Below are 55,638 nucleotides of genomic sequence, written 5' to 3'. Positions count from 1 at the left end.
GTCGGCCGCGGCGTACACGCCGAGGATCCGTACCTCGGTGGTGAAGAAGTCCAGTTCCTCGAGGGCCAGCTTCAGCGGCAGGTCCTCGGGGTGGCCTTCGACGTCGGCCATGAACATGGTGGCGGCGAACTCGTTGCCCACCATGTAGCTTTCCAGCCGGGTCATGTTCACGCCGTTGGTGGCGAAGCCGCCGAGTGCCTTGTACAGGGCGGACGGGACGTTGCGGACGCGGAACACGAAGCTGGTGACGGCCGGACCGGGAAGTTCGTCCTTGGCCGGAAGCGCCTTTTCGCGGGCCAGGACCACGAAGCGGGTGGTGTTGGAGGGGTCGTCCTCCACCCGGGAGGCCAGGACCTCAAGTCCGTAGATCTGGGCTGCCAGCGGCGGCGCGAGCGAGAGTTTGCGGGGATCGTTCCACTCCGCCACTTCCCGGGCGGACCCGGCGGTGTCGCCGGCGATGACGGGCTTGAGGCCATGGTCGCGGATCAGCTTCCGGCACTGGCCCAGGGCGTGGATGTGGCTGTGCACCTCGGTGGCGCCTTCGATGGTGCTGCCAGGGATGCCCAGCAGGTCGAAGTGGATGGGCAGGAAGTACTCGCCCACGATCTGCAGGCTGGACTGCGGCAGCAGGATGTGGATATCCGCCACCCGCCCGGCGATCGAGTTCTCGATGGGGATCATGGCGAGCTCCGCCTCGCCGCTTGCCACCAGCTCAAAGGCATCCTCGAAGCTGGCGCACGGCACGCTCTCCATGTCCGGGAACATTTGCTGACACGCGATGTTGGAGTTGGCGCCGGGCTCACCCTGGTACGCAATCTTGGAGGCCATGATCCGTATGGTTTCACGCCCCGGCGCCAGCTCCCAATTACTGCGGCGTAACGCGCAGCCAGAGGTACTGCCGGGGCAGGAGGGTGACGCCGTCATCCAACTGCAGGGTTGCTTCGGAGAGAAGGTCGACGGCGGCAGGGGAGAACCCGCTGAACGTTTCCGCCGGGAGGGTCTGGGCTGAGTCGCTGAAGTTGGCCAGGACCAGGATGATGGGGCCGCCCTCCGTCGCGCCCGGCCGCTGGTAGCCGAGCACTGCGCGGTTGTTGGTGCCGAAATCGATCAGCGTGGTCCCCGCCAGCCCGGGGGTGCTGGTCCGGACCTCGATCATCCGCTTCAGCCCGGCGTACACCGCGCCTTCCGGTGTGGCCGGGTCCAGGCGGCGGGCGTACTGCTCCGCGGGGAAATGCGGCCGGTGCACCCACCGGCTGTCCTCCTCGTGGCCAGGTTCCGAGGCGTAGGCGTAGTCGTTGACCTGCCCCACCTCGTCGCCCAGGTACAGCAGCGGGACGCCGCCGGTGCTGAAGGGCACCGAATGGGCCAGGAGGATCCGTTCCACCGCCTCGGCCGGGTCAACCTCCATCCCGCACAGGGACGCCGTCGTGCCTGAAATCCTGCAGTCGCCGGTCTTGGGGTTGTCCTGGAAGGGGACGCCGCGGGCAAAACTGCCGGGAAACCGGTTGACGTAGAAGGAGTTCAGGAAGCGCCGGTGGTCGAAGCCGTTGATGCCCAGTTCGGCCGCGTCCTCGTCCGCGAAGGTCCAGCCGATGTCGTCATGGCTGCGGACGTAGTTCACCCACGCGGTGCCGGCCGGGATGTTGTGCCGCCGGTGCAGTGCCTGGGCAAGGAGCGACACATCCCGCGTCGCCAGGGATTCCCAGATGAGCGCCATCTGCAGCGGGTTGTAGGAAAGCTGGCATTCCTTGCGGTCGATGTAGAGCGCCACCTCGTCCGGGTGCACGATCGCCTCGGACTTGAACAGCAGCGACGGCGCCGCCAGCCGGCACACCGCGTTGAACGCCCGGAGCAGCGTGTGCGCCTGCGGGAGGTTCTCGCAGGGGGTGCCCAGCTGCTTCCAGATGAATGCCACCGCATCCATCCGCAGGATGTCCACGCCCTGGTTGGCGAGGAACAGCATCTCGGCAGCCATGGCCCGGAAGACCTCCGGGTTGGAGTAGTTCAGGTCCCATTGGTAGGTGTGGAACGTGGCCCAGACCCAGCGGCCATCATCCATCCGGATAAAGGATCCTGGGTGGTTTTCCGGGAAGATCTCGCGCACGTTCGCTTCGAAGGCGTCCGGCATGGTCCGGTCCGGGAAGATCCAGTAGTAGCCGCTGTATTCCGGATCGCCCGCGGCCGCCTTGCGGGCCCACTCGTGCTCGTCCGACGTGTGGTTGAAGATGAAGTCCACCACCAGGCTGATGCCGTTGTCCCTCAGTTCCGCTGCCAGGGAGCGCAGCTGCTCCATGGTGCCCAGCTTCGGGTTCACCTCACGGTAGCTGGAGACCGCATACCCGCCATCCGAGTGTGGTTCCGGCGCCAGGAAGAGCGGCATGAGGTGCAGGTACGTGAGGCCAAGCTCCCTGAAGTAAGGGATGCGCTTCCGGACCCCTTCCAGGCTTTCGGCATAGCGGTCCACGTAGCAGACGCCGCCCAGCATCCGGTTGGACTGGAACCAGTCCGGGTTTTCCTCCCGCCCGGCGTCCAGGACCTTCAGCTCCGCCGGCCGTTCCTGCCAGGACCGGGCGCTCTGCACCACCAGCGCAGCGAGCTGGTCCAGCCAGTCCGTCCGGCCACCGTAAAGGGAATGGAAAAGGCTGCGGAGCGTGGGAAAGTGCCCATTGAAGCGGCGGTCGAAATCAGGGTCGGGGCGCAGCCCCCTGCTGCTCTCCGCCGCCAGCACCGCCAGGACATGCCGCCGGGCTTCTTCGTCCTCGTTGACCAATCCCTGCATGTCCGCCTGTCCCTCCCGAACTTCCCGCCGGAACATTCGGCGGCGCTTGTACGGAAGTATTCCACGTCACATGCGGGCGGCGCCTGTTGGCGCGGGCTGCCTAAAGCACGTTGCGGATGGCCTGCTCGAAACTGGTGACATGCTCCAGGGCGAGCTTGCCGGCCCGGTCCGCGTCGCCGTCGGCCACTGCCTCCAGCAGTTCAACGTGCTCGGCAATGTGGGACGCGACGGACGGTACTTTTTCCAGCACCATGCACCAGATGCGCGTGGCCAGGTTGTCGTAGCGGATCAGGACGTCCTCGAGGTGCGCATTGGCGGCGGCCCGGTAGATCAGCCGGTGGACCTTGATGTCGTACCGCATGAGGTCGTAGGCATCGTCGTCATCGCCCATGGTGGAAATCGCTGCCGCGGTTTCCCGGATTTCCCTCCGCAGTGCCGGCGTTGCCAGCTTGGCGGCGCGGCGGGCGGCCAGAGGTTCCAAGGACTCGCGCAGCTCTGAGACGTCTGCCAGTTCGGTGATGTCGACGATGGTGGCAAACGTTCCGCGGCGGGGATAGGACACCACCAGGTGGTCACTTTCCAGCCGCTTGAGGGCTTCCCGGACCGGCGTGCGGCCGATCCCCAGTTCGGCGGCCAGCTTGCCGTCGTTGATCGCCTCGCCCGGCCTGATGTCCAGCATGATGAGCCGGTCCCGGAGGTGCCGGTAGGCCTGTTCGGAGAGTGAGAGGTCCCCGTCGCCGGCCAGGTGGTTCTCTAATGTGACGCTCATTTCGAGCCTTCCCAGGAGTGCTATTGACGTCCAAGTGATCTGGAACATACTATTACGACAGTTCTAATATATCAGTTACAGATCAGTTACAGGTCAGTAACTCCGAAGGGCTCAGAAGGAGAACAATGCAGGACGTACTGAACGCCTCGCTCGCCACGGTCGACGCCGACGTCGCCGCCGCTGTGGCACAGGAACTGCACCGCCAGCAGTCCACCCTGGAAATGATTGCGTCGGAGAACTTTGCTCCGACCGCCGTGATGGAAGCCCAGGGCTCGGTGCTCACCAACAAGTACGCCGAGGGATACCCGGGCAAGCGCTACTACGGCGGCTGCGAGCACGTGGACGTCATCGAACAGCTCGCCATTGACCGCGTGAAGGCACTGTTCGGTGCCGAGTTCGCCAACGTGCAGCCGCACTCCGGCGCCCAGGCCAACGCCGCCGCCATGTTCGCCCTGCTGAACCCGGGCGACACCATCCTGGGCCTCTCCCTGGCCCACGGCGGACACCTCACCCACGGCATGAAGATCAACTTCTCCGGCAAGCTCTACAACGTGGTTCCCTACCACGTCCGCGAGGAAGACCTCCGGATCGATATGGCCGAGGTGGAAGCGCTGGCCCTGGAACACAAGCCCAAGCTGATCGTTGCCGGCTGGTCCGCGTACTCCCGCCAGCTGGACTTCGCCGAGTTCCGCCGCATCGCGGACCTCGTGGGCGCCTACCTGATGGTGGACATGGCCCACTTCGCCGGCCTGGTAGCCGCCGGGCTGCACCCCAACCCCGTCCCGTACGCGGATGTGGTCACCACCACCACCCACAAGACCCTGGGCGGCCCCCGCGGCGGCGTCATCCTGGCCAAGGAAGAGTACGCCAAGAAGATCAACTCCGCCGTCTTCCCGGGCCAGCAGGGTGGCCCGCTGGAGCACGTTGTCGCCGCCAAGGCCGTGGCCTTCAAGCTCGCAGCAGCCCCCGAATTCAAGGAACGGCAGGAGCGCGTACTGGAAGGCGCCAGGCTGCTGGCCGACCGCCTCCTCCAGGAAGACGTCGCAGCCGCGGGCATTTCGGTTGTCAACGGCGGCACCGACGTCCACCTGGTCCTGGTGGACCTCCGCAACTCCGAACTGGATGGCCAGCAGGGTGAGGACGCGCTCCACCAGATCGGCATCACGGTCAACCGCAACGCCGTCCCCTTCGACCCCCGCCCGCCGATGGTTTCCTCCGGCCTCCGGATCGGCACCCCCGCCCTGGCCGCCCGCGGCTTCGGGGCCGCCGAGTTCACCGAGGTTGCGGACATCATCGCCACGGCTCTGATCGCCTCCGCCGGCACGGGCACCCTCCCGGGGGACACCGCCGTCGGACTCCGCGCACGCGTGACCGCCCTGGCCGAAAAGTTCCCCCTCTACCCGCACCTCTCCGCCGACGCCAACCTGGCCGGCATCGAGGCAGACCTGATTGGAGCCGCACAGTGAGCGCCCCGCACCTTCCTGAGCACCCGGACTTCCTCTGGCGGAACCCGGAACCCAAGTCCTCCTACGACGCCGTGATCGTCGGCGGCGGCGGCCACGGCCTGGCCACCGCCTACTTCCTGGCCAAGAACCACGGCATGACCAACATCGCCGTCCTGGAAAAGGGCTGGCTGGCCGGTGGCAACATGGCGCGGAACACCACCATCATCCGCTCCAACTACCTCTGGGACGAGAGCGCCGCCATCTACGAGCACGCCCTCAAGCTCTGGGAAATCCTGCCCGAGGAACTCGAGTACGACTTCCTGTTCAGCCAGCGCGGCGTGATGAACCTGGCCCACACCCTGGGCGACGTGCGGGAAAGCATCCGCCGCGTCGGCGCCAACAAGCTCAACGGCGTGGACGCGGAATGGCTGGACCCGCAGCAGGTCAAGGAACTCTGCCCCATCCTGAACATCCGCGACAACATCCGGTACCCCGTCATGGGCGCCACCTACCAGCCCCGCGCCGGCATCGCCAAGCACGACCACGTGGCCTGGGCCTTCGCCCGCAAGTGCGACGAAATGGGCGTGGACATCATCCAGAACTGCGAGGTGACCGGCTTCCTGAAGGACGGCAACCGCGTCGTGGGCGTCAAGACCAACCGCGGCACCATCAACACCGAAAAGGTGGGCCTGGCCGCCGCCGGCCACAGCTCCGTCCTGGCCGAAATGGCCGGATTCCAGCTCCCCATCCAGTCCCACCCCCTGCAGGCACTGGTCTCGGAACTGCACGAGCCCGTCCACCCCACGGTGGTCATGTCCAACCACGTGCACGTCTATGTCTCCCAGGCGCACAAGGGCGAACTGGTCATGGGCGCCGGCGTGGACTCCTACAACGGCTACGGCCAGCGCGGCTCGTTCCACGTGATCGAGCAGCAAATGGCGGCCGCCGTCGAGCTCTTCCCCATCTTCGCCCGGGCCCACGTGCTCCGGACCTGGGGCGGGATCGTCGATACCACCCTGGACGCCTCACCGATCGTGGGCCTGACCCCCGTGGAGAACATGTTCGTGAACTGCGGCTGGGGTACCGGCGGGTTCAAGGGAACCCCTGCCGCGGGCATGACCTTCGCCCACACCATTGCCACCGGCGCCCCGCACCAGCTGAACAAGCCGTTCTCGCTGGAACGCTTCGAAACCGGCGCCCTCATCGACGAACACGGCGCTGCCGCCGTGGCCCACTAGCCGCCGCCACCAGAAAAGGACTAACGCACATGCTGCTGATCCCATGCCCCAACTGCGGCCCGCGGGACGAAACCGAATTCCACTACGGGGGACAGGCTCACGTTCCGTACCCCGAGAACCCCAACGAGCTGAGCGACACGGAGTGGTCCCGCTACCTCTTCTACCGGGAGAACCCCAAAGGCATCTTCGCCGAGCGCTGGGTCCACAGCACCGGCTGCCGCCAGTGGTTCAACATGCTCCGCGACACCGTGAGCTATGACATCAAGGCTGTCTACCCGATGGGGGCGAAGCGGCCCGACCGCTCCCCGGACGGCGCACCCGAAACCGGGGCCGCCAGCACCGGCCCTGACAGCACCACCACGGGAAGTGCGGCACCCAGCACCTCCGCCACGAGCATCCTCAGCACCACCGCCCCGGAAGGAGCGACCAAGTGACCTCCCAGAACGCCCGCCTGGCTACCGGCGGCCGCATCGACCGCACCATCTCCTGGCGCTTCACCGTGGACGGCGAGGAGTTCACCGGCCACCCCGGTGACACCCTTGCCTCCGCGCTGCTGGCCAACGGCCGCATCGCCGCCGGCAACTCCCTCTACGAGGACCGCCCCCGAGGCATCATGTCCGCCGGGGTGGAAGAGGCCAACGCCCTGGTCCGCGTGGAAGCCCGCTTCCCCGGCCACGTTGCCGAATCCATGCTTCCCGCCACCACTGTCTCCCTGGTGGACGGACTCCAGGCCACCCTGCTCAACGGGTTGGGCAAGCTGGACCCGGAGGACGACCGCGCCGAATACGACAAGAAGTACGTCCACACCGACGTCCTGGTGATCGGCGGCGGCCCCGCCGGACTCGCCGCAGCCCGCGAGGCTGTCCGCACCGGCGCCAGGGTCATGCTCCTCGACGACCAGCCCGAACTCGGCGGCTCCCTGCTCTCCGGCTCCACCGCCGAGGGCCTGGCCGAGACCATCGAAGGCAAGCCGGCCCTTGAATGGGTGGCCGACGTCGAAGCCGAACTGGTTTCCGGCGCCGAATCCACGGTCCTGAACCGCACTACCGCGTTCGGCGCCTACGACGCCAACTACGTCATCGCCGTCCAGAACCGCACCGACCACCTCAGCAGCCCCGCAGCTGCAGGTGTGTCCCGCCAGCGTATTTGGCACATCCGTGCCAGCCAGGTGGTGGTCGCCCCGGGCGCCCACGAACGTCCGCTGGTGTTCGAGAACAACGACCGCCCCGGCATCATGCTCGCCTCCGCCGTGCGCAGCTACCTGAACCGTTACGGCGTGGCCGCCGGCAAGCGCGTGGTCATCAGCACCACCAATGACAGCGCCTACGCCACCGCCGCCGACCTCGCCGCCGCAGGCGTCAAGGTCGCCGCCGTGGTGGACGCCCGCCCGGCCCTCACTGCGGTGGCCAGCGCCGCCGTCGAATCCGGAATCCGGGTGCTCATCGGCAGCGCGGTGGCCAACACCTCCGCCGGCGCCGACGGCCGCCTGGACGGCGTGACCGTCCGCAGCATCAACGACGACGGCGAGCTCACCTCCGGCGTTGAGCAGATCGCAGCGGACCTGCTGGCTGTGTCCGGCGGCTGGAGCCCGCTGGTCCACCTGCACTCCCAGCGCCAGGGCAAGCTGCGCTGGGACGAAGAGCTGGCAGCCTTCGTGCCCAGCACCGAGGTCCCCGCCCAGCAGACCATTGGTGCCGGCCGCGGCTCCTTCGCCACCGAAGACTGCGTTGCGGAGGGCATCTCCGCCGGCGCCAAGGCGGCCATCGCCGCCGGCTTCGAATCCGCCGTCGAGCCGTCCGTGTCCGGCGACCCGAAGGCCTCCGCCCCCACCCGCCAGCTGTGGCTGGTGCCGGGCGAGAGCGGCACTCCGGATGACTGGCACCACCACTTCGTGGACTTCCAGCGCGACCAGTCCGTGGCGGACGTCCTTCGCTCCACGGGCGCGGGCATGCGTTCGGTGGAACACATCAAGCGGTACACCTCCATCAGCACCGCCAACGACCAGGGCAAGACCTCCGGCGTCAACGCCATTGGCGTCATCGCCGCGGCGCTCCGCACTGCCGGCGAGGCCTCCCGCGGCATCGGCGACATCGGCACCACCACCTACCGCGCGCCCTTCACCCCGGTGGCCTTCGCCGCACTGGCCGGACGCCAGCGCGGGGAACTGTTCGACCCCGCCCGCGTCACGTCGATCCACCCCTGGCACGTGGCCAAGGGCGCGCTGTTCGAAGACGTCGGACAGTGGAAGCGGCCCTGGTACTACCCGCAGGCCGGGGAAGACATGGATGCTGCCGTGCTGCGCGAATGCGCCGCCGTCCGCGAATCCGTGGGCTTCATGGACGCCACCACCCTGGGCAAGATCGAAATCCGCGGCAAGGACGCGGGGGAGTTCCTGAACCGGATGTACACCAACGCGTTCAAGAAGCTCGCCCCGGGTTCGGCACGGTACGGCGTCATGTGCACCCCGGACGGCATGATTTTCGACGACGGCGTGACCCTCCGCGTCGACGACGAGACCTACTTCATGACCACCACCACCGGCGGTGCCGCCAAGGTACTGGACTGGCTGGAGGAATGGCTGCAGACCGAGTGGCCGGAGCTGGACGTGCAGTGCACCTCCGTGACGGAACAGTGGAGCACCATCGCCGTCGTCGGGCCCAAATCCCGTGAGGTCATCGCCCGCGTGGCCCCTGAATTGGCTGCCAACGGCGGCCTGGACGCGGAAGCCTTCCCGTTCATGACCTTCCGCGAAACCACCCTCGCCTCCGGCGTGCGGGCCCGGATCTGCCGGATCTCGTTCTCCGGTGAACTCGCCTACGAGATCAACGTCCCCGCCTGGTACGGGCTGAACACGTGGGAATCCGTTGCTGCTGCCGGGGCGGAGTTCAACATCACCCCCTACGGCACCGAAACCATGCACGTGCTGCGCGCCGAGAAGGGCTACCCGATCGTCGGGCAGGACACCGACGGCACCGTCACTCCGCAGGATGCCGGCATGGAATGGATCGTCTCCAAGGCGAAGGACTTCATCGGCAAGCGTTCCTACACCCGGTCGGACGCCCAGCGTGAGGACCGCAAGCACCTGGTCAGCGTCCTCCCCGTGGATGGCACGCTGCGGCTGCCCGAAGGCACCCAGCTCGTGGAGAAGGGACGTTCGACCAACCCTGCCTACGGTCCCGTGCCGATGGAAGGGTTCGTCACCTCCAGCTACCACAGCGCAGCGCTGGGCCGGTCGTTCGGCCTGGCCCTGATCAAGAACGGACGCAACCGCATCGGCGAAACGCTGGTGGCAGCCGCCGGCGACCAGCTGGTGGACGTGGTTGTCGCAGAAACAGTGCTTTTTGACTCTGAAGGGACCCGTAAAGATGGCTGAAACAGCAGCATCCCCGACCTCCGCCAAGACCAACGCCGAGAAGAACCTCGCCGCCCGCGTCAGCCCGGCGCGTCAGCTGGCGGAAGAATTCGCGGCTGGCTCCCTGACAGGAACCGTTGAAATCTCCGAGGTGCCCTTCCTGACCATGGTGGGCCTCCGGGCACTCGCAGGATCCGCCGCGGCGGAGCGCCTGGCCGGTGTGACCGGCGGCCTCCCCGCCGGCTCCGGTGCCGTAACCGGCAGCGGCGACGTGTCCGTCCTGTGGCTCGGCCCCGCCGAGTTCCTGGTGGTTGCACCCACCGAGGCGCACGAATCCCTGGGCGGGGACCTCATCCCCGCGCTCCGGGACGCGCTGGGCGGCGACGCGGGCCAGGTGGTGGACCTGTCCGCCAACCGGACCACGTTCGAACTGACGGGCCCCCGGGCCCGTGCCGTCCTGGAAAAGGGCTGCTCGCTGGACCTCCACCCGCGGGTCTTCAAGGCCGGGACCGCCTTCTCCACGGAAATCGCGAACATCCCCGCCATCCTGTGGAAGACCGGTGACGAGTCCTTCCGGATCTTCCCCCGCGCTTCGTTCGCCGAGTTCCTGGGCCGGTGGCTGCTGGACGCCATGCGGGAGTACGCCTCGCCAGAGGTCCCCTGATGGCGCTCAGCGTCCTTGACCTCTTTTCCGTTGGCATCGGGCCCTCGTCGTCACACACGGTGGGCCCGATGCGGGCGGCCAAGCTGTTCGCGGATGGACTGAAGGGTGACGGCCAGCTGGCTGCCACCGCCCGCGTCCAGACCGAACTGTTCGGGTCGCTCGGCGCCACCGGCCGCGGCCACGGCTCGGACAAGGCAGTGGTCCTGGGGCTGAAAGGCCTGGACCCGGAAACCGTGGACACCTTCACCGCCGACGACCAGGTGGCAGCCGCCGCGCTGGACGCCGAACTGCACATCGCCGGGGTGCACCGGGTGGACTTCAACTGGGAAGAGGACGTGGTGCTCCACCGGCGAAAGTCCCTTCCCGCGCACCCCAACGGCATGACCTTCCGGGCCCTGGACCACACGGGCGCCGTGCTGAGCGAGCGGAGCTTCTACTCGATCGGCGGCGGATTCGTGGTGGACGGCGACGCCGAGGGTGCGGACAAGGTGGTGCCGGATGACACCGTGCTGCCGTACCCGTTCTCCACGGCGGATGAACTGCTGCAGATCTGCAGCCGTGAAGGCATGTCCATCTCCGAGGTCATGCTGGCCAACGAACTGACCTGGCGCAGCGAAGCGGAGCTCCGCGAACAGCTGCTGTGGCTGTGGGCTGTCATGCGTGAATGCGTGGAGAACGGCTGCAACGCCGAAGGCATCCTGCCCGGAGGCCTGAACGTCACCCGGCGGGCCCCCGCCCTGTTCCGCACCCTGACGGCCTCGGCCGCCTCCGCCGAAGCCGCGGCAGCGTCGCCGTCGCCCGTCCAGGCACCCGCGGATCCGCTGCTGGCGATGGAATGGGTGAACCTCTTCGCGCTGGCCGTGAACGAGGAGAACGCGGCCGGCGGCCGGATCGTCACCGCCCCCACCAACGGGGCCGCGGGCATTGTGCCGGCAGTCCTGCACTACTACGTGAAGTTTGTTCCAGGGGCCGACGACGATGGTGTGGTCCGCTTCCTGCTGGCGGCGGCCGCCGTCGGAATCCTGTTCAAACTGAACGCTTCCATCTCCGGCGCCGAAGTGGGCTGCCAGGGGGAGGTGGGCTCCGCCTGCTCGATGGCCGCGGCCGGGCTCTGCGAGGTGCTCGGCGGAACGCCGGCACAGGTGGAAAACGCCGCCGAGGTGGGCATCGAGCACAACCTGGGCCTGACCTGCGACCCCGTGGGCGGCCTGGTGCAGATCCCGTGCATTGAGCGGAATGCGATCGCCAGCGTGAAGGCGATCAACGCGGCCCGGCTGGCCCTGCACGGGGACGGCAGCCACAAGGTCTCGCTGGACAAGGCGATCAAGACCATGCGCGATACCGGAGCCGACATGAAAACCAAGTACAAGGAAACCTCCCGAGGAGGCCTCGCCGTGAATGTGATCGAGTGCTGAGCCATGACTGTTACTGAAACCCATATCCCCGCATCGAAGGCGCCCACCACCGTGGAACACGTCCTGACCCTGGACTGCCCGGAAGGGCCCGGCATTGTGCACGCCGTGTCCGGGTTCCTGCTGGAGCACGGCTGCGACATCATCGACAACAAGCAGTTCGGTGAGCGCTCCGAAGGCCACTTCTTCATGCGCGTGCACTTTGTCTCCGAAGGCGATGAGTCCACGCTGGAGAAGCTGCGGACCTCGTTCGCCCCGGTGGCGGAGAAGTTCGGCATGCGCTGGCAGCTGGAACGCCACGGGTCCAAGCGCAAGGTGCTGATCATGGTGTCCAAGTTTGGGCATTGCCTCAACGACCTGCTGTTCCGCGCCCGGGTCGGCGAACTTCCCGTTGAGGTGGTGGCCGTGGTGTCCAACCACCGGGACCACCAGGCACTGGTGGAGTGGCACGGCATCCCGTTCCACCACATCCCGGTCACGGCGGAGACCAAGCCCGCGGCCGAGGCTGCGCTCATGGAACTGGTGGACGGGCTCGACGTCGAACTCGTGGTGCTGGCCCGCTACATGCAGGTGCTCAGCGACGACCTGACCCGCAAACTGGACGGCCGGGCCATCAACATCCACCATTCGTTCCTGCCCAGCTTCAAGGGTGCCAAGCCGTACCACCAGGCGTACGCGCGGGGCGTCAAGACCGTCGGCGCCACCGCGCACTATGTCAACGCTGAACTGGACGAGGGACCCATCATCGCCCAGCAGGTGGTGGAGGTGGACCACACTTACGGGCCCGAAGACCTGGTGGCCGCCGGCCGCGACACGGAGTGCAAGGCCCTCTCCAACGCGGTGAAATGGCACTGCGAGGGCAGGGTCCTGCTGCAGGGAAACCGCACCGTGGTGCTGCGGTAGGCCTACTCAACTGAATACTGTCAGCGCGGCTGGCTGCCCTTTCCGGGTGACCGGCCGCGCTTTGTCATGCCCGGCTGACTCTCCCCATGTTTAAGCGCGCCCGACGGCGTGTCCCCGCCACACGCCGTCGGCTGTGAGTGGTGCGGGCGGAAAGGTGGGGAATCTCAGCGCGGCGGCAGCGGCGGGAAGATGCCCGGACCTGCACTGCGCTGACAATCAACAACTCGTCGCTGGTGGACAAAGGGCTTCGGCGCCCCGCTGCCAAGCTGGATTCCACCGCAATTTTCCTGAACTCATGACCGTTAAGAAGGATCAAATGAGTATTTCGAATTCCGAGCCCCGGACCACTGACGCTCCGGCCAAGGAGCATTCAACGGCACTGCGTGCCGGCAGCATCGGCGTCCTGGGCATCCTCTTCTTCGTCCTGTCGGCACAGGCTCCCCTCACGGGGATCGTGGGCGCCTCGCCGCTTGCAGCAGCGCTCGGTAACGGTGCCGGCGCACCCGGCGCCTACCTCATCGTGGGCATCGTCATCGTGATCTTCGCAGTGGGGTTCGTGGCGATGAGCCGCAAGATCCAGGCCAACGGCGCCTTCTACGCCTACGTGACGGCGGCATTCGGCAGGCGGACGGGAGCCGGTGCGGCGTGGCTGGCACTGCTGGCCTACAGTACCGTCCAGGCCGCCATGTACGGGCTCTACGGCGCTGCCTTCTCCGGGCTCCTAGCCTCTGCCGGGCTGGCCATTCCCTGGTGGTTGCCGGCCCTGGCCACCATGGCCGGCGTCCAGGTTCTGGGCTCCCTTAACATCGAACTCGGTGCGCGCGTGCTGGCCGTGCTGGTGGGCCTGGAGGTGGCCATCCTCCTGATGTTCGGCTTCGCCGTGCTGTTGCACGGCGGCGGCCCGGAAGGCATCAGCGTGGCCGCGTCCTTCTCCCCGGAAGCCATCGGTGCAGGAGCTCCCGGTGTTGCCATCATGTTCGCGGTGGCCTCCATGTTCGGCTTCGAGTCCACGGCCATCTACTCCGCCGAGGCGAAGGATCCGCACCGCACTGTGGCCCGGGCAACCTACCTGTCCGTCGGCGTGATCTCGGTGTTCTTCGCCTTTATTTCCTGGATGCTGGTGAGCTATTACGGGCCCTCGCAGGTGATGGACGCCGCGGGTGCCGCGCTCGAGTCAGGGGATGCCACCTCCTTCGTGCTGGGCCCGCTGGTGGAACTGTTCGGCCCCTGGGCGGGCATCGTGGCCGGCATCCTGCTGGTCACCTCGCTGCTCGCCGGCATCATCGCCTTCCACAACGGCATCAACCGGTACCTCCACTCCCTGGCACTGCGTGGTTCCATGCCCGCCGTCCTCGCCCGGACCAACCGGCACCGGGCACCTGCCGTGGCAGCCTGGGTCCAGTCCGCCACCGCCGTCGTGCTGGTGGTGCCCTTCGCCATCCTGGCCCTGGATCCTGTCCTGACGCTGTTTTCCTGGTTCAGCGGCCTGGCCGTGGCGGCACTGCTGGTGCTGTACATGCTGTGTTCCGCGGCCGTCGTCGCGTTCTTCCGCCGGGAGCGCGCGGGAGCCCAACTGTGGCAGACCCGCGTCGCTCCCGTCCTGGCGGCGGTCCTGTTGGCCTGGGTTTTGTCCCTGGTGGTCAGCAACTTCACCGCCCTCATCGGCGGCAGCGCCGAGACTGCTGCTGCCCTGCTGGTGGCGGTCCCGGTGGTCTTCCTGGCGGGCGTCCTGGTGGAATCGGCCATCCAGCGACGCCAGCACGTTGGCTCCCTGGGCCACGCGCTCACTTAGCCGGCAGGGACTCTCTGGCCCGGCGCGGAACATCCTGTCCGCGCCGGGCCAGCGCGCGTGCCGCCACGAACAGCCCGGCCAGGAGCAGCGCGGCCAACCACGCAACGGCGGCCGAACGCGGCCAGAGACCGGCCAGGCCCAGGAAGGCGGGAACAGTGGCAGTAACCTGGCTGGCCAGCACCAGCGCCCAGCCGGTGAACGGCTCCAGCCGCGCGGCCCCGAGTGCAGCAGAGGTGAACAACAGCCCCCACAGCACCGCCCAGCACACCCAGAGCACCGCGAGCAGCGGGTCCGTACCGAGCCAGGCGCCCGCCAGCAGCAGGCCGAAGAACGCCACCATGCCGCAGAACCAGCCCAGGCCCGTCGAGCCCAGCCCCAGCAGGCCATCCAGTCCGGCATAGGCGTACGTCAGCCCGAAAAGGAACATGCCGGCGGCCGCCAGAAGGTCTTCAGTGCCGGTACTCCCGGTGGAAAGATGGACGACGCCGAGCACCAGCTGGGTGCCGCCGAGCAGCAGGCTGAAGGTGGCGGCGTCGATGCGGGGGAGGCGTTCGAGGGTCGCCAGCCCGTTGATCAGCAGCGCGGCCCCGGAGAGAAGCAGGCAAATGAAGGGCATCAGCGCGCCTCCGCTAGAGAGAATCGCTTGAACCAGGCTCTCACAATGTGGAATATCCTTGTCACATTACGGAGATTATCGGACCTGGACCGGTCCGCCTACTGCTCCCCGGTCGTAATCCGATAAGTTGAAGGGTAAACCTATGGGGCGACGTTGCTTTTGCGCTGTCCCTCGTTTCGGCTCAGAGGTAAGGAACAGTTCATGGACGCACGGCTCGAAGCCATTAAGGACACCGTACTGGCCCGGAATCCCGGTGAGGCGGAGTTCCACCAGGCAGTGGTGGAGGTCTTCGAAAGCCTTGGGCCGGTCCACGACAGGCATCCGGAATTCCTGGAGGCCGCCATCCTGGAACGCCTTTGCGAGCCTGAACGCCAGATCATTTTCCGCGTTCCGTGGACCGATGACGCCGGCCGCGTCCAGATCAACCGCGGTTTCCGGGTGGAATTCAACTCTGCGCTGGGCCCGTACAAGGGGGGCCTGCGCTTCCACCCGTCCGTCTACCTGGGCATCGTCAAATTCCTCGGCTTCGAGCAGATCTTCAAAAATGCCCTGACCGGCATGCCGATCGGCGGCGGCAAGGGTGGCTCCGATTTCGATCCGCGGGGCCGCAGCGACGCCGAAGTGATGCGCTTCTGCCAGTCGTTCATGACCGAGCTCTACCGCCACATCGGCGAATACACCGACGTTCCGGCCGGCGACATCGGCGTGGGCGGCCGCGAGATTGGTTACCTCTTCGGCCAGTACAAGCGGATCACCAACCGCTACGAGTCCGGAGTGCTCACCGGCAAGGGCATTTCCTGGGGAGGCTCCCTGGTCCGTCCCGAAGCCACCGGCTTCGGTACCGTCATCTTCACCCAGGAAATGCTGAAAACGCGCGGGGCGTCCTTTGATGCCCAGCGCGTGGTGGTGTCCGGCTCCGGCAACGTGGCCATTAACGCCATCGCCAAAGCCCAGTCCCTCGGAGCCGTGGTGGTGGCCTGCTCCGACTCGTCAGGGTACGTCGTGGACGAGTCGGGAATCGACGTCGCGCTCCTCCGCGAGGTCAAGGAAGTGCAGCGCGGCCGCCTGAAGGATTACGCGGAACGCCGTGGTGGTGTCACGTATGTGGACGGCGGCTCAGTGTGGGACGTCGATGCGACCGTGGCGCTTCCCTGCGCCACGCAGAACGAGCTCGACGGCGCTGCTGCCGCCCGCCTGGTGGGCAACGGCCTGCTCGCCGTCGGCGAAGGCGCCAACATGCCCTCCACCCGCGACGCTGTTGCGGTGTTCCAGGAGGCGGGCGTCCTGTTCGGGCCGGGCAAGGCCGCCAACGCCGGGGGCGTGGCAACCTCGGCCCTGGAAATGCAGCAGAACGCCAGCCGCGATTCATGGTCCTTCGAGCACACCGAAGAGCGGCTGACCGAGATCATGGTGGGCATCCACGACCGCTGCGCCGCCACCGCAGAGGAGTACGGCGAACCCGGCAACTACGTGCTCGGTGCCAACATCGGCGGGTTCGTCAAGGTAGCCGACGCCATGCTGGCGCAGGGGTTGATCTAGGAAACGCCTGCATCAGCCCCGGCGCCATTCGCTGGGTGAAACACCAAAAGCATCCCGGAACGTGCGGCTGAAATGCGCGGCGTCCAGGAAGCCCCAGCAGGCGGCAACCGTGCCGACGGACTGCCCGGCATGCAGCGGGTCACGGAGGTCGCGGCGTGCGCCTTCGAGCCGCTGCGTCCGGATCCAGCTGGCTACGGTGGTCCCCGACTCGTGGAAAACGTTGTGCAGGTGCCGGGTGGAGATGAAATGCGCCGCGGCGATGCTTGCCGGTGACAGCAGGGGATCGGCCAGGTTGGCTTCGATGTACTCGCGGACCGAGACGGCCAGCAGGGCCTGCGGCTTCATGCGGTCCGGCGTGATGTCCATTTCCGCGTGCAGCATGGTGGATACCAGGTCCAGGGCGTTGGTAGCCAGCCTTGAGCCACTGGGACCGTTCAGGACGTCCAGGTTCGCCGACAGTTCGCGGATGAACTGGCCCACCATTCCGCTCAGGCCCCCGCTTCCCATGCGCACGGCGGCGAGCTGCCCCACGTAGTCCGCGGGCAGGGACAGGGCATCGCAGGGAAACATCAGGACCATGATCCTGGTGCTGTCCTCGAAGGCAAGGGTGTACGGGCGGTTGGTGTCGTAGATTGCCAGGTCGCCGGGCTGGAGGACGGCTTCGCGGTTGTCCTGGATCAGCAGGCCCGTGCCTTCCAGCTGCAGGTTCAGCTTGAAATAGCGCTCATGGGACTGTGCGATCAGTGCGGGGGTGCGGTGGACCTCGTGGGAGGTGGCGGTGACCTCCACGACGGACATACGGTCCAGCACCCGGGCCCGCATGCGGCCCTGGAAGCCGTCAACGTCGGCGGTCCGTGCGGCGAGAGGAACGAAGGATTCCGCCACCAGGTGCTTCCAGTGGTCAAACGACGCGGCCACCCTGGAGGTCAGGTCCTGGTGTGGGATGCGGGCTGTGGTTGCTGCTTGCATGGATGTTCCTCGCGACGGATGGCCACTTCACGTTTCCCCCGGAACTGTGCCCTGCGACACAGTTTTCCCAGACTAGCGGGCGGATACTCTTTTTTCAACGGTCGGCGAAAATAAGAAGTTCGTCTTTCCAGCCGCAGCCCAGACTCCCGTGCCATGATCGGGGCCATGAGGTCCATGACGGCTGCCGGTGACCACTACCGGAACTTCAACTCCCGCGCGCACCACTCCCGGCTCCGGATGGTGGTGATGCTCGCCGTCGGCCTTGTCGCGGCACTGGCGGTTGGCACCTTCGGCACGTGGACGTATGCCCCGGCGCTCGGCTGGGCCGCCGCCTCGGCCACCTACCTCATCTGGGTCTGGAGCGTCATCGGGCGCCTGGGCCCTGCGGCCACTGCTGCCCATGCCAGGCGGGAGGATCCCGGCAGGGTCTTTTCGGACGCGCTGGTCCTGGGTGCCACCGTGGCCAGCTTTGCGGGGGTGGCCCTGATCCTGCTTGACGCCGCCAGTGAGCAGGGAGGTGCCAAGGATGCCACGGTTGCCATGGCGCTGGGCAGCATTGCCCTCTCGTGGTTCCTGGTCCACACACTGTTCACCTTGCGGTATGCGGCCATCTATTACCGCGACGGCACGGGTGTGGATTTCAACGAAGGGAGCCAGCCCCGGTACTCGGACTTTGCCTACCTGGCCTTCACAGTGGGCATGACGTTCCAGGTATCGGACACCGACCTGAAGACCACTGCCATCCGCTCTACGGTCCTGCGCCAGGCGCTGCTTTCCTACCTGCTCGGCGCCATCGTCCTGGCCACCACCATCAACCTGGTGTCGGGGCTGATCCACTGAGCGTCCCGGCGTCCCGGCCAAGCCGGGCGCTTAAACGCAATGGGTGCAACTCCGGTTGGAGTTGCACCCATTATGCGAGCGCCGACTAGTCCTTCTTGAAGGCGTCCTTGACGTGTTCGCCGGCCTGCTTAATATCCGACTTTGCCTGGTCCGTCTGGCCTTCGGCCTTCAGGCTCTCGTCGCCCGTGGCGTTTCCGGCAGCTTCCTTGCCCTTGCCGCCGAGCTTCTCTGCAGCGTTGCCGATCTTGTCATCCAAACCCATGGAGATGCTCCTTACAGTTCGTGCTCGCTCCGGCATCTGCCAGAACCTGACCCACCAATAGTAAGCATACTTTCGAGTTTGCCGCTCATTTCCGGCCGGGAATTTTGCCGAGGAGCGCGAGATAGCCCTCAAGCTGGGCGGCATGGCCAAAATCCGTTTCGCCTTCCGGCGCCAGGGCCGCCTCGATCTGGGCTCCCAGCAGCATGTTCAGCAGCTGCCCGGCAAGGATGGAATCGTCGACGGCGGCGGTCACGTCGCCGCTGTCCCTCGCCTCTCCCAGGAAGCGCCGGATGGCAACCAGCCATTCATTCATTGACTGCTGGTGGATCGCCGCCTTCCGGGGGTCGTTGATGGCCCGTTGCCAGAACGGGACTACGATGCGTGCCTCGTTGACGCGCTCTTCGTCGAGGGGAAGGACCTCGAGGGAAAAGGCGCGCAGCGCGTCCAGGCCCGTCCGCCCGGCCGTGACCTCTGCGATGCGCCGGTTGGTCCTGTTGAAGACGTGGCTGAAGGCGAATTCGAGCAGGGTGTCCTTGGTGGGGAAGTAGGGTTTCAGGGCACCGTTGGCAAAGCCTGCCTCCGTGGCGATCTCGCGCATGGTGGCGCTCTCAAGGCCCTGCCGGGCGATGATCCGCCAGGTGGCATCCATGAGTTCCAGGCGGCGCTCATCATGGTCAACTATCTTCGGCACCGCGGCCACTCCCCGGAAATTTTTCGCTCAGACTCTTGTGGGCCATGTTACGGACGTTTATTCTCTACAACTATAGAAAATAAACCAGTGGCCGGTGACGGCCCGGACAAAGGCTCTTCCCATGACTCTCGCAGCAACCGAAACCGCCTCCGCCTTCCGCCTGGCAACCGCGGAGGAAATCCTGGACGTCCGCGCCCTTCTGCAGGCGGAAGGCCACCTGGGCCCCCAGCACCGCATCGCCTATCTCGGCCTGCTGGATCCGGCGCGGGGCGCGGAACCGCAGGCGGACCGCCGTTTCCGGGTCTTCATCCACGACGCCTCGGGGGCTGCGCCGAGGGACGTCGTTGTCTCCGTTACCCAGCAAAAGGTGCTCTCCGCCGTCGTCCTGGACACTGCAGTGACCGGCGAACTGCCGGTTTTGGAGGAGGAGTTCGAAGTGGTGGAGTCCCTCCTCGCCACTGACGAACGATGGCTTACGGCACTCGCGGTCAGGGGCCTCGATGTCCAAAAGGTCCGCGTGGCCCCGCTCTCGGCCGGCGTCTTCGAATACGGCGAAGAGAAGGGCCGCCGCATCCTCCGCGGCCTGGCGTTCGTGCAGGATTTCCCCGAGGACAGCGCCTGGGCACACCCGGTGGACGGCCTGGTGGCCTACGTGGACGTGGTCAGCAGGGAAGTCACCCAGGTCATCGACCTCGGTGCCATGCCCATCCCGGCCGAGCACGGCAACTACACCGACCCCGAACTGACCGGGCCGCTCCGCGAAACCCAGAAACCCATCAGCATCACCCAACCGGAGGGCCCCAGCTTCACCGTCACGGGCGGCAACCACGTGGAGTGGGAAAAATGGAGCGTGGACGTGGGCTTCGATGTCCGCGAAGGCGTGGTCCTGCACAACCTCGCGTTTCGGGACGGCGGCCGGAAGCGGCAGATCATCAACCGCGCGTCCATCGCCGAGATGGTGGTGCCGTATGGTGACCCGTCGCCCGTCCGGTCCTGGCAGAACTACTTCGACACCGGCGAATACCTGATTGGCCAGTACGCCAACTCCCTGGAACTGGGCTGCGACTGCCTGGGTGAGATCACCTACCTCAGCCCGGTCATCAGCGACGCCTTCGGCACCCCGCGGGAAATCCGCAACGGCATCTGCATGCACGAGGAGGACTGGAGTATCCTCTCCAAGCACTCCGACCTCTGGAGCGGCGTCACCTACACCCGCCGCAACCGCCGGCTGGTCATCTCCTTCTTCACCACGATCGGCAACTACGACTACGGCTTCTACTGGTACCTCTACCTGGATGGAACCATCGAATTCGAGGCCAAAGCCACCGGCATCGTGTTCACCTCCGCGTTCCCCGAGGGCGGCTCGGACAACATCTCCCAACTGGCGCCAGGCCTGGGCGCCCCCTTCCACCAGCACCTCTTCAGCGCCCGGCTGGACATGGCCATCGACGGCTTCACCAACCGCGTGGAGGAGGAGGACGTCATCCGCCAGGCCATGGGGCCAGGAAACGAACGGGGCAACGCGTTCTCCCGCAGGCGTACCGTCCTGGCCCGCGAGTCCGAAGGCGTCCGGGAAGCCGACGCCCGCGCCGGCCGCACCTGGATCATTTCCAACCCGGGGTCAAGGAACCGGCTGGGCGAGCCCGTGGGCTACAAACTGCACTCCCACAACCAGCCCACGCTGCTGGCAGACCCGGACTCCTCCATCGCCCGCCGCGCCGCCTTTGCCACCAAGGACCTCTGGGTCACCCGGTACGCCGAGGACGAGAAGTACCCCACGGGCGACTTCGTGAACCAGCACGCCGGCGGCGCGGGCCTGCCCGCCTATGTCGCGCAGGACCGGGACATCGACGGCCAGGACATCGTGGTGTGGCACACCTTCGGCCTGACCCACTTCCCCCGGGTGGAGGACTGGCCCATCATGCCCGTGGACACCGTCGGCTTCAAGCTGCGGCCGGAGGGCTTCTTCGACCGCAGCCCGGTCCTGGACGTTCCCGCCAACCCCAACAAGCAGGAATCCTCCTGCCATGCCGAGGGCAGCAGCGGTGGCTGCCACTAGCCTGACCCCCGCCCCGGCAGGGAGCACGACGGCGGCTGGACGGGACCGTGCCCTGCGGGTCCATGCCCAACGGCCCGGCCAGCACGCCCGGCTGGTTGCCATCGTTACCGCCGTCTCCTGCGCGGCCCACGTATGGCTGGCCGTATCCGGGCGCCACGGCACGTGGCTTGGCGTGCTCATGCTGGCACTCACCGCGGTCTGCGCTCCCTGCGCGGTCCATATCTGGCGGCACAGCCGGGTGGGTGCGCTGCACCAGGTCACCATCGCTGCCGTGGCGATGGCTGCCCTGCATGCAGCACTGCTGCTCGGCGCCGGCGGTGCCGGGCACGCGCACGGCGGCCAGCCGCCGTCGTCCGCTGGAAGCGGCTCCGGCAGCACGGACCTGTTGCTGGTTATTGCCCTGGAACTAACGACGGCGGTGCTCGCCGCCACGCTGGTAGCCCGGCTCCGGCGGTCCTGCCGGTAGGCCGTCGAGGCTCAGCCGGCGACGCCGAGCGGGCGGGCCACGTGCAGCTGTTCGTGGTCAACCAACCACTGGATGGATTCGAAGATTGCCTGCTCCGGTTCGTACCGCGGCGCGTAGCCGAGCACGGAGTCCGCTTTTTCGATGCTGAAGCACTGGCTGCGGTAGAGATGGTTCCAGCTCGCATCCGCGTGCTCGCGGGAGGTGTTCCCGCGGAAGCGGTCCCACGAAACTGTCTCCAGCACTGCAGCGTGGCCGAACCAGGCGGCAGCGATGTCCGCATAGCCGCGCACCGTCAGCGCGGTAGGGGCAACGATGTTGAAGTCCTGCCCGGCGGCCGCTCCGCGCCGGGCAATCGCCTGTTCGAACGCCTGCGCGACGTCATCGGCGTGCACATGGTGCATCAGCTCCGTGCCGCTGCCGGGAATCCGAAGGGGCTGGCCTGCAGAGATGGTCTGCCAGACGGTGGGATCGAGGTTGCCCAACGGACCGACCGGCTGCCATCCCGGCCCCACAATGTGGCCGGGATGCAGGGACGTGGTGGCCAGGCCGCCGCTGGCGGTTTCTTCCTTCAGCATCAGGGCAATCCGGTTCTTCTGGATGCCATATTCGCCAAAGGGTGGAGCAGCGGAATCCGAGCCCTCCCTGATGGGCAGCTTCAGGCTCTGCCCGTACCGCCAGACGGAGCCGCAGTGCAGCAGGTGCCCCACCTCGCCCCGCAGCCGCTGCACCAGCTGCGCCGCCGATTCGAGGGTGAAGCAGACCAGGTCCACCACGACGTCCGGTTTGAGGGCCGCCACCCGGTCCGCGAACGTTTCGTCCCGGTCTTCCGCCTCACGGTCTGCGGTGACGTGGTGCACCTGCTGCCACTCCGGTGCCTCCGTGTAAGGCCTGCTGGTGCCGCGGGTGATGTTGGTGACCTCATGGCCGGCGCGGACCAGCCGGGGGACCAGGAACGACCCGATGTGGCCGCTGCCGCCGATGACGGTGACTCTCATTGCTCTCCGATCGTTGCGTTTCCTCAAACGGTAGGGCCGCAGCAGCGGGGAAAGGGAGGGCCTGCGGACCTCCCTTTCCCCGTGGTTGGCGGCGGGCCGCCGGTCACTCCGGCTTGGCGTACTCCGCGGCGCTCATCACTTCGTAGCAAACGTAGGTCTCGCTGCCCTCCACCCAGGCATCGTGCCCGGCCGGAATGGAGTAGGCGTCACCGGCGTGGATGGTCATCCTGCCTCCATCGACCAGTTCAACGGTCAGGGTTCCGGCTACGCAGACGCCCAAATGGCTGACCTGGCAGCTGTCCGTGTGGACCACCGTCTTGACGGTCTCCGACCAGCGCCAGCCGGGTTCGAAAGTGAAGCGGCCCAGGGTGGTACCGCCGAGGGTGACGACATCGACCTGCGTCATGGGCGGCCGGCGCTTTTCATCCGGCTCATCGAAGGATTTTGATTCAAGGTCCTTGACCGTTACTGCGGGCATTTCAGGCTCCTGGGAAGGAGGGGGTTGTTTAGTTCACCCGGGCGTGCGGGCGCTCCGGGAGGATGGTCCGCCAGGGAGGGGTGTGCCCGTCCGGAACCTGCCGAACCTCGTGTGCGACGATCCCAATCTGCTCCGCCGCAGAGGTGATGTCAATGCTGTTTTGCCCCGTCAAACCACTCCCGGGCCGGGTTGGTCACAGCCGGGGCGGAACGGTCCACATCCGGCTGCGCAGCCCACCGCACGCCGTTGGCCAGGACCCGCTGGACCTGCGGATGGTGGTACACCGGGTACTCCTGGTCGCCCGGGCTGAAGTAGAAGATGCGGCCTTTTCCGCGGGTGAAGGTGACGCCGGACCGGAATACCTCACCGCCGGCAAACGAGCTGATGAAGATCAGGTCGTCAGGGTCCGGGATGTCGAACAGTTCGCCGTACATCTCCTGCTCCGGGATGACGATGGGGCTGTCCACCCCGTCCGCGATGGGGTGGGACGGCTTGACGGTCCACACCAGTTCGCGCTGGCCGTCATTCCGCCAGGCAAGGGAGCAGCTGGTACCGAGCAGTCTGGTGAAGATCTTCGAGAAGTGCCCCGAGTGCAGCACGATCAGTCCCATCCCGCCCAGCACGTGCCGGTGGACGCGCTCGACGACGGCGTCCCCCACCTCGGCGTGCGCGATGTGGCCCCACCACAACAGCACGTCAGTCTCCGCGAGCACCTCTTCGCTGAGGCCGTGGTCGGCGCCGGTGGCCAGGACCGCCGTCGTAATCTCCGCGTCCGGAAAGTGGGAGCGGAGGCCGGCGGCGATGGCGCCGTGGATGCCGTCCGGGTATATCTCCCCGATGTGGGACGGCTCATTGTTGGCTTCGTGGACGCCTTCGTTCCACACCAGGATCCGCAGTTCGCCGTCCATCAGAGCCGAACCTCCCTCTGCTCGCGTGCGGACTGGTAGCACGCGTCGATGACCTGCGCCCGGTACAGCGCCAGGGATCCGTCATGGTTGGCCCAGACGTTCGCGCCGCCGCGCACGGCGGTGACAAAGTCCTCCACCACTGCATCGTGTGCGCGGCCCGGCAGGACCGGGGGCAGGTAGTCCGCGGACTCCCCGTCCTTGTCCGCGAACACCCGCAGCCGGCCCACCGGCGGAAAGGGGGCCCCGTGCACCCTGAGCTCGGCACCGCCGTCAGTACCGTACACGGTGAAGTCCAGCTGGTCGTCGGTTTCCCGGTAGGCAGCCCAGCTGGCCTCGACCAGCAGGGTCGCGCCGCCCTCCAGCCGCAGCAACGCCGTGGCGAAGTCTTCCACGTCGAAGGCATGGCTGGTGGCGTGGGCGGAGAACCGGCTTCCGCCGCCCCGGCCCTGCGGACCCAGTTCGGCATGGGTGGCTGCGGATACCGCCACCACCTTCGGCTCGCCGAGGAGGTACAGGGCGAAGTCGAGCACATGGACGCCGATGTCCGCCAGGGGGCCGCCGCCTGCGAGCTCCGGGTTGGTGAACCAGCTGCCCAGCGTGGGGATGCCGGCGCGCCGCAGCCACGAGGCCTTCGCGTAATACGGCCGGCCCAGGCCGCCGCCGTCGATCACGTCCTTGAGCGCCCTGATGTCCCCGCGGCGGCGGTGGTTGAAGGCGACGTCAAGGACGCGGCCGGCTTTGCGGGCGGCGTCCACCATGGCCTGGCCTTCCGCAGCGTTGCGGGCGATCGGCTTCTCGCTGAGCACGTGGAGGCCCCGTTCCAGGGCGGCGATGGCGATCGGGGCGTGCAGGAAGGTGGGCACTGCCACGCTGACCGCGTCCAGGCCGCCGTGCTCCAGCATGTCCTCCCAGCCGGCGAGGGCGTTCGGGATGGCGTATTCGGCCTGCAGGGAGTCCCGGAGGTCCTGTTCCATGCCGGCCACCGAGACGATGCTTACTCCGTCCAGCGCCGAGTAGGCCTTGAGGTGCTGCTGGCCGGCCCAGCCGATGCCCACCACCCCCACCCGTAAGTCCGGGACGGGGGTCTTTGCTTCGGCGGGTGCCTGCGGGTCAGGGGACTGCTCATTGCTCAACGGGTACACCCTCTCTCTTTGCTGGACGCGTACCCCCATCCCCTCGAAACATGCATTTAACCTTCCGGCCCGACGCGTGAAACACAGCCTTGGATACTCTGATGCAACAAGGTTTACTGTAACTAACCAATTGGACAGGAATGTTTCGATGACCAGTGTCGCAACCCCTGCTGTAACCCCCGCCATGGAGCCGGCCCTTGCGTCCGCCGCTCCCGCCTCCGAACCGACGATCACCCTCGCCGACATCGCCCGCGCCCATGACATCCGCTTCCTCCTGGCCACCTTCGTGGACATGACCGGAAAGCCCTGCGCCAAGCTCGTTCCGGTGGAAGCCGCCCACGAACTCGAAGCGGGCGCCATGGGCTTTGCCGGCTACGCGGCCGGCCTCATCGGCCAGAAGCCCCAGGACGGGGACCTCATCGCCGTCCCGGACCTCGCCTCCTTCACCCCCGTCCCCTTCATCAAGGAAGGGCTGGCCATCATCCACTGCGACCCGCACGTCGACGGCAAGCCCTGGCCCTACGCCCCGCGCGTCATCCTCAAGAACGCCCTCGCCCGCCTGGCGGACCAGGGAATGCAGGCCAAGGTAGGCGCCGAGGTGGAGTACTTCCTGGTCAACAGGAGCGACGACGGGACGCTGAGCACCGCCGACACCCGGGACGATTCGCCCCGCCCCTGCTACGACGCCCGCGGCGTGACCCGGATGTATGAGCACCTCACGTCCATCAGCGACGCGATGAACTCACTCGGCTGGGGCAACTACGCCAACGACCACGAGGACGCCGCCGGCCAGTTCGAGCAGAACTTCACGTACGCCGATGCCCTCACCACCGCCGACCGCGTCATCTCGCTCCGCTACATCCTGAATATCCTGGCCGGGCAGCGCGGCATGACCGCCACCTTCATGCCCAAGCCGTTCACGGACCGCACCGGCACCGGCCTGCACTTCCACCTCTCGCTGTGGTCGGGCGCGGACGCGCTGTTCCCGGGGAAGGACGGAAACACGGACGACGGCGGACGCGGCCTGGGGCTGTCCGGCCTCGCGTATTCCTTCATCGCCGGAATCCTGGACCACGCCCCCGCGCTGCAGGCCTTCCTCGCCCCCACGGTCAACTCCTACAAGCGCACCGGCGCCACTACCAGTTCCTCCGGCGCCACGTGGTCGCCGCGGAAGGCCTCCTACGGGGGCAACGACCGGACCCACATGATCCGCGTGCCGGACAACGCGAGGCTCGAACTCCGCTCCGGCGACGGTTCCGCCAACCCCTACCTCGCCGTCGCCACCGTCATCGCCGCAGGGCTGGACGGCGTGGAGAAGGCACTCGACCCCGGGACGCCATCCGGGCCGGGGGAGTCCAAAGCGGATGCCCATCTCCTGCCGGCCACCCTGCTCCACGCCGTGGAAGCGCTCCGCAGGGACCCGGTCATCCTGGCCAGCCTCAGCGGCGATCCGGAGATCGGAACCTACTACGCAAACGCCAAGGAAGAGGAGTTCCTCAGCTGGCACAACCAGGTCAGCGACTGGGAAATCCGGACGTACCTCACCTCGATCTGACCACTACCCCGTAAAGGAATCCCACCATGTGCGGAATCGCCGCGCTGCAGCTGCGCAATCCCTCGCTGCACCCCAAGATGGGCAGCCTGCTGTCCTCGATGCTCTGCCAGATCGTGGACCGCGGACCCGACTCCGCAGGCCTCGCCGTCTACAACACCCCGGGCCTGCTGTCGCCGGGCAGGTCCACCTTGAGCCTGCTCGGCAGGGACCAGGGAATGACGACGGCGGCACTCACCGCAGGCGTCGCGGCGCTCCTGCCGTCTGACGCGGCAGCAGCAGTGCAAGTGGTGGGCGACACCACCCTGGTGGGCGCCGCCGTCGGGACGGACCTCCTGGTGAAGGCCGTCACCGAAACCGTGCCCGCCGCCACCATCATTGGCCGCGGCGAACACGTGGCCGTGATGAAGAGCGTGGGACACCCGATGGAGATCGCCGCCCACCACGGGCTGGAGGCGATGGCCGGCAGCCAGGGCCTGTCCCACACCCGGATGGCCACCGAGTCGGCCGTCACCGCGGGCGGCTCGCACCCCTTCTCCGTGGCCGACGACCTCTGCCTGGTCCACAACGGCTCCTTCTCCAACCACGCCACGGTCCGGCGGAACCTGAAGCGTGAGGGCGTGGTGTTCGACTCCGAGAATGACACCGAGGTGGGCGCCCGCTACGTCGCCTCACGGCTGCAGCAGGGCGACACCCTCGAGGAAGCATTGGTGAACCTGGGCAACGTCCTGGACGGCTTCTACACCCTGGTGGTCACCACCGCGGACAGCATGGCAGTGGTCCGCGACCCCATCGCCTGCAAGCCGGCCATCATCGCCGAAACCGAGGACTACGTGGCCATGGCCTCCGAATACCGCGCCCTCGCCGGGCTGCCCGGCATCGACAACGCCCGCATTTTTGAACCGGAACCCGGAAAGGTCTACACATGGTCACTCTGACAGCCCCCGAAAGCCTGGAAACTGCAGTTACTGCCGAGGCACCCACCGTGGTGGACCTTTCCGGCTCCCCGGTCCGCAGCCTGAACCAGGCACTCCACAACGCGGCCGACGGCCAGTCCTGGACCGTTGCCAACCCCGGCGGCAAGCACAGCCTCGCCGTCGGCATCAACGCCGACGTCTCGGTGACCATCGACGGCCATGCCGGCTACTACGCCGCCGGGATGCACCAGAAGGGAACCGTGACCGTCAACGGCAACGCCGGCGTCGGACTGGCCGAGAACATCATGTCCGGCAGCGTCCATGTGAAGGGCGACGCCTCCCAGTCCGCCGCCGCCACCGGCCACGGCGGCCTGGTGGTCATCGACGGGAACGCCGGCGCCCGCTGCGGGATCTCCATGAAGGGCGTGGACATCGTGGTGGGCGGCAACATCGGCCACATGTCGGCGTTCATGGCGCAGGCCGGCCGCCTGGTGGTGTGCGGTGACGCCGGGGACGCCCTGGGCGACTCGATCTACGAGGCGCGGATCTACGTCAAAGGGACGGTGGCCTCCCTCGGTGCGGACTGCGTCGAAAAGCCGCTGCGCGAAGAGCACATTGCCGAGCTCGCGGAACTGCTGGCTGCCGCCGGCCGCACCGACAACCCTGCCGATTTCAAGCGTTACGGCTCGGCCCGGAACCTCTACCACTTCCACGTCGACAACTCGACTGCCTACTAGGAGGCCCCCATGACCATCACCTCCGTTCCTGCCGCGGGCGCAGCACCTCTCCAGGACCTTGCTGAACAGGGCCTGCGGGAGTCCGCCACCTTTGACCGCGCCACCATCGCGGACATCCAGCGCGCGGCCGCCACCGGCGTGTACGACATCCGCGGCTGGGGCGCCAAGCGCAAGGTCCCGCACTTCGACGACCTGCTGTTCCTCGGCGCCTCCATGTCCCGCTACCCACTGGAGGGCTACCGCGAAAAGTGCGACACCGACGTCGTCCTCGGTGACCGGTACGCCAGCCGCCCGCTGCACCTGGAGACCCCGGTGACCATTGCCGGCATGAGCTTCGGCGCCCTGTCCGCCAACGCCAAGGAAGCGCTGGGCCGCGGCGCGTCCGAGGTGGGCACCTCCACCACCACGGGCGACGGCGGCATGACGCCTGAGGAGCGCGGCCAATCCAAACACCTGGTGTACCAGTACCTGCCCTCCCGGTACGGCATGAACCCGGACGACCTCCGCAAGGCTGACGCCATCGAGATCGTGCTCGGCCAAGGCGCCAAGCCCGGCGGCGGGGGCATGCTCCTGGGCCAGAAAATCACCGAACGCGTCGCCGGGATGCGCACCCTGCCGGTGGGCATCGACCAGCGCTCCGCCAGCCGCCACCCGGACTGGACCGGCCCGGACGACCTCGAAATCAAGATCGGCGAGCTGCGCGAAATCACCGACTGGAAGACCCCCATCTACGTCAAAATCGGTGCCTCCCGCCCGTACTACGACACGGCGCTCGCCGTGAAGTCCGGCGCCGACGTCGTGGTGCTGGACGGCATGCAGGGCGGCACCGCCGCCACGCAGCAGGTGTTCATCGAACACGTGGGGATCCCCATCCTCGCGGCCATCCCGCAGGCGGTCCAGGCGTTGCAGGAACTGGGGATGCACCGGAAGGTCCAGCTGATCGTCTCCGGCGGCATCCGCACCGGCGCCGACGTCGCCAAGGCCATGGCCCTGGGTGCCGATGCAGTGGCCATCGGAACCGCCGCGCTGATCGCCCTCGGCGACAACGACCCCCGCTACGCCGCCGAATACTCCGCCCTCGGTTCGGCCGCCGGGTTCTACGACGACTTCCAGGACGGCCGCGACCCCGCCGGCATCACCACCCAGGACCCTGAGCTCTCCTCCCGGCTGGACCCCGTGGCCGCCGGCCGCCGGCTGGCCAACTACCTTCGTGTCCTCACCATGGAAGCCCAGACCATCGCCCGGGCCTGCGGCAAGTCGCACCTGCACAACCTGGAGCCGGAAGACCTGGTGGCACTGACCATCGAGGCCTCCGCCATGGCCCGCGTGCCGCTGGCCGGCACCAGTTGGATCCCCGGCGCGCAGGGGAGCTTTTGATGGCCGACCCGTCGGATTATGTGGTGGTGGGCGCCGGCCTGGCCGGCGCCGCCACCGCGTGGCAGCTCGCAGCGCGCGGCCACCAGGTCACCCTGCTGGAGCGCGACGTTCCCGCCGCCCACGACGGCAGCTCGCACGGCTCCGCCCGGATCTTCCGCTACGCCTACCCGGACCCCTTCTACACCCGGGCCGTGCTCGATTCCAAAGACCTTTGGGACGGGCTCGCAGCGGACGCCGGCGTTGAGCTGATCACGCCGTTCGGTGCGGTGGACCATGGCCCCAAACGTCAACCCGCCCTCCTCGCTGAGGTACTGGCCCGTGCCGGAATCGACCACGAGCTGCTGTCGGCCGCCGACGCCCGCAACCGCTGGCCGCAGATCGCGTTCGACACCGAGGTCCTCTGGCATCCCGGTGCGGGCGTGATCGACGCCGAAACCTCTGTCAACGCCATGGTGGCCCTCGCGGTCCGGCACGGGGCAAAAGTCCTGACCGGCTGGAGCCTGGACCGGGTGGAGCAGCTGGGCGGGGCCGGCTACCGGCTGCACTCCACCACGGGGGAAACACTCGACGCCGGCAACCTCGTCATCAGCGCCGGCGGCTGGCTGCCACGGCTGCTGGACTCCCTGCCACTGCCGGCCGGGTTCCTCGCCGGCCTGCCGGAATTTACCGTCCGCCAGGAGCAGGCCTTCCACTTCAGGTACCGGGAAGACCCCGGCTTTTCCGGCACCAACTGGCCCACCTTCATCCACAAGGCCGGCGACCTCCAAACCTACGGCCTCCCCGGCGGCCGGGATGCGGATTTTGCCGGGCAGAAAGTGGCCGAATACAACGGCGGCCCGCGGATTCGGTCCGCCGCGGACCAGACCGGAGTGGTGGACCCGGCCAACCGTACCCGCGTGGTGGACTACGTCCGCCGCTACCTGCCTGGCCTGGACCCCGAACCTTACGCCGAAACCACCTGCCTGTTCACCAACACCCCCACCGAGGACTTCCTCATTGACCGGGCGGAGAACCTCACCGTCGTCTCACCCTGCTCGGGCCACGGCGCGAAGTTCGCCCCGCTGACCGGGCAGTGGGCGGCGGACCTGGCCACCGGTGCCGGGTCAGTTCCGGACCGGTTCCGGAGCGCCTCCTCCCCGGCACTCACCACGTAGAACGGACAACCGTGAGCCTTTCCCGCACAGCACCAGCGCCGCACGCGGTACCCGCCGAAACTGCGGGCGCACCCACCGTTGCCGGCCTCCTGAAAGAGATTTCCGACGTCGGCCGCGACAGCACCCGCGGCGGCTACTCCCGCCCGGTGTTCTCCACCGCCGAAACGGACCTCCGCAGTTGGTTCATTGAGCAGGCGGCCCGGCGCGGGCTGGACGTGCACACCGATGCCAACGGGATTATCTGGGCCTGGTGGGACACAGCAACCGGAGTGCGGAAAGACGCCGTCGCCACCGGAAGCCACCTCGATTCCGTCCCCGGCGGCGGCGGGTATGACGGCCCGCTGGGGGTTGCCTCGGCGCTGGTTGCCGTCGACCTCCTCAAGGCCCGTAACTTCCGGCCCCGGCGGCCCCTGGTGCTCGCGGTGTTCCCGGAGGAGGAAGGCTCCCGGTTCGGCGTGGCCTGCCTTGGCTCGCGGCTCCTCACCGGCCGACTGGACCCGGACAAGGCCCGCAACCTCCGCGACGCGGACGGCAACACTTACGCCGACGCCGCCGCGGCGAACGGGCAGGACCCGCGGTTCATCGGCGCCGACCACAAGGCCCTGCAGCAGCTGGGGGTGTTCGTGGAACTGCATGTGGAGCAGGGGAGGGGACTGGTGGACCTGCACCAGCCGGTGGCCATCGGGTCCTCCATCCTTGGCCACGGCCGCTGGAAACTGAGCATCACGGGCGAGGGAAACCACGCCGGAACCACGCTCATGAGGGACCGGCGCGACCCCATGATCGCAGCGGCCAAAGTCACGGTGTCCGTCCGGGACACCGCCCGGAAGTACAAGGAGGCCCGCGCCACGGTGGGCCGGCTACAGCCCGTCCCCGGCGGTACCAACGTGATCGCCTCGCGGGTGGATCTCTGGATCGACGTCAGGCACCCGGAGGATTCGGTCACCGCCGCGCTGGTGGAGGCCATCGGGTTGAACGCCCAGGTCATCGCCGCGGAGGAAGGCTGCACAGCCGTCCTGGGCACGGAATCGTTGAGCCCCACAGTCCATTTCGACGGCGGCCTCCGGGACCGGCTGCAGCAGCTCCTGCCTGCCGCCCCGGTGCTGGACACCGGCGCAGGGCACGACGCCGGGGTGCTGGCCGCGAACCTGCCCACCGCAATGCTGTTCGTCCGGAACCCCACCGGCGTATCGCATTCGCCGGACGAACTCGTGGAGGACAGCGACGCCGAAGCCGGCGCGCTCGCCCTGGCGGACTCCCTTGCCGGGCTGCTGGGCGGGGCAGTGTGATTGGCCACGACCGTCGTCGTACGCCGGGCCTACCGCGGCCCGCCTAAGATGGCAGGCATGACCGAACAGGCCGGGGACCACGGAACGGACCAACCCGCAGAGGACGCTGCCGGACAGGTTGCCGGCCGGCTGGAGCAGGTCATCGCGGCGCAGGTCCGGCACTACCGCACGTCGGCCGGCTTGTCGTCGGCCGAGCTCGCAGCCCGGACCGGCCTGTCCAAGGCCATGATCTCCCGGGTGGAAACCGCCACCACTTCCTGTTCCCTCACCACCTTGCAGCGGCTGGCCGACGGCCTCAACGTTCCGGTCACCGCACTGTTCCGCGGCGCGGACACCGACCGGGACGCCACCTTCACCAAGAGCGGCCAAGGCAGCCTCACCGTCCGGAGCGGCACCCAGCACGGCCACGAATATCGCGTGCTGGGAACCCTCAAAGGCCGGACCGATGCCATTGAACCCACCCTGGTGACCCTCACCGACGCCAGCGACGTGTTTCCCCTGTTCCAGCACCCGGGCACCGAGTTCATCTACATGCTCGCCGGGAAGATGGTCTACGGCCACGGCTCCTACGAGTACGCCATGGAACCGGGGGACTCCCTGCTCCTGGACGGTGAAGGCCCGCACGGCCCGCTGGAATTGCTGGACCTTCCCATCCGGTTCCTGGCGGTCTCCGCCAAATAATGCCCGTTACTGGTGGCTCCTGCAGTCGCTTCCTGCGTGCTGCGGGACCCCTGAAACTCGCCTGTGGATGACCGAAACGATCATTTAACACACCGGAAACCCACCCGGGAATTGCCGCCATAAAGTTGGAATCAGACGGCAACAGCCGCCCCTCCCGCTGAACGTGGTTTCTCCGGCCACGTCCCTCCGCAGAGCGGCTCTGACGGCAATCGACCGTTCTCTCTTCGCATCACGAAAGGGGTTTCCCATGGATTCGGGAAATGTCGCTTGGATTTTGGCCAGCTCGGCGCTGGTGTGCATGATGATCCCCGCCCTGGCCCTGTTTTACGGGGGCATGGTGGGGTCGCGCCGCATTCTCAACATGATGATGATGTGCTTCGGCGGCGCCAGCCTGGTGGCCGTCCTCTGGGCACTGTTCGGCTACTCAATGGCCTTTGGCAACTCCGTGGGCGGCCTGGGCCTGATCGGTGACGTCACCGAATTCCCCGGCATGGGGCAGCTGCTGGCCAAGGATGATTCGGCGTCCATCCCGGTCATCCTGTTCGCAGCATTCCAGCTGTTCTTCGCCTGCGTCACCACCGCACTGGTTGCCGGTGCCGCCGCGGGCCGCATGAAGTTTGGCGCCTGGATGGTCTTCGCCGGCATCTGGGCCACGGTGGTGTACTTCCCCATCGCGCACTGGGTGTTTGCGTTCGACTCGGCGGACGGCAGCACAGTGGGTGGCTGGATTGCCAACGGCATCAAAGCCATCGACTTCGCCGGCGGCACCGCGGTGCACATGAACGCCGGCGCCGCCGCCCTGGCCCTGGCCCTGGTACTGGGCAAGAGCTCCGGCTGGCCCAAGGTGGAACACGCCAAGCCGCACAGCCGGCCGCTGGTCCTGGTGGGCGCAGGCCTGCTGTGGGTGGGCTGGTTCGGCTTCAACGCGGGCTCCGCGCTCGCCGCCGGCCAGTCCGCGTCCGTGGTGTTCCTGAACACCGCCGTCGCAGCTTCGGCCGGACTGCTGGCCTGGGCCCTTGTTGAGCGGGTCCGGCATGGTGCGGCCACCAGCATGGGTGCAGCATCAGGCCTGATCGCCGCGCTGGTCGCCATCACTCCTGCCTGTGGCGCAGTCAGCCCGCTCGGCGCACTGGCCATCGGCGCGATCGCCGGGGCTGTCTGCTCGCTGGCCATCGAATGGAAGTTCCGCCTGGGCTTCGACGATTCACTCGACGTCGTCGGCGTCCACCTGGTGGGCGGCATCCTGGGCACCCTGCTGATCGGCCTCTTCGCCACGGACAAGGCCCCGAACGGCGTCAGCGGCCTCTTCTACGGCGGCGGCTTCGACCTGCTTGGCGTCCAGGCGATCGCCACCGTCAGCGTCCTGGCCTACTCCTTCGGGGTCACCTGGATCCTGGCGAAGATCCTGGACAAGACCATGGGCGGCCTGCGCATCAAGCCCGAGGACGAACTGCGCGGCATCGACCTCGCGGCCCACTCCGAGCTGGCCTACCTGATGGACGAGGATCCGGTGGAGCTGGGCTCCCCGCAGCGGGTCTAGTTCCACTTCCACAAGCTGCCGGGCGCCCGCCTGCTGGGGGCGGCGCCCGGCATACCCCTTACGCGTCACGCGGCGCGTCCCAGTTCTCGAATCAGGGCCAAACCTTGGACCGGTGCCGGCAGCAGCCGGCTTATAGTTCCAGGGTTTGGCCCTTCGTCGTGCCTACAAGTCCGTGCAGGCCAGGATGCCGCCGCGCCCTTCGAGCACCGCTGCGCGGACGTGGCTGGGGCGCCTGCGCAGGTCCGGCGCCATGGTGCACCAACAGCGCGCGGCGCAAACGCATTTGCGCTGCGCGGATTCGCTGGCGCTACCGAAATATGGGCTGCGACAGCGAAGATGTGCGTCGAAAACCAGGATGCGAGTCGATAACGACGGGCTTACTCCTTGAACAGCCCCGCAAGGTCCTCGGCCGTGATGGCCCCGCCGGCCAGGGCGTCACCCTCCATGACGTCAGCGAACAGCTGCGACTTCCGGGTCTTCAGTGCCATGACCTTTTCCTCGATGGTGTCCTTGGCCACGAGCCGGTACACCATCACGTTCCGGGCCTGCCCGATCCGGTGGGTCCGGTCCACGGCCTGGGCCTCGGACGCCGGGTTCCACCAGGGGTCCAGCAGGAAGACGTAATCGGCCTCCGTGAGGTTCAGGCCGAACCCGCCGGCCTTGAGCGAAATCAGGAACACCGGCGCGCTGCCGTTCTTGAACTCGCTGACAACGTCGGCACGGTTCCGGGTTCCGCCGTCGAGGTAGCAGTACTCGATCTCCTCCTGGTCCAGCCGCTCGCGGACCTTCCCCAGGAACCCGGTGAACTGGCTGAAGATCAGCGCCCGGTGCCCCTCGGCCACCAGGTCCTCGAGCTGCTCAAACAGTACATCCAGCTTCGAGGACCGCACCGCGGACAAGGCAGGATCCACCAGGGACACATCCAGGCTGAGCTGCCGCAGCAGGGTCAGCGACTGGAAAATGGTGAACCGGTTCTTGTTGACGTCCTCGATCAGCCCCAGGATCTTCTGCCGCTCACGCTGCAGGTGGGTCTGGTACACCTTCTGGTGCCGCGGGTTGAGCACCACCTCAAGGACCTGCTCCTGCTTGGGCGGCAGGTCCTTGATCACCTGGTCCTTGGTGCGCCGCATCATCAGCGGCCGGACCCGGCGCCGGAGCTTCTCCAGCTGCCCCTTGTCGCCGTTCTTTTCCACCGGCTTCTGGTAATACTCGGCAAAGCGCTTGGGGCTGGAGAACAGCCCGGGAGCGACGATGGATGTCAGGGCCCAGAACTCCATCAGGTTGTTCTCCAGCGGGGTGCCGGTGATGGCCAGCTTGAACGCCGCCGGCAGCTTGCGGGCGCACTGGTAGGCCTTGGACTGGTGGTTCTTCACGAACTGCGCCTCGTCCAGGACCAGCCCGTTCCACGTCCGCATGGCGTAGGCCTCGTAGTCGATGCGGAACAGCGCGTACGAGGTGATCACGACGTCGGCCCCGCCCAGTGCCTCCGCAACGTCCTGCCCGCTCTTCCCGAAGGTCTCGCCGACGGTCCGGACGGTGAGGCCAGGGGCGAAGCGGGCGGCTTCCAGCGCCCAGTTGCCCACCACGCTGGTGGGCGCCACCACCAGGAAGGGCGCGACGGCGGCGGGCCCGCCACCGGAGCTGGCGGCAGCACCGCCGTCGGACGTTTCCAGGGACGAGGCAGCCGCTGCCGCAAGGTCTTTCGCCGCGCACATCAGCGCCAGCGCCTGGACGGTTTTGCCCAGGCCCATGTCGTCCGCCAGGATGCCGCCCAGCCCGTGCTTGTAGAGGAAGCTCAGCCAGTTGAACCCCTCCAGCTGGTAAGGCCGCAGCTCCGCGTTCAGCGTGGCAGGCAGCGGCAGCCCGTCGGTGCCGCCCTCCAGGAGGCCGCCGACGGCGGACCGCCAGGCCGCTGCCTGTTCGTCGACAATCCCCAGCTGTGCCAGCTCGTCCCAGAGGCCGGCCTGGAACCTGCTGATCTGCAGTGGAGCATCCTTGTTGTCCTGCAGCGATCTGGCTTCTTCGATCAAAGCCCGCAACTGGTGCAGTTCCGGCAGGTCCAGGGAGAAATAGGCTCCGCTGGGCAGCAGCATCCTGGTTTGGCCGGCCGCCAGCGCGGAGAACACGGCAGCGAAGGAGACGGGCTGGCCTTCCAGCGAAATCTGGATGCCCAGGTCGAACCAGTCACGCTGCTCGGTGGCCTTGGTGGAGATGGACACCACGGGAGCTTCCCCGGCCTCCCGGTAGTCCGCGATGTCACCCACGGCTTCCACGTCAACGTCCGGCGCTTCCCACAGCCGGGGCAGTACCTCCTCGGTGAACGCCAGCGTGTCCAGTCCCGTCAGTTCGGCGGATGCCGCAAGCCGCGGAGTGCCCCAGCCGCCCGTGGCTGATTCACCCAGGGCAGGGACCACGTCCCATGGCTGGCCGATGCCCTCCAGGATGCGCGCCTCGGCGGTGTCGTCACGGTAACCGTGATCGCCGGGGTGACGCCACAAGGGCTGCGCCGTGACCAGCGTCCCGGTCTTGTAGTGCCACTCCCAATGCAGCCGTACCCGGTGGTCAGCACCATAGTTGGCCAGCAGGGAAAGGGTGGGGACGGCCAGTTCGGGCAGTTCCACGGACTCGTCGCGCGCCGTTACCCGGGCCGCCTGCTTCAGTTTCGGGTAGAACCCGGTCAGGAAGCGGGATTCGTCCCTGGCGGGGATATGCAGCATGCTGCCCGCGGTGACGAACGCCAGCAGCTCCTCGCTCAGCCCGTTTTCCAGCGGCGCCAGCGTGATGGTGCCGTTGGGGTCCGGCACGCCCGGCAGCGAGGCTTCCCCCGAGGTAAAGAACAACCCGTGCGCCGGCCGGCCGATCGTTCCCACGGATGCCGGATCAACCTCCGCGCCCTCAACCGTGATGGTGGGCGACAGCTCCAGCCCGCCGTCGGACGCATCTGTTTTTGCCGCGGCGGCTTCTTCGTCGGGTCCAGCCACCGGTGCCCCGTACCGGCTCAGGGAAAGCCCGACGACGGCGGGGGCTTCAGTGATGCGGACAGGCTCTGTGCCGCGCGAGTGGACCAGCGCGAGCCCGATCTTCCGTGCCTCGGACAGCAGGCTCCACAGGTTCCTGCCGGCATAAGAGTTCAGGCTTAGCCACAGGCCGGCGGAGTTGTGCATCCGGCTCGCGGAGGAGGAATGGCCGGCCAGGAACTCCTGCAGCCAGTCCACGTGCGCCTGGTTGGATTCCCGCCGGAAGTTCAGGTAGCTCAGGGTGTTCCAGGAAACATCGCCGCGGATCCATTTGCCCTTGGCGCCCATGATGACCGGCCGGACCTTGAGCTGGCGGACGCCGCGCACCGGGTCCCGGCGGCCGGTGTAGGAGAAATGCGGCGGGGGTTCCTCCACTTCGAACTGCAGGGCGAGGGGAACCCCGGCGGTGGAGGGGGTGGCACCGGGCCGGGAGATCAGGGGGCTGAGGGCCTGCTCCCAGTCGGAGAGGGCCGCGGCCGGCGCACGGGACACCTGGGCGGAGGTGGACGGCGCCAGCAACTGCACCCGGATGGCGGGGTTGTCCTCGGCCGCGAACAGCAGGGCCGCCACATGCTTGCAGTCCTTGCGGACCGGGCAGCTGCACACACCGACGGTGCAGCTCCAGCCGCCGGCTTTCCGGACCAGCTTGGCGGTGGTGGAGTACGGAACGTCCGCCCCGCCCCGGACCTTTCCCAGCATCAGCCCCGTGCCGCCGTCGAACGATATGCCCGAGACCCTGCTTGCCATGGCATACGCCAGCCCGGCCGCCAGCGAGCGGTCGTTGATTGCAGGTGTCTGTATTGCCAGGTCCGCACTTTCGTCCGGTTGGGATGGCATGGTGGGGGCTACTTTCGGCAGGCCACGGCGGAGCCGGGTCCGGTGGGAGGTTATCTGATCCATCTTAGTTCGCCCGGGGGCGCCCCCACGCCGCCGGGCTTCCTTCCGTGCCGGTCCCGAAAACTTCGCTTGACGTTCATTTCGTTCCCGGTGTTGCCGTGAACCGGCCGTCGTAGCGTGAAAGCGTCCGGAGCAAAACCGCCGCCCAGCAAGGATCGCCATGACCATCACGCACCAGCCCGTCGTCCTGACCAGCAGCAGCATCGGAGGCAGGGACGAGGAAGTGGTGGAGGCCAACGCTGCCATCATCGACGCCATGCGCAAGGCCATGCTGCGGCTGGAGGACATGTCGCCGGTGGCCGTCCGCAGCTGCCTGGTGGATTTCTACCTGTCCCAGGCCCTGGAGGGAGGCTTCGCGCAGTACGCCGTTATGGCCGGTGGCCGGATCGCCACCGACCCGCTGGTCCGCGAAGGCATGGCAGGGATGGGCGCAGCCGCCCACCTGGACCTCTTCAACCGCGCCGCGGAGGCCTACGCCGTGCTGACCGACGGAACGGCAGCGTCCTACCTGGCCGGTGGCACCGATGACACCGGTGCGGTCAACCGCGCCGTCCTCCGCATCGAGGAGCTCGACGGCGAGTTCGAGGAACTGCTGGAACACGAGAACATCACCTCGCTTAACGCCCGCTGGCTGCGCGGCCAGCCGGACCTGCTGGTGCTCGACGACGAGGAAGTGGGTCCGTACATCCAGCGCCTTGCCGCCATGGCCCTTGAGGACGCCGGCACGGGGTCGGTTCGCAGCGGCGCAGCGAACCATCTCTAGCGGGTCCGCCGGCCGCCGGGCTTGCCGGCGGTGGGGACAGGAAAAAGAAATCCACCGCACCCGTAACCTTTCCGCAACCACGGGCGATGTAGTCAGTGATGGGTCCGCCCGGCGGGCCCAGTCCTATGTGTTGTCTAGGTTTTGGAGAAGTAAATGTCTGTATTCACCGTTCTCGCCACCAGCAAAGTCGCCGCCGGAGTCCTGGCCGCCGGAACCCTGGCAGTAGGCGGAACCGGCGCCGCAGCCGTCTCCGGTGCCCTTCCCACTCAGGCCCAGCAGACTGCGCACGAGCTCTTTGGTGCGCCTGCCCCCAAGCTTTCAGCCGAAGCAGCCGCTGATGCCCAGGCCACCCCGGCCCCCACCGCCACCTCGGCAGTGTCCGACGCCCTGAAGACCGCCGACGGCACCGCGGAAGCCACCGCCAAGGCAACGGCCACGGCTGGCGCTTCCGACGAAAAGGCCAGCGCTGATGTAACCGGTTCCGCAACGGCCAACACCGCCGTGGACGCGGCCGGCCCTGCAGCCCTGGGCCTCTGCACCGCCTTCACCCACGGCGGCCTGGACGCTTCCTCCAAGGCGTTCTCCTCGCTGTCCATCGCTGCCAAGGGTGACGCCAACATCAAGAGCTATTGCGCCGACGTCGTGGCTAAGGCCGACGCCGCAGCCAAGGCCGGTGCCGAGGGCAACGGTTCCGTCTCCGTTGACGCCGCAAAGCCGGAGGTCCCCGCCGCTCCTGCAGTGCCGGCCGTTCCGGCCGTCCCGGGGGTAGACGGCGCCAAGGCCGTTCCCGCTGTTCCTGCCGTTCCCGCCGTGGGTGGCAACACCGTCCACACGCCGTCGGTTTCGGCCCGCTAAGGCGCATTGGCTAGTCTGGACTGCGGCTGCGGCCGCAGTCCGGGCAGCCGGGCGGGTACGCGCGCCGCTGGAAAAGCTTGAAGGAGCGCCCCTGGCAGACCTGCCGCGAGGCAGCCGGAATACCACGGGGATTGGCAGCCCGAACCGGAAACCGGGATAAGGCAAGGGCCTGATCCCGGGATGGAGGAGCCGCTGGTGCTGGACACTTTGGCCCAAGAAGAGATCGACATATTCGACAACGCAGCCGGAACTGATCCGGCCGTGTTGTTCGCTGCTGCCTATCGAACCTTCGCGGGCCCGGTGCAGGGGTACCTTAAAGCGCGCGGACTGGATGATCCCGAGGCTGTGACCCAGGACGTCTTCATGGCTTTCTACCCGCGGACCGGCACCCTCACCGGTGGACTGCAGGGCGCAAAGTCCCTGATCTTCTCAATCGCCCACGCCCGCATGGTGGACCACTACCGCCGGCAGGAGCGCAGGCCTCAGTTGACGCCCTACGACCCCCAGCTTGATGCCCGGACCACCCCGTCCGCGGAGGACCACGCGGTGGAACTGACGGCCGGTGCCGAAGCCATGCTGGAAGGCCTCAGCGAAGAACACCAGGAGGTCCTGGCCCTTCGCGTCGTTGCGGACCTGTCCATCGAGCAGGTAGCCGCCATCATGGGCAAGAGCACCGGAGCCATCAAGCAGCTCCAGCGCCGGGCCCTCCATAACCTCAAGGCACAAACGCTCAAGAGAAACCAGGCACATCATGAGTGATACCGCAGGATCCCGGAACGACGGTGCCGTTGACCAGCTTCTGCTGGAGGCAGGCATGGGCGGCGACGGCCAGCTCCGCGACGCACTGCTCCATCTTCGCGCCCTGGCGGCCGAGGCCCCGGCGCCTTCTGCCGACATCGCGGCGCTGATGGCTGGCCCCTCGGCAGCCACCACCCCGGTGTTTCCGGTGGGCGCGGCAGCCACCACCACGCTTCCCGCTGCCGGGCAGCCGGCTGACCAACTGGCCGCCCGCCGCAGGGCCAAGCGCCGCATCACACTCACCACGCTCTCCGTGGCTGCCTCGCTTGCGGCCGGCGGCGCGGTTGCCGCCGCCTCCGACCAGGGATTCCGGGACTCCATCTCCCAGCTGAACCACGCCGTCACCTCATTCGTGGCAGGCTCAACCGCGGCCCCCGCCGGCAATGACGGCAAGCAGCTTCCGGTTCCCGCGCCGGCAGCGCCGCGGCCTTCGGCAACCAGCAGCGCGGATGCCGTCCCACCGGCACCCGCGCCCGCTTCTGCACCTGCCGCCGCGGCGCCGTCGAGCGTTCCAACACGGCAGGGAACCATGCCCGCCCACGGAACGCCCTCGCAGAAGCCTGCGGAGGTCCCGGCTTCGCCGGCGCTGCCCACCGAAGTGCCGGGAGACGTCCGGAAGGGGCTGGAACAGGGCCCTAAAGTGCCCGTTCCGCTGCCCACCGACATCCCGCTCCCGGGCAAGGCCGCGGACGTTCCGCTGAAGTAGGCCCCGCCGGGCGGATCCTGCCGGGCTAGTAGCCTTGTCCGGCCGATTTGATCATGGCGCCTGACGGATCGGACAAGTACCAGACGCCGCCCACACCCTGGCCCAAAGTGTCGCCCGGCTTGGTGTCCTTCGCGAAGTAGTAGAGGGGCATGCCGTTCAACGTCACCTGCTTCTTGCCGTCAGGCGTGGTGATGGTGCCCAGTTTCCCGGTGACTCCTTCTGCCGTGGGGGATCCCAAAGTGGTGGTGAGCGGAGGCCATTGGACCAGGCAGGAACCAGTGCAGGCGCTGGTGCCGGAGTCCTTGGTGTCCTTGGTGAAGAAGTAGAGGCTCATTCCCTTCGCATCCACCACAATGCTTCCTGCCGCCGAGGACGCTGCCTTAAGGTCGACGGCGGAACTTGCCTGCGATGACGACGCCGACGTTCCGGAGGGGCTGGCGGAGGACGTCCCGGAGGAAGTTCCTGCTGAACTGGTGGCGCCGCCCGTGGCCGGGCTGGAGGCCGCCGGCGTGGTCCCGGTGCTGCTGCCGCAGCCGGTGAGGGCTGCCGCCAGAACCAGGATGGCAAGGCCTGCCCCGAGATGGTGTTTCATGGTGTGCTCCTTGGATGTTCTTGCGTGGCTGTGTGCGTTCTGGGGTGTGGCGCTTCGCGGGGCGCCCGGCGCTGGATCACTGCGCTAACCCCTACGACGCCTCCGGGTGAAGAATGGTTCACAGGCAGGCTGCCGCGCCGGGTAGGTGAACCTTTTCCTGCTTTCCGTCGTGGTAACAGCCGGGAGCGCAGGATGCCGTGGTGTTGGCAGTGACGGGAGGAGCGGGATGCCGCTCGACGACAACGTGGTGGAGGCCATCTACCGTGAACATGGCAGCGCCCTGCGCCGCTTCGTGCTCAGCGCCACCAGGGATCCGCAGCTCGCGGAGGACGTGGTCCAGGAAACGGTGCTCCGCGTCTGGCAGCACGCCCCGGAGGTCAACGGCAGCTTCCGCAGTTACTTGTACCGCACAGCCAGGAACATCATGATCGACAATTACCGCCGGAGCCAGCGCCGCCCCCATGAGGCGCTGGAAAGCAGCCTGACCGAACCCGCAGAGGTGATGGGCCGCGTTGACGAGCTGCTGAACCGGGTCCTGATGGAGGAGGCCCTGCTCCGGTTGAGCAAGGAACACCGGGACGTCCTGGTGGCCCTCCATTACCGCAGGTTCACCGTCAACGAGGCGGCTGTCCAACTCAGCATCCCCAGCGGCACCGTCAAGTCCCGCGCCTTCTACGCGCTCCGGGCTTTGCGCACCATCCTGGACGAGATGGGGGTGGAACGGTGACTCACAACCCGCACCACCTGCTGGGCGCCTACGTGCTGGGCGGCCTCGACGCCGCCGACCTCAGCCTTTTCGAAGCACACCTCCAGGGCTGCGCCGCCTGCCGCAAAGAGCTTGCCGTGCTGGAGAAGGTCCCAATGCTCCTCGATGCCCTCCCCGTCCCCGACGCCGTGGCGCTCACCGCCGCGCCCGGCGGCGGGGAGGGCGCTGACCCCGGCGCCCCGGCGCGCCTGTTCAGCGAGCTGGCGCACCGTCGCCGCTCGTTACGACGGCGGTGGGTGGCGTTGGCAGGTGCCGTTGCCGCTGCCTGCCTGGCGGTGGGCCTGGCTGTGGGGCCGCTGCTCGCCAGGCCGCCGCAGCCGGATGCCACTTACTCCGTGGCCTCCGGCGGAGGGCTCCAGGTGAACATCGACATGGCCCGGAAGACCTGGGGGACTGAGCTGGCGGTCAGCGGCAGCAGCCTGCCGGAGGAAGGGACGCTCTCGCTGTGGGTGCGCGACCGGGCCGGCGCGGAGGACCGGGCCTGCGCCTGGACCGCCACCCCCAGCGGGAAGGTTAAGGTCACCGGTGCCACACCCATCCAGCTGGGCAGCATCTCCAGCGTCGAACTGCGCGACGGCGCCCAGCGGGCCGTGGCGGTCATAACCGTTCCCTAGGGTTGCGGGCCGGGGCCAGGGTGGTGGTGTCCCCGGTCTGTTCCCAACGCACGGAATTCCGCTACCAGGCCCTCATCCTCGCAGGCGCGGGCGAAGGCGGCGATCCGCCGTTCAATCTCGTAGCCCAGCAGCCGGCTGCCGATCCGCTCCATAATGGGCCGCAGCAACGCCGGGCGGCAGGAAAACGTGTACTTCCAGACGGCCCGGGTGCCGTCGTCGTCCGCGGTGAACCGCCAGCCGCCGCCGAAGTTCGTGAAAAACCATGGGCCGGACACCATGGTCATTCCTACGTTCCCGGGCGGCGCATAGGAGACATACTGGCTCACCATGGCCAGCCCAAGGCGCGACCTGGTGCGGGTCCGGACGCCCTTTCCCGGCGCCCGCGCTCCGTCAAGGAAGCCCTGCGAGGAAATGAAGGGGTCCCACTTGAGACGGAAGTCCCCGGTGGTTTGGGAGAAGGCGAACGCCGTCTCGGGGTCGATGCGGATCAAGCGTTCGGCGCGTACCTGGGGCATGCCCCAACCTAACCACGCCGGCGCCCGCTACTTGGTCATTTTCGCCAACCGTGCGCGCATGATCATGTACGCCCCGTAGCAAATCAGCCCGGCTCCCACCGCTGCCAGCAGGTAGGGGCCCATTGGCTGGTCACGGAGGGCCCGCAGGCCGCCGTCCAGGCCGGTGGAATCCTCCGGATGCCGCTTGAGCGTGGCGACGGCGATCAGCAGGCCTGCCAGCAGGAGTACTGTTCCCTTCGCCAGGTAACCTGCCACGCCCAGTGCCGTGACGGCGGTCCTGGCCGGCCCCGGAGCCGGCATCCGCAGTTGCTTCTGGAAAGACTTCTTCGGTCCCCGGATGCCGTAGACCACACCCGTCACGGCAACCGCCACACCGATCAGGACCAGCAGGGCAACGCCGCCCGGGGCCTGCATCATCGATACGGTGAAGTCGCTCGCGGCCTTGCGGTTGTCGCCGCCGTTTCCAGCGCCCGTGAGGAAGTGCCAGAGGGTCAGGGCAAGGACGGCGTATACGATCGCCTGCAAGGTGGCCTTGGCCTTGTTCTTCACCTTGGTCTTGGTGGCCTGATGGTTGAAGTCGAAGATCGCGTCCCCTGCCTGCCAGAGCGACAACGCGGCGCAGGCGGCGAAGCTGCCCCACAGCAGGAACGGGCCCACGGGCATGGTGGCGAGTTCCGCTACCGCACCGCTGAAGTCCGCATTTCCGGTTCCGCCCACCGCGAGCCGGATGGAAATGGCGCCCACCAGGAGGTGGAGGATGCCGCTGGCCGCAAACCCGGACCGGGCGAAAATCTCAAGGACGCGCGAATTGGTGACGTCCTCGGCCTTGTCAACGGCCTGTTTCAGTTCTTCTTTGATCGTCTTTCCTTTTGGACGGCGCGGTAGTGCGCTGGTTTGCGTGCCCTTCTTGTAAGGGCAATCGTGCCACGCCGCGGGGTCCCGGAACAGTTGGTTCCAGGCCGGCGATGGGGAGGGATCCCCATCGCCGCGATTCCGTACCTGTGCAACCATGAGGACCAGCGATCGACAGGCACCGCACTCTTTTCCGGGGGAAACCATGACTTTTTACGGCGCAGACATCAGCCAGCTGCGGGCGCTGGCCAAGGCCGCCGACCAGGCAGCGACACTGCTGGGCAGCCGCGCCGGGTCACTGCACAGCCAGATCCAATCCGCGCCGTGGAAGGGCCGGGACGGTGAACGATTCCGCCAGGAGTGGAGCGCCAGCCACCGTCCCAGCCTGGACAAGGTGGTGGCCAGCCTGCGGGAAAACTCCAAAATCCTGATGAAGCATGCCGACGAGCAGGAGAAGGCTTCCACCACGGGAAGTGGCGGTTCCGGCGGCAGCACGTGGGACCGGATCACCTCCATGGCGGAGCAGGCGAGGGAGTGGTTCAAGGAACGGGCCGAAGAAGCCAAGGCAGCGGCCGGGCACCGCCGCGAGCTCGCGGCCGGACTGGACAGCATGGTCAACGCCAGCCCGGAAGAGCAGGCAAAGTGGTGGGCCGGCCTGTCCGACGCCGACAGGCAGTACCTGATCCAGGGCGAAGGCAGCGACGGCCCGTTTGCCGAAGACCTGATGCGCATGGACGGCGGCATCCCCGCGGCAGCCCAGGAACTGGCGAAGCGCCACCTGCAGGAACTGGCCAGGGCCGACATCCCGGTCTACACAGAAACAGGCAAGGCCTCCATCGAAGCCAGGGTTGCCTGGGTCCACGGCGGCGCCGAAGTGGGCACGGAGGTGGTGGAAAACGCCGACGGGTCCGCCACCATGAAGGTGTACGGAAACATGGGCCTGGGCGTCAATGACGCCTCCGGCACCGCGGGGGCAACACTCACCGGCGAGGTCTCCCGCGAGTACACGTTCGCCAGCGTGGAGGAAGCCATGGCCGCCCGCAAGCAGATGTACCACGACCTTCCGCCGGACAGCATCGGGGAGATCAAGGATGTGGCCGGCAACCCGCCCGGCTACATCCTGGACACCATCAATGACGCGGCGAAGGACAACGGTTCCACCGGCCAGACGGATAAGGCCAAGGGCACGTTCTCGCTGGATGCAACCGGTGAATCCGGCACGGTATCCGGCGGTGCGAAGCTCGACCTCGCCTACGAGCGGAACCTGACGGACGGCACCTCCACGGCCAGCGGCGAGGTTTCCGCCAACGGCCGGCTCAAGCTGGACGGCAGGGTTTTTGAGGCTTCCGGCAAGGGCGCCCTGGCGGTCAATATGGACAAGCACAACAACATCGATTCTGTCTCCGTCTCCATGGACGGGACCGTGGCCCAGGGCGTTACGTCCGGCCTGAAGACCGAGGGGGCGAAGTTCGATTCGACCGTGACCGCCGGGACCCAGGGCACCGTCAGGATCGACATCGATTACACGCCCGTGAACCGTCCCATCATCGACAGCTACCTGCACAACGTTGCCTTGGGAAATGACACCGGCGCGGCCCATGACGCGGCCCGGCTCTACGAGGCCGGCTCGGCCACCGTCCAGGTGAACTCGGTGCTGACTGCCAAGAATGAGGCGGGCATCGATGTGAAAGTGGGTGAGGTGGACATCAAGACCGAGAACCAGTCCACCACCAACGTGTCCACGTACTATAAAGTCCCCAACGACACCAAGCTCGAGAGGCTCTGAAACCCATGTCAGTGCACATCGAATCCCCGCTGGGCTTCACCGCGGACTTCCCCGAGCACACCCAGGTCCTGGACGACTCCACGGCCGGGCCCAACAGCGGGCAGTATGGCCTGCCGGGCGGTGTCCTGGTCACCGTCATCAAGGACGACACCTCCGTCCAGGACGCGCCGCAGGCCAACGGCTGGGCGCACCTGATGGCGGGCTACTACCTTGAGGACCGCGGCGGCACCCTCCTGGCGGAGGGCGAGCTGGACCTGCCGGGCAAGGCTGCATACGCCGTGGTGGCGGGGTACGACGACGGCGGCCCGGCCAAGGTGGCAGCCACAGTGGGCGTGTGGGAAAGCAACCGGTTCATCGGCGTCGTGGTCGTCTGGCCGTACCTGGACCCGGAAGCCGAACCGCGCCTGGACATGCTCAAGGAGATCGTGGCCGCCATCAACGTAGGCTAGCGGCATTCCCGGCGCCGCCGCTTAGCGGCGGCGGTAGCAGAGGTCGAAGATCAACCGGCCGGCCTCATGCGCCTTCGCCTCGAAGCTGGTCCTGATCCGGCCCTCGAAGCGGGGGGCCCAGCCGCCGGTCTCGTCCACGCCTTCGTTGGGCCCGGTGTGTTCCGTGCTCACCGGTGCACGTCCTTCCCGCACGGGTGCACCGCCCACCACCGCTTCGACACCGGACTGCCACACCTGCGTCAGGGGGCTTTCGGGGCCGCGGCGCTCGCCGGTGTGGAGGTTCTCGAAGTCTGCGGAGCCGGCCATGACATCGCGGACGTGGACTGCGTAGTTGGACCAGTCGGTGGCGATCCGGAACAGGCCGCCCGGCTTCAGCGCGCGGGCAGCGAGGCCGGCGAACTCCGGCTGGATGAGCCGGCGCTTGTGGTGCCGCGACTTGTGCCACGGGTCCGGGAAGAAGACCCACAATTCGCTGACCGAGCCTTCAGGCAGCATGGTGGCCAGAACTTCGGGCGCGTTCGCCTCCACCACGCGGACGTTGTCCAGGCCCCGGCTGTTGATCTTGATGATGGTGTTGGCCAGTCCCGGCGTGTAGACCTCCACGGCCAGGAAGTTGGTGCCGGGGTTCTGTTCCGCCGCGTGGCAAATGGCGTCGCCCAGGCCCGAACCGATCTCAACGATGAGCGGGGCGTCCCGGCCGAACTCAGCCGCGGCGTCAAAGGTGTAGTCGGGGTGGACCGAGGTGTTGGCCACGTGCCGGGGCACGTCCACGGCCCACCGTTCGGCGTGTTCCTCCCAGGCTGCCTGCCGGCGGCCCTGGAGACGGGTGCCGCGGCGCACGAAACTGACCGGGCGGCCGCCGTATGTGCCGAAGGAGGCCTGGGTCCCCGGTGTCACGGGCCTGGGGACATGCGGCTGCTGGGGGTTTTCAGGGGATTCACTCATCCCTTCCAGAATAGCGCCGCAGGAACAGCGCGGGCGGGCACGCGGGACGGGCTGGATTCGGCGGAAACCTCCTGCCGCGAAAATGCAGGCTAATGCATCATCAGTATGAGACTTGTCGAGAGCAAGAGTCCGATCACAAACACCACGCCCGACACACACAGTGAGGCTGTCGACATGCCCTTGGCGAACCCTTGCTGTTTCGCGTCCCGAATCACCGCGATGGCCAAACCCGTGGAGATCGACCCGAGGATCATAGGCAGGCTCCAAAGAACCAATGGCGCTACCCAGGGGAGCTTTGACGGACCGTTGTAGGGGAAGGTCAGCAGCAGCGCGAAGGCGGCGAGGGGGCGGGTGATCACCAGGCCCAGGGGTGCAAGGATGGCCAGGACAAGGCTCGCAATGGCTTTCCCGGGGCCCCGCATGGCGGTTGCCGGTCCTTGAACGGATGGCCCCCGCTCATCAACCGGGGCGGTTTCCTGTGAATTCATGGTGATCATCTACTTCCGGTCGGTCTGCCAGTGGGCAAGTATCAGTGGGCATGTATCAGGGGGCATGTATCAGTGGGCGCGGGCCGGACAAACCGGCGGCTTTCCCCCAACCTACGAACCTGCCTTGCGCGCCGGAAGCAGCGGCGTCCCGTATGTGGAAAACTCCGCGCCGCCCCCGCCTGCAAGAATGGGCCCATGACGGACGGAACGAATGCCGAGGCAAGGAAGCAGCGGCGAATGGCTGCCTTCGGGGACGCCCAGGGCGGGACCCGGACGGGCAGCAGTGTGGTGGACCTCAGCACCCTGGTGGACGCAGAAATCGATGAGCTGCCGGCGGCGGAACCCACCCGCGTGGGCAGCAGGCGCGCCCTCACCTACCTGGGCGTGTGCCTGGTCCTGATCGGCCTGAACCTGCGCAGCGTCTTTTCCAGCCTCTCCGCCGTCCTGCCGGAGGTGACCTCCCAGGCCGGGCTGCCCGGCTGGTCCGTGGTGGTGCTGACAACTGTTCCCGTGACGCTGCTGGGCGTCTTCGCGCCGCTCGCCCCGGTCCTGGCGCGCCGGTTCGGTGCGGAGCGGGTGCTGCTGGGCGCCATGGTGTTGCTGACCGCCGGGCTGCTGCTGCGGCCCGTGGACACCGGAACAGCAACGGGCGGGGGCGGCCACCTTCCTGCCCTCCTGGTAGGCACCGCGGCCTGCGGCGCCGCCATCGCCCTGTGCAACGTGCTCCTCCCGGGCCTGGTGAAACGCGACTTCCCGCACCGGCTGGGGCTCATGGGCGGGCTCTACACCACCGCCATCTGTGCCTCCGCCGCGCTTGGGGCCGGCTTCACCTACCCGGTGTACACAGCGACGGGGGAGTGGACCAAGGCACTGTGGGTCTGGGCGCTCCCCGCCGCCGTCGTGCTTCTCCTGTTCCTCCCCGTGGCCCTGCGTCAGGGTACGGTCAGGCACCAGGCGGTCAGGGACGGGATCAACGTCTGGCGCTCACCGGTCGCCTGGCAGGTCACCATCTTCATGGTGCTGCAGGCCATGATGTCCTTCAGCGGCTTCGCCTGGCTGGCGCCCATCCTCCGGGAGAGGGGCGTGGATGGCGCCACCGCCGGGCTGATCGTTGCCGTGTGCATCGTGCTGCAGATGCTGGGGTCCCTGTTCGCTCCCGCCCTCGCCGCAAGGTTCCGGGACCAGCGCGCCATCAACACGGTGGTAGCTCTGATGACCGGCGGGGGATTCGTGCTGAGCATCCTGGGCCCCCTCAACCTCATCTGGGTGTGGGCCGGCGTGCTCGGACTGGGGCAGGGAAGCCTCACCGCCGCGGCCCTGACCCTGATTATGCTCCGCACCCGCGACGGGCACACCGCAGCCCACCTCTCCGGCATGATGCAGGGTGTGGGCTACGGGGTCGGCTCCACGGGCACCCTCATGGTGGGCCAGCTCCACCAGGCAACGGGGTCCTTTGTTCCCGCCGGGATCCTGTTCACGGTGGTGGGCCTGCTCGCGGCCGTCTTCGGCTACCGGTCCGGCCGGAACCGGTTCGTGGAGTAGGGCCGGCCGTGCAGGACTCCACGCTCCCGGGAACCCGCGACGCCGCCGGAATCTTCCGGCCCCCGTACCTGTGGGTGACCGTGGGAACCTGCGCCCTGGTGTTCCTCGCCGCCTTCGAATCGCTTGCCGTGACCACCATCATGCCCCTGGTCAGCCGGGAGTTGAACGGCGGAAGCCTCTACGCGCTGGCCTTTGCTGGGCCCATGGCCACCGGCGTGATCGGCATGGTGGGGGCGGGAAACTGGTCTGACCGCCGGGGCCCCGCCTCACCGCTGTACGCCTCCGTGGCCCTGTTCGTGGCGGGCCTGCTGATCGCGGGGACTTCCGTGACCATGCCTCTGCTCGTCGCCGGCCGCCTGGTGCAGGGCCTCGGCGGCGGCGCCCTCACTGTTGCGCTCTACGTGCTCGTGGCGCGGTTCTTCCCGGGCCAGTTGCACGCCAGGATCTTCGCTGCCTTCTCGGCGGCCTGGGTGGTCCCGTCCCTGGTGGGGCCCTTCGCCGCCGGTGTGGTGGCCCAGGTCTTCAGCTGGCACTGGGTGTTCCTGGGCGTGGTGGGCCTGGTCATTCCGGCGCTGGCCATGATCGTCCCGGTGCTGCGCGGACTGGACGGCCCCGACGCGGACGGACAGCCGGCCGGAAACGGGCAGGCGGAAGAAACTGCGCCGCCGTGGGCCCTGGGCCGGCTGGGATGGGCGGCACTGGCCGCGCTCGCGGTGCTGGGGCTCAATCTTTCCGCGGACGCCGGCATCCCCGGCTTCCCGGCAGCCACGGCACTGCTGGCGCTCGCCGCCGTCGTCCTGGCCTTGGTGGCCGTGCGCCCCTTGGTGCCCCCAGGCACCCTCGCCGCCCGCCGCGGGCTGCCGAGCGTGATCCTGGCGCGCGGGCTCGCGTCGGCGTCGTTCTTCGGCGCCGAGGTCTACCTTCCGTATCTGCTGATCGACCAGTATTCGTTCCCGCCCACGCTGGCCGGGCTGACCCTCACCGGCGGCGCGCTCGCCTGGGCGGGGGCTGCCGCCGTCCAGGGCCGGATGGGCACGCGGCTGCCCCACCGCCGCGCCGTCCAGGCCGGATCGCTTATGGTCCTGGCCGCGATAACCCTGGCCCTGGCCACCACCGCGCTGCACTGGCCGGCCGCCACCGCCATCGCGGGCTGGGTGCTGGCAGGGGGCGGCATGGGCCTGCTCTACCCACGCCTCAGCGTGATGACCCTGGCGCTGTCCACCAAGGAGGACGAAGGCTTCAACAGCTCCGCCATGTCCATCTCCGACTCCCTGGGCGGGGCGTTGTCGCTGGCCACCACCGGGATTGTCTTCGCCGCGTTCACCACGCCGGCCCAGTCCTTCGCAGGAGTGTTCGCCTTCGCCGCAGCCATCGGGGTCGCGGCGGCAGTGGTGGCGCCCCGCGTCACCACCCCGGCTCCTCGGGCAGGTTAGGAGAGGCGGGTGGCGCGCAGGACGACGTCGGCGATGGTCGCTTCCTGCCCTTCCGGCCCCGTCACCGGGCGCTCCCGGCTGGTGAGGACCTCCACCTGCCACCCGGGCTCATCCAGTCCCAGTTCCTGCACCAGCTGGTCGCCCGTGTAGAACATGTCCAGGTGCTGGTGGTGGTCGTTGCCCCAGGGCGGAAGCCGGTCCGGGTGGTGGCCCACCACCAGCAGCGTTCCGCCTGCCTTGACGGCCGAGGCCGCTGCCCGCAGGGGGACCCGCCAGTCCAGTTCCTGGGAATGCAGGAACTGCGAGGTCACCAGGTCGTAGGAGTTCCCGGGGTGCCACTGCGTCAGGTCCGCCTGCTGCCAGGTGATCCGGCTTTCCAGGGTCCCGTTTGAGGCGTGCACGCTTTCCCGCGCCAGTTCGGCCAGTTCGTGCGAGCGGGCCCGTTCCAAGGCAACTGAGGAAACGTCGACGGCGGTCACGGACCAACCCTGCTGCGCCAGCCAGATGGCGTCGGCACCTTCGCCGCACCCCAGTTCCAAGGCCTTCCCGGGCCGGAGGCCCCTGGCCTCCCGGACCAGCTGCGGGTTCGGCTTTCCGCTCCACAGCCTTGCCTTGCTGCGGTACCGCTCGTCCCAGGCAGAAGCCGCGTCGATGCCGCCGCCAATACCGCCCAGGGCAGCCCCGCCGTCGTGCCTGTGCCCTTCGGGCTGTTGCGTGTCCTGGTGCTCGCTCATGGCTCAACACTGCCCCGCCAGGTCCCCGAAGGCAACGCCGACGACAGGTTCCCGGCGCGGGGATGCTAGACTGGAGGAACTTGATGTGCAGTGATGCCGCCTGCTCCGGATCTGGAGGTTCCTTTCCAGGGAGCGGGCTTTCTTCATGTGAGAGGCACATCCTGCGTCGATGAACGCGTTCCATTTGGTCCCGGCCGGCTGTCCTGATTTACAGCGCCCGGTTGATCACCTGACTTTTCTTCGGCGAAACCCCTGGTCCAACCGGCATCGGGGGCCGATATCCGCCCGGATACCGCCAGAAAGACCGTAAAAAACTACATGACTACTTTTGCTGCCCTCGGTACTCCCAAGGCCCTTGCAGACACCCTTACCGCCCAGGGAATAGTTGAACCGTTCCCCATCCAGGTGAAGACCCTTCCGGACACGCTGTCCGGCCGTGACGTCCTGGGCCGGGGCCGGACCGGATCCGGTAAGACCATTGCTTTCGCTATCCCGCTTGTAGCAAGACTCGCTGAGCGGGAAGCCAAGTACTTCCGGAAGCCCGGACGCCCCATGGGCCTGGTCCTGGCGCCCACCCGTGAACTGGCAACCCAGATCAACGCCACCATCGAGCCGCTGGCCAAGGCCGCCGGCCTGAACACCACCGTGATCTACGGCGGCATCTCCCAGGCCCGGCAGGAAAAGGCGCTGCGTGCCGGCGTCGACATCGTCATCGCCTGCCCCGGCCGCCTGGAGGACCTGATCCGCCAGCGCATCCTCACCCTCGAGGCTGTGGAGATCACCGTCCTGGACGAGGCCGACCACATGGCCGACCTCGGCTTCCTGCCCGTGGTCAAGAAGCTCATGGACATGACCCCCAGCCAGGGCCAGCGCCTGCTCTTCTCCGCCACCCTGGACAACGGCGTGGACAAGATCGTCCAGCGCTACCTGTCCAACCCGCTCACCCACTCGGTGGACGATCCGCAGGCCGCGGTGACCACCATGGAGCACCATGTGCTGGTGGTCAACGACCAGACCGTCAAGAAGCAGCTGATCGTTGAGCTTGCCTCCGGCGCCGGCCGCCGCGTCCTGTTCATGCGGACCAAGCACCACGCCCGCAAGCTGGCCAAGACCCTGACCGACGCCGGCATCCCCGCTGTGGACCTGCACGGCAACCTCTCGCAGAATGCCCGTGACCGCAACCTCGCCGAGTTCTCCAACGGCGACGTCCGCGTCCTGGTGGCCACCGACGTCGCCGCCCGCGGTGTGCACGTGGACGACGTCGAACTGGTCATCCACGTGGACCCGCCCACCGAGCACAAGGCGTACCTGCACCGTTCCGGCCGCACCGCGCGTGCCGGCTCCGACGGCACCGTGGTCACGCTGACCCTCCCGGAGCAGCAGGCCGACGTCAAGAAGCTCATGAAGGCTGCCGGCGTCGATGTGAACTTTGAGCGCGTCACGGCCAACTCCCCGCTCGTGGCCGACCTGGTGGGCGAGATCGCCGACAAGGTTGACCCGCGCACCCGCGCCGCCCTGATGGCCGCCAAGGCCCCCCGCCAGGGCGGGGGCACCTCCACCGGCGCCAACGCGGAGCGCAAGCGCGCACGCCGCCAGGCCGCCCCCACCACCGGTGGGCGTGGCGGCCGCGGCGGCCGCGGCAAGGTTTCGGCCGAGCCCGCCCGCAGTGACGCGACCCGCGCCGAACGCCGGGCCGTTGCCTTCGAAGGCCGCACGGAGGCCCGTGCAGCATTCGACCGCAACGCGGAGCAGAACGAGGACCGCGCAGTGGCAGCAGCCGCTGCCCGCCGCAACGCCCGCGGCCGTGGCACCGCTTCCACGCATCGCAACGACGTTCCCGCAGCAGGTGGCCGCTCATCGGCCGGCCGCGGTTCCGACGGCCGTGCAGCGGAGGGCCGGGGCGACTCCCGGATCACCCGCAGCGATGCTCCCCGCGGCGGCACGGGCCGTCCCGCCTCAGGTGGACGCCCCGCGTCCGGTGGTGGCCAGCGCAGCGGACGCCCCGCAACCGGCCAGCGCGCAGCAGCGGGCAACTCCGGCCAGCGCTCCGGTGCAGCCGGCGGAAACAAGGCCGTCTGGTCTTCCAACACCGGCGGAACCTCGGGTGGGTCCTACGGTTCCGGCAGCGGCGGCAATGGCGGCTCGGGCCGTCCCGCCCGCAGCGGTCCCCGCCGCGCGTCCGCCCCGGCGTCGAACGAGCGCCGCGGCCGCTAGCCAATGAAAAAGGCGGGCCCAACCTCACGGTTGGGCCCGCCTTTTGCGTGTGCAGCCATTACCAGCCGCGGGCGCGCCACTCCCCAAGATGCGGGCGCTCCGCACCCAGCGTGGTGGGCTTGCCATGCCCGGGATGCACGACGGCGGTGTCCGGGTAGGCGCCGAACAGCCGCTCCGTGACGTCTGACAGTAGCTGGTTGAACCGTTCCGGGTCCTTCTGGGTATTGCCTACGCCGCCGGGGAACAGGGAGTCGCCGGAGAAGATGTGCGCAGGTCCTTCCGGGTCCTCGTACACGAAGGCAATGGAGCCCGGGGTGTGGCCGCGCAGGTGCACGGCGGTGAGCTCGAAGCCGTCGAACTTCCCGACGTCGCCATGGTTCAGCCGGATCTCAACGGGGACCGGCAGCGCATCGGCGTCGTCCGCTCCGGCGGCTGCCGGTGCTCCCGTGGCGTCCACCAGTTCCTTCAGGGCGCGCACGTGGTCCCAATGCTGGTGCGTGGTGGCAATCAGCGCAAGCCGCGGGGCCGCCGACGTGTCCCCGGCCCCGTCCGCCAGCAGCTGCTGGATGGCAGGAAAATCGTCAGCGGCATCGATCAGCACCTGTGCGCCGCTCTCCTTTGCCGTCAGCAGGTACACGTTGTTGTCCATCTCGCTGACCGGGATGCTGCGGATGGTGATCGCCGGCAGGTCGTATCGAAGTGAGTCCATGGGCTTCAGTCTAAGGACGGGCTAGAGGCCGAGCGGCAGGGTGGTGGAGTAAACCTGCTTGGACGGCTGCGCGGCGAGTACCTCGTGCAGCGCGCTCCTGCCTTCCGGCGTGGCCCGCCAGGCGGCGTAGTCGTCGTGGTCCTGGGTGGTGGCCCAGGTTTCCACCACCAGGATGTGGCAGGGGTCGGCGTCATCCACCAGCGCTTCGATGCCCTGGTTGCCGGGCCACGCTCGGGTGGCGGCGAGGGTTTCAGCCAGATATTTGGCGGCGTCGGCGACATGCTCGGGCTTGAATTGGACTTCGAAGTGGACGATGGCAGGCACGGGTGGGCTCCTTGGGGTCGTATTTGGGGATGGGGATGGGGATTGGTAGGGCGCTATTCGCGGCCCTCGGACACCCAGGCGG

At 67.7% G+C, this 55,638-nt stretch carries 53 protein-coding genes (3 of these 53 only partly in view); 32 read left to right on the top strand and 21 right to left on the bottom strand.

Annotated elements, in window-relative coordinates:
* Position 1, top strand: a 1-nt sliver of a protein-coding gene (locus NIBR502770_RS16285) for an FAD-binding monooxygenase (protein WP_141182639.1). It extends 1,922 nt beyond the left edge of the window; a 1-nt sliver of its 1,923-nt coding sequence is all that appears in the window; its start codon lies off the left edge, out of view; only part of the stop codon is in view: it crosses the left edge, with 1 base visible at position 1.
* Here the strand turns inward: NIBR502770_RS16285 and NIBR502770_RS16280 are convergent.
* The 3 genes from NIBR502770_RS16280 to NIBR502770_RS16270 all read right to left on the bottom strand — a co-directional run.
* Positions 1-828: the 5' portion of a prephenate dehydratase gene (locus NIBR502770_RS16280; RefSeq protein WP_141159106.1), read on the bottom strand. Its footprint begins 27 nt before the window's first position; the window shows 828 of its 855 coding nt (coding positions 1-828); it begins with the start codon at positions 826-828; its stop codon lies off the left edge, out of view. The two genes, NIBR502770_RS16285 and NIBR502770_RS16280, sit on opposite strands and share 28 nt — an antisense overlap.
* A gap of 37 nt (positions 829-865) precedes the next feature.
* Positions 866-2,779 carry an amylosucrase gene (locus NIBR502770_RS16275; RefSeq protein WP_141182638.1) on the bottom strand — a complete coding sequence of 638 codons (1,914 nt, stop codon included), beginning with the start codon at positions 2,777-2,779 and terminating at the stop codon, positions 866-868.
* 100 nt (positions 2,780-2,879) lie between these two features.
* The gene (locus tag NIBR502770_RS16270; RefSeq protein ID WP_141182637.1) at positions 2,880-3,548 is read right to left on the bottom strand and encodes a GntR family transcriptional regulator; all 669 of its coding nucleotides are present in this window, start codon (positions 3,546-3,548) and stop codon (positions 2,880-2,882) included.
* A gap of 125 nt (positions 3,549-3,673) precedes the next feature.
* Here NIBR502770_RS16270 and glyA point away from each other — a divergent pair, with 125 nt between their 5' ends.
* The 8 genes from glyA (at position 3,674) to NIBR502770_RS16230 (ending at position 14,354) form a co-directional block, all read left to right on the top strand.
* Entirely contained in the window at positions 3,674-5,014 is a 1,341-nt protein-coding gene (gene glyA, locus NIBR502770_RS16265) for a serine hydroxymethyltransferase (protein ID WP_141159109.1), read from the top strand.
* The gene (locus NIBR502770_RS16260) at positions 5,011-6,231 is read left to right on the top strand and encodes a sarcosine oxidase subunit beta family protein (RefSeq protein ID WP_141159110.1); all 1,221 of its coding nucleotides are present in this window, start codon (positions 5,011-5,013) and stop codon (positions 6,229-6,231) included. The genes glyA and NIBR502770_RS16260 overlap by 4 nt, the downstream gene beginning before the upstream one ends.
* Before the next feature lie 29 nt (positions 6,232-6,260).
* Complete coding sequence (locus NIBR502770_RS16255) at positions 6,261-6,665, top strand: sarcosine oxidase subunit delta (RefSeq protein WP_141182636.1); 405 nt, start codon at positions 6,261-6,263, stop codon at positions 6,663-6,665.
* On the top strand, positions 6,662-9,604 hold the full coding sequence (locus NIBR502770_RS16250) for a 2Fe-2S iron-sulfur cluster-binding protein (protein WP_141182635.1): 2,943 nt from the start codon (positions 6,662-6,664) through the stop codon (positions 9,602-9,604). Before NIBR502770_RS16255 ends, NIBR502770_RS16250 begins: the two co-directional genes overlap by 4 nt.
* Positions 9,597-10,247, top strand: coding sequence for a sarcosine oxidase subunit gamma (locus NIBR502770_RS16245; RefSeq protein ID WP_141182634.1), 651 nt, complete (start codon positions 9,597-9,599; stop codon positions 10,245-10,247). Before NIBR502770_RS16250 ends, NIBR502770_RS16245 begins: the two co-directional genes overlap by 8 nt.
* Positions 10,247-11,662, top strand: coding sequence for an L-serine ammonia-lyase (locus tag NIBR502770_RS16240; RefSeq protein ID WP_141182633.1), 1,416 nt, complete (start codon positions 10,247-10,249; stop codon positions 11,660-11,662). The genes NIBR502770_RS16245 and NIBR502770_RS16240 overlap by 1 nt, the downstream gene beginning before the upstream one ends.
* A gap of 3 nt (positions 11,663-11,665) precedes the next feature.
* Positions 11,666-12,562 (top strand): formyltetrahydrofolate deformylase, encoded by an 897-nt coding sequence (gene purU / locus NIBR502770_RS16235; protein ID WP_141159115.1) that lies wholly within the window; start codon positions 11,666-11,668, stop codon positions 12,560-12,562.
* A gap of 316 nt (positions 12,563-12,878) precedes the next feature.
* Positions 12,879-14,354: an APC family permease gene (locus tag NIBR502770_RS16230; RefSeq protein ID WP_141182632.1), complete on the top strand. Its 1,476-nt coding sequence runs from the start codon at positions 12,879-12,881 to the stop codon at positions 14,352-14,354.
* Here NIBR502770_RS16230 and NIBR502770_RS16225 read toward each other — a convergent pair.
* On the bottom strand, positions 14,347-14,970 hold the full coding sequence (locus NIBR502770_RS16225) for an AmiS/UreI family transporter (RefSeq protein ID WP_141182631.1): 624 nt from the start codon (positions 14,968-14,970) through the stop codon (positions 14,347-14,349). The genes NIBR502770_RS16230 and NIBR502770_RS16225 overlap by 8 nt on opposite strands.
* Positions 14,971-15,171: 201 nt before the next feature.
* On the opposite strand from NIBR502770_RS16225, the gene gdhA reads away from it, so the two are divergent.
* The gene (gene gdhA / locus NIBR502770_RS16220; protein WP_141182630.1) at positions 15,172-16,509 is read left to right on the top strand and encodes an NADP-specific glutamate dehydrogenase; all 1,338 of its coding nucleotides are present in this window, start codon (positions 15,172-15,174) and stop codon (positions 16,507-16,509) included.
* A 12-nt stretch (positions 16,510-16,521) separates the two neighbouring features.
* Here the strand turns inward: gdhA and NIBR502770_RS16215 are convergent, their stop codons facing one another.
* Entirely contained in the window at positions 16,522-17,478 is a 957-nt protein-coding gene (locus NIBR502770_RS16215) for a helix-turn-helix domain-containing protein (protein ID WP_141182629.1), read from the bottom strand.
* Positions 17,479-17,643: 165 nt separating this feature from the next.
* Between NIBR502770_RS16215 and NIBR502770_RS16210 the strand changes: the two genes are divergently transcribed.
* Positions 17,644-18,318, top strand: coding sequence for a DUF1345 domain-containing protein (locus NIBR502770_RS16210; RefSeq protein WP_141182628.1), 675 nt, complete (start codon positions 17,644-17,646; stop codon positions 18,316-18,318).
* Positions 18,319-18,403: 85 nt separating this feature from the next.
* On the opposite strand, the gene NIBR502770_RS16205 is transcribed toward NIBR502770_RS16210, so the two are convergent.
* Both NIBR502770_RS16205 and NIBR502770_RS16200 read right to left on the bottom strand, forming a co-directional pair.
* Complete coding sequence (locus NIBR502770_RS16205; RefSeq protein ID WP_141182627.1) at positions 18,404-18,580, bottom strand: CsbD family protein; 177 nt, start codon at positions 18,578-18,580, stop codon at positions 18,404-18,406.
* Positions 18,581-18,665: 85 nt separating this feature from the next.
* Entirely contained in the window at positions 18,666-19,271 is a 606-nt protein-coding gene (locus NIBR502770_RS16200; protein ID WP_141182626.1) for a TetR/AcrR family transcriptional regulator, read from the bottom strand.
* Between the two features lie 121 nt (positions 19,272-19,392).
* On the opposite strand from NIBR502770_RS16200, the gene NIBR502770_RS16195 reads away from it, so the two are divergent.
* On the top strand, positions 19,393-21,330 hold the full coding sequence (locus NIBR502770_RS16195) for a primary-amine oxidase (protein ID WP_141182625.1): 1,938 nt from the start codon (positions 19,393-19,395) through the stop codon (positions 21,328-21,330).
* Entirely contained in the window at positions 21,317-21,796 is a 480-nt protein-coding gene (locus NIBR502770_RS16190; RefSeq protein WP_371416467.1) for a hypothetical protein, read from the top strand. Before NIBR502770_RS16195 ends, NIBR502770_RS16190 begins: the two co-directional genes overlap by 14 nt.
* An 11-nt stretch (positions 21,797-21,807) precedes the next feature.
* On the opposite strand, the gene NIBR502770_RS16185 is transcribed toward NIBR502770_RS16190, so the two are convergent.
* The 4 genes from NIBR502770_RS16185 to NIBR502770_RS16170 form a co-directional block, all read right to left on the bottom strand.
* The gene (locus NIBR502770_RS16185) at positions 21,808-22,791 is read right to left on the bottom strand and encodes an NAD(P)-dependent oxidoreductase (protein ID WP_141182624.1); all 984 of its coding nucleotides are present in this window, start codon (positions 22,789-22,791) and stop codon (positions 21,808-21,810) included.
* 103 nt (positions 22,792-22,894) lie between these two features.
* A complete protein-coding gene (locus NIBR502770_RS16180; protein WP_141182623.1) occupies positions 22,895-23,269 on the bottom strand; it encodes a cupin domain-containing protein in 375 nt (124 codons plus the stop codon).
* 149 nt (positions 23,270-23,418) lie between these two features.
* On the bottom strand, positions 23,419-24,177 hold the full coding sequence (locus tag NIBR502770_RS16175; protein WP_210418879.1) for a ThuA domain-containing protein: 759 nt from the start codon (positions 24,175-24,177) through the stop codon (positions 23,419-23,421).
* Complete coding sequence (locus NIBR502770_RS16170) at positions 24,177-25,310, bottom strand: Gfo/Idh/MocA family protein (protein ID WP_246857298.1); 1,134 nt, start codon at positions 25,308-25,310, stop codon at positions 24,177-24,179. Before NIBR502770_RS16170 ends, NIBR502770_RS16175 begins: the two co-directional genes overlap by 1 nt.
* Positions 25,311-25,458: 148 nt before the next feature.
* Between NIBR502770_RS16170 and glnT the strand changes: the two genes are divergently transcribed.
* From glnT to NIBR502770_RS16130, 8 genes are all read left to right on the top strand, one after another.
* On the top strand, positions 25,459-26,865 hold the full coding sequence (gene glnT / locus NIBR502770_RS16165) for a type III glutamate--ammonia ligase (RefSeq protein WP_210418878.1): 1,407 nt from the start codon (positions 25,459-25,461) through the stop codon (positions 26,863-26,865).
* Between the two features lie 26 nt (positions 26,866-26,891).
* Complete coding sequence (locus NIBR502770_RS16160; protein WP_141182621.1) at positions 26,892-27,800, top strand: glutamine amidotransferase; 909 nt, start codon at positions 26,892-26,894, stop codon at positions 27,798-27,800.
* Positions 27,788-28,516: a protein glxC gene (locus tag NIBR502770_RS16155; protein ID WP_141182620.1), complete on the top strand. Its 729-nt coding sequence runs from the start codon at positions 27,788-27,790 to the stop codon at positions 28,514-28,516. The genes NIBR502770_RS16160 and NIBR502770_RS16155 overlap by 13 nt, the downstream gene beginning before the upstream one ends.
* 9 nt (positions 28,517-28,525) lie before the next feature.
* Positions 28,526-29,893, top strand: a complete 1,368-nt coding sequence (locus tag NIBR502770_RS16150) for an FMN-binding glutamate synthase family protein (RefSeq protein WP_141182619.1) — start codon at positions 28,526-28,528, stop codon at positions 29,891-29,893.
* Positions 29,893-31,047 (top strand): FAD-dependent oxidoreductase, encoded by a 1,155-nt coding sequence (locus tag NIBR502770_RS16145; protein ID WP_141182618.1) that lies wholly within the window; start codon positions 29,893-29,895, stop codon positions 31,045-31,047. Before NIBR502770_RS16150 ends, NIBR502770_RS16145 begins: the two co-directional genes overlap by 1 nt.
* Before the next feature lie 11 nt (positions 31,048-31,058).
* A complete protein-coding gene (locus tag NIBR502770_RS16140; protein ID WP_141182617.1) occupies positions 31,059-32,336 on the top strand; it encodes an allantoate amidohydrolase in 1,278 nt (425 codons plus the stop codon).
* 57 nt (positions 32,337-32,393) lie between these two features.
* Positions 32,394-33,017, top strand: a complete 624-nt coding sequence (locus NIBR502770_RS16135; protein ID WP_141182616.1) for an XRE family transcriptional regulator — start codon at positions 32,394-32,396, stop codon at positions 33,015-33,017.
* A 247-nt stretch (positions 33,018-33,264) separates the two neighbouring features.
* Positions 33,265-34,557, top strand: a complete 1,293-nt coding sequence (locus NIBR502770_RS16130) for an ammonium transporter (protein WP_141182615.1) — start codon at positions 33,265-33,267, stop codon at positions 34,555-34,557.
* 377 nt (positions 34,558-34,934) lie between these two features.
* Here the strand turns inward: NIBR502770_RS16130 and NIBR502770_RS16125 are convergent, their stop codons facing one another.
* Complete coding sequence (locus NIBR502770_RS16125) at positions 34,935-38,411, bottom strand: DEAD/DEAH box helicase (protein ID WP_141182614.1); 3,477 nt, start codon at positions 38,409-38,411, stop codon at positions 34,935-34,937.
* Between the two features lie 220 nt (positions 38,412-38,631).
* Between NIBR502770_RS16125 and NIBR502770_RS16120 the strand changes: the two genes are divergently transcribed.
* The 4 genes from NIBR502770_RS16120 (at position 38,632) to NIBR502770_RS16105 (ending at position 41,593) form a co-directional block, all read left to right on the top strand.
* Positions 38,632-39,234: a hypothetical protein gene (locus tag NIBR502770_RS16120; RefSeq protein ID WP_141182613.1), complete on the top strand. Its 603-nt coding sequence runs from the start codon at positions 38,632-38,634 to the stop codon at positions 39,232-39,234.
* Between the two features lie 153 nt (positions 39,235-39,387).
* Positions 39,388-40,089 carry a protein tyrosine phosphatase gene (locus tag NIBR502770_RS21260; protein WP_168223186.1) on the top strand — a complete coding sequence of 234 codons (702 nt, stop codon included), beginning with the start codon at positions 39,388-39,390 and terminating at the stop codon, positions 40,087-40,089.
* Between the two features lie 180 nt (positions 40,090-40,269).
* The gene (locus NIBR502770_RS16110; RefSeq protein ID WP_141182612.1) at positions 40,270-40,848 is read left to right on the top strand and encodes an RNA polymerase sigma factor; all 579 of its coding nucleotides are present in this window, start codon (positions 40,270-40,272) and stop codon (positions 40,846-40,848) included.
* Positions 40,841-41,593 carry a hypothetical protein gene (locus tag NIBR502770_RS16105; protein WP_141182611.1) on the top strand — a complete coding sequence of 251 codons (753 nt, stop codon included), beginning with the start codon at positions 40,841-40,843 and terminating at the stop codon, positions 41,591-41,593. Before NIBR502770_RS16110 ends, NIBR502770_RS16105 begins: the two co-directional genes overlap by 8 nt.
* Before the next feature lie 25 nt (positions 41,594-41,618).
* On the opposite strand, the gene NIBR502770_RS16100 is transcribed toward NIBR502770_RS16105, so the two are convergent.
* Positions 41,619-42,185: a hypothetical protein gene (locus NIBR502770_RS16100; RefSeq protein ID WP_141182610.1), complete on the bottom strand. Its 567-nt coding sequence runs from the start codon at positions 42,183-42,185 to the stop codon at positions 41,619-41,621.
* Positions 42,186-42,411: 226 nt separating this feature from the next.
* Between NIBR502770_RS16100 and NIBR502770_RS16095 the strand changes: the two genes are divergently transcribed.
* Positions 42,412-42,912 (top strand): sigma-70 family RNA polymerase sigma factor, encoded by a 501-nt coding sequence (locus tag NIBR502770_RS16095; protein WP_141159138.1) that lies wholly within the window; start codon positions 42,412-42,414, stop codon positions 42,910-42,912.
* Complete coding sequence (locus NIBR502770_RS16090) at positions 42,909-43,565, top strand: anti-sigma factor (protein ID WP_141182609.1); 657 nt, start codon at positions 42,909-42,911, stop codon at positions 43,563-43,565. The genes NIBR502770_RS16095 and NIBR502770_RS16090 overlap by 4 nt, the downstream gene beginning before the upstream one ends.
* Here the strand turns inward: NIBR502770_RS16090 and NIBR502770_RS16085 are convergent.
* Entirely contained in the window at positions 43,562-44,080 is a 519-nt protein-coding gene (locus NIBR502770_RS16085) for an SRPBCC family protein (RefSeq protein WP_141182608.1), read from the bottom strand. The two genes, NIBR502770_RS16090 and NIBR502770_RS16085, sit on opposite strands and share 4 nt — an antisense overlap.
* Positions 44,081-44,107: 27 nt before the next feature.
* The gene (locus tag NIBR502770_RS16080; RefSeq protein ID WP_141161454.1) at positions 44,108-44,926 is read right to left on the bottom strand and encodes a DUF1206 domain-containing protein; all 819 of its coding nucleotides are present in this window, start codon (positions 44,924-44,926) and stop codon (positions 44,108-44,110) included.
* Positions 44,927-45,137: 211 nt separating this feature from the next.
* Between NIBR502770_RS16080 and NIBR502770_RS16075 the strand changes: the two genes are divergently transcribed.
* On the top strand, positions 45,138-46,718 hold the full coding sequence (locus NIBR502770_RS16075; RefSeq protein WP_141182607.1) for a hypothetical protein: 1,581 nt from the start codon (positions 45,138-45,140) through the stop codon (positions 46,716-46,718).
* 5 nt (positions 46,719-46,723) lie between these two features.
* Complete coding sequence (locus NIBR502770_RS16070) at positions 46,724-47,167, top strand: hypothetical protein (RefSeq protein ID WP_141182606.1); 444 nt, start codon at positions 46,724-46,726, stop codon at positions 47,165-47,167.
* A 21-nt stretch (positions 47,168-47,188) separates the two neighbouring features.
* Here NIBR502770_RS16070 and trmB read toward each other — a convergent pair whose 3' ends face one another.
* Positions 47,189-48,112, bottom strand: a complete 924-nt coding sequence (gene trmB / locus NIBR502770_RS16065; RefSeq protein WP_141159143.1) for a tRNA (guanosine(46)-N7)-methyltransferase TrmB — start codon at positions 48,110-48,112, stop codon at positions 47,189-47,191.
* 89 nt (positions 48,113-48,201) lie between these two features.
* Complete coding sequence (locus tag NIBR502770_RS16060; RefSeq protein WP_141182605.1) at positions 48,202-48,609, bottom strand: hypothetical protein; 408 nt, start codon at positions 48,607-48,609, stop codon at positions 48,202-48,204.
* Between the two features lie 186 nt (positions 48,610-48,795).
* Between NIBR502770_RS16060 and NIBR502770_RS16055 the strand changes: the two genes are divergently transcribed.
* Positions 48,796-50,142: an MFS transporter gene (locus NIBR502770_RS16055; RefSeq protein WP_210418877.1), complete on the top strand. Its 1,347-nt coding sequence runs from the start codon at positions 48,796-48,798 to the stop codon at positions 50,140-50,142.
* An 8-nt stretch (positions 50,143-50,150) separates the two neighbouring features.
* Positions 50,151-51,575 carry an MFS transporter gene (locus NIBR502770_RS16050; RefSeq protein ID WP_141182604.1) on the top strand — a complete coding sequence of 475 codons (1,425 nt, stop codon included), beginning with the start codon at positions 50,151-50,153 and terminating at the stop codon, positions 51,573-51,575.
* Here NIBR502770_RS16050 and NIBR502770_RS16045 read toward each other — a convergent pair.
* On the bottom strand, positions 51,572-52,309 hold the full coding sequence (locus tag NIBR502770_RS16045) for a bifunctional 2-polyprenyl-6-hydroxyphenol methylase/3-demethylubiquinol 3-O-methyltransferase UbiG (protein WP_141182603.1): 738 nt from the start codon (positions 52,307-52,309) through the stop codon (positions 51,572-51,574). The two genes, NIBR502770_RS16050 and NIBR502770_RS16045, sit on opposite strands and share 4 nt — an antisense overlap.
* A gap of 318 nt (positions 52,310-52,627) precedes the next feature.
* Between NIBR502770_RS16045 and NIBR502770_RS16040 the strand changes: the two genes are divergently transcribed.
* Positions 52,628-54,523, top strand: coding sequence for a DEAD/DEAH box helicase (locus NIBR502770_RS16040; RefSeq protein WP_141159147.1), 1,896 nt, complete (start codon positions 52,628-52,630; stop codon positions 54,521-54,523).
* A 58-nt stretch (positions 54,524-54,581) separates the two neighbouring features.
* On the opposite strand, the gene NIBR502770_RS16035 is transcribed toward NIBR502770_RS16040, so the two are convergent.
* The 3 genes in view from NIBR502770_RS16035 to NIBR502770_RS16025 are tightly spaced (at most 53 nt apart) and all read right to left on the bottom strand, a layout consistent with a single transcriptional unit that may run on beyond the window.
* Positions 54,582-55,232 (bottom strand): MBL fold metallo-hydrolase, encoded by a 651-nt coding sequence (locus NIBR502770_RS16035; protein ID WP_141182602.1) that lies wholly within the window; start codon positions 55,230-55,232, stop codon positions 54,582-54,584.
* 21 nt (positions 55,233-55,253) lie between these two features.
* Positions 55,254-55,556, bottom strand: a complete 303-nt coding sequence (locus tag NIBR502770_RS16030; RefSeq protein WP_141182601.1) for a putative quinol monooxygenase — start codon at positions 55,554-55,556, stop codon at positions 55,254-55,256.
* 53 nt (positions 55,557-55,609) lie between these two features.
* Positions 55,610-55,638 carry the 3' end of an aldo/keto reductase gene (locus NIBR502770_RS16025; protein WP_141182600.1) on the bottom strand. 1,000 nt of this gene lie beyond the right edge of the window, so only the last 29 of its 1,029 coding nucleotides appear in the window; its start codon lies beyond the right edge, outside the window; its stop codon occupies positions 55,610-55,612.

Source organism: Pseudarthrobacter sp. NIBRBAC000502770, from assembly GCF_006517815.1.
Lineage (GTDB): Bacteria > Actinomycetota > Actinomycetes > Actinomycetales > Micrococcaceae > Arthrobacter > Arthrobacter niigatensis.
Note: the sequence above shows the minus strand (reverse complement) of the source record. Positions and strands in the feature narration are given on the sequence as shown.

Excerpts from the sequence above, each read along its gene's own strand:
- NIBR502770_RS16275 (WP_141182638.1), bottom strand. The coding sequence starts at position 2,779 with ATGCAGGGATTGGTCAACGAGGACGAAGAAGCCCGGCGGCATGTCCTG.
- NIBR502770_RS16270 (WP_141182637.1), bottom strand. The coding sequence starts at position 3,548 with ATGAGCGTCACATTAGAGAACCACCTGGCCGGCGACGGGGACCTCTCA.
- glyA (WP_141159109.1), top strand. The coding sequence starts at position 3,674 with ATGCAGGACGTACTGAACGCCTCGCTCGCCACGGTCGACGCCGACGTC.
- NIBR502770_RS16255 (WP_141182636.1), top strand. The coding sequence starts at position 6,261 with ATGCTGCTGATCCCATGCCCCAACTGCGGCCCGCGGGACGAAACCGAA.
- NIBR502770_RS16245 (WP_141182634.1), top strand. The coding sequence starts at position 9,597 with ATGGCTGAAACAGCAGCATCCCCGACCTCCGCCAAGACCAACGCCGAG.
- NIBR502770_RS16240 (WP_141182633.1), top strand. The coding sequence starts at position 10,247 with ATGGCGCTCAGCGTCCTTGACCTCTTTTCCGTTGGCATCGGGCCCTCG.
- purU (WP_141159115.1), top strand. The coding sequence starts at position 11,666 with ATGACTGTTACTGAAACCCATATCCCCGCATCGAAGGCGCCCACCACC.
- NIBR502770_RS16230 (WP_141182632.1), top strand. The coding sequence starts at position 12,879 with ATGAGTATTTCGAATTCCGAGCCCCGGACCACTGACGCTCCGGCCAAG.
- NIBR502770_RS16225 (WP_141182631.1), bottom strand. The coding sequence starts at position 14,970 with ATGCCCTTCATTTGCCTGCTTCTCTCCGGGGCCGCGCTGCTGATCAAC.
- gdhA (WP_141182630.1), top strand. The coding sequence starts at position 15,172 with ATGGACGCACGGCTCGAAGCCATTAAGGACACCGTACTGGCCCGGAAT.
- NIBR502770_RS16215 (WP_141182629.1), bottom strand. The coding sequence starts at position 17,478 with ATGCAAGCAGCAACCACAGCCCGCATCCCACACCAGGACCTGACCTCC.
- NIBR502770_RS16210 (WP_141182628.1), top strand. The coding sequence starts at position 17,644 with ATGAGGTCCATGACGGCTGCCGGTGACCACTACCGGAACTTCAACTCC.
- NIBR502770_RS16205 (WP_141182627.1), bottom strand. The coding sequence starts at position 18,580 with ATGGGTTTGGATGACAAGATCGGCAACGCTGCAGAGAAGCTCGGCGGC.
- NIBR502770_RS16195 (WP_141182625.1), top strand. The coding sequence starts at position 19,393 with ATGACTCTCGCAGCAACCGAAACCGCCTCCGCCTTCCGCCTGGCAACC.
- NIBR502770_RS16185 (WP_141182624.1), bottom strand. The coding sequence starts at position 22,791 with ATGAGAGTCACCGTCATCGGCGGCAGCGGCCACATCGGGTCGTTCCTG.
- NIBR502770_RS16180 (WP_141182623.1), bottom strand. The coding sequence starts at position 23,269 with ATGCCCGCAGTAACGGTCAAGGACCTTGAATCAAAATCCTTCGATGAG.
- NIBR502770_RS16175 (WP_210418879.1), bottom strand. The coding sequence starts at position 24,177 with ATGGACGGCGAACTGCGGATCCTGGTGTGGAACGAAGGCGTCCACGAA.
- glnT (WP_210418878.1), top strand. The coding sequence starts at position 25,459 with ATGACCAGTGTCGCAACCCCTGCTGTAACCCCCGCCATGGAGCCGGCC.
- NIBR502770_RS16160 (WP_141182621.1), top strand. The coding sequence starts at position 26,892 with ATGTGCGGAATCGCCGCGCTGCAGCTGCGCAATCCCTCGCTGCACCCC.
- NIBR502770_RS16155 (WP_141182620.1), top strand. The coding sequence starts at position 27,788 with ATGGTCACTCTGACAGCCCCCGAAAGCCTGGAAACTGCAGTTACTGCC.
- NIBR502770_RS16150 (WP_141182619.1), top strand. The coding sequence starts at position 28,526 with ATGACCATCACCTCCGTTCCTGCCGCGGGCGCAGCACCTCTCCAGGAC.
- NIBR502770_RS16145 (WP_141182618.1), top strand. The coding sequence starts at position 29,893 with ATGGCCGACCCGTCGGATTATGTGGTGGTGGGCGCCGGCCTGGCCGGC.
- NIBR502770_RS16135 (WP_141182616.1), top strand. The coding sequence starts at position 32,394 with ATGACCGAACAGGCCGGGGACCACGGAACGGACCAACCCGCAGAGGAC.
- NIBR502770_RS16130 (WP_141182615.1), top strand. The coding sequence starts at position 33,265 with ATGGATTCGGGAAATGTCGCTTGGATTTTGGCCAGCTCGGCGCTGGTG.
- NIBR502770_RS16125 (WP_141182614.1), bottom strand. The coding sequence starts at position 38,411 with ATGCCATCCCAACCGGACGAAAGTGCGGACCTGGCAATACAGACACCT.
- NIBR502770_RS16120 (WP_141182613.1), top strand. The coding sequence starts at position 38,632 with ATGACCATCACGCACCAGCCCGTCGTCCTGACCAGCAGCAGCATCGGA.
- NIBR502770_RS21260 (WP_168223186.1), top strand. The coding sequence starts at position 39,388 with ATGTCTGTATTCACCGTTCTCGCCACCAGCAAAGTCGCCGCCGGAGTC.
- NIBR502770_RS16110 (WP_141182612.1), top strand. The coding sequence starts at position 40,270 with ATGGAGGAGCCGCTGGTGCTGGACACTTTGGCCCAAGAAGAGATCGAC.
- NIBR502770_RS16105 (WP_141182611.1), top strand. The coding sequence starts at position 40,841 with ATGAGTGATACCGCAGGATCCCGGAACGACGGTGCCGTTGACCAGCTT.
- NIBR502770_RS16100 (WP_141182610.1), bottom strand. The coding sequence starts at position 42,185 with ATGAAACACCATCTCGGGGCAGGCCTTGCCATCCTGGTTCTGGCGGCA.
- NIBR502770_RS16095 (WP_141159138.1), top strand. The coding sequence starts at position 42,412 with ATGCCGCTCGACGACAACGTGGTGGAGGCCATCTACCGTGAACATGGC.
- NIBR502770_RS16085 (WP_141182608.1), bottom strand. The coding sequence starts at position 44,080 with ATGCCCCAGGTACGCGCCGAACGCTTGATCCGCATCGACCCCGAGACG.
- NIBR502770_RS16075 (WP_141182607.1), top strand. The coding sequence starts at position 45,138 with ATGACTTTTTACGGCGCAGACATCAGCCAGCTGCGGGCGCTGGCCAAG.
- NIBR502770_RS16070 (WP_141182606.1), top strand. The coding sequence starts at position 46,724 with ATGTCAGTGCACATCGAATCCCCGCTGGGCTTCACCGCGGACTTCCCC.
- trmB (WP_141159143.1), bottom strand. The coding sequence starts at position 48,112 with ATGAGTGAATCCCCTGAAAACCCCCAGCAGCCGCATGTCCCCAGGCCC.
- NIBR502770_RS16060 (WP_141182605.1), bottom strand. The coding sequence starts at position 48,609 with ATGATCACCATGAATTCACAGGAAACCGCCCCGGTTGATGAGCGGGGG.
- NIBR502770_RS16055 (WP_210418877.1), top strand. The coding sequence starts at position 48,796 with ATGACGGACGGAACGAATGCCGAGGCAAGGAAGCAGCGGCGAATGGCT.
- NIBR502770_RS16045 (WP_141182603.1), bottom strand. The coding sequence starts at position 52,309 with ATGAGCGAGCACCAGGACACGCAACAGCCCGAAGGGCACAGGCACGAC.
- NIBR502770_RS16040 (WP_141159147.1), top strand. The coding sequence starts at position 52,628 with ATGACTACTTTTGCTGCCCTCGGTACTCCCAAGGCCCTTGCAGACACC.
- NIBR502770_RS16035 (WP_141182602.1), bottom strand. The coding sequence starts at position 55,232 with ATGGACTCACTTCGATACGACCTGCCGGCGATCACCATCCGCAGCATC.